Genomic DNA, 57425 nt, shown 5'->3' on the forward strand with positions numbered 1-57425 from the left:
GGGAAGGCCGATCGGGTGCCGCGGCGGCTGACGGTGAGGGCGGAGGCAGCAGCGGCATGGCCGATGGCGCGTGTATCGAGTTCGACGCCGCGAAGTGCCGCGGAGGCAAGCGCGACCGCCATGAAGGTATCGCCGGCTCCGGTCGTGTCGATGACGTTGGTGGCGACGGCCGGGATGGTGGCGATTTCCCGGCCTTGGCTGGCCAGCATGGCGCCGTCGCCGCCGAGTGTCAGCACGACGTGACGCACGCCGGATTGCAGCAGCCGCTCGGTTGCGGCGTGGTCTGAGAGACCGGTGAGGCTGTGGGTCTCGCCACGATTCAGGAAGGCGATGTCGACAAGAGGCCAGAGGTCGGCGAAGTAGGGCCGGAGCGGCGAGGGGTTGAAGGCGGTGACGAGGGCGCGGCGTCGGGCTTCCTGAAGCAGGCCACGGGTCGTCGCCTCGCTGAGATTGCCCTGCAGGACCAAAAGGTCACCGGCGGCTGTGTCGAGTGCGGCAATCGCCTCTTCGAGCGCCAGCGAGCCGGCGGATTCGGTCGTGGTGACGATGGCGTTCTCGCCGTCCGGGGTGGTGAAGATGATGGAGAAGTCGCTGGAACGGCCGGCAAGCGCAACGAGCTTTGCCTCGACCGGTTCCGGCGCAAGCTGATCGCGGATGGTCTGGGCGCGGAAATCCTCGCCCACGGCTGCGACGAGAGTGGTGGGAAGACCAGCACGTGCCATGACCACGGCCTGGTTCGCACCCTTGCCGCCGAGGTCGCGGGTTTCCTCGCGACCGAGGATGGAAGCGCCGGCTTCCGGCATGGTCGACACGGATATGGTTTCGTCGACGGCGACGTTACCGATGACATGGGCCCGTATCGGGGCATGAATATTGGCAGGCATGACTGGCCTTCGGAAAGGAATGAAAATGCAGCAGATATCGGATAACAATTCGAGCGCCATAAGGGAAATATTCGGTACTGACAAGGCGCTGATCGGAATGATCCATTGCCTGCCGTTCCCCGGCGCGCCGCGTTACCGCGGGGCAGCAATGGACACGATCTACGACGCCGCGATGGGCGATGCCGAGGCACTGATCGATGGTGGAATGCATGGGCTGATCATCGAAAACCATGGCGACATTCCTTTCTCGAAGCCGGAAAATATCGGCCCGGAAACGTCTGCTTTCATGTCGGTCATCACCGACCGGATCGCCCGCGCGACCGGCATCCCGATCGGCATCAACGTGCTGGCAAACGCGCCGATCCCGGCCTTTGCCATCGCCATGGCGGGTGGTGCGAAATTTATCCGGGTCAACCAGTGGGCCAACGCCTATGTCGCCAACGAAGGCTTCATGGAAGGCCGGGCGGCGGAAGCAATGCGCTATCGCTCCCTCCTTCGCGCCGAACACATCAAGGTTTTCGCGGACAGCCATGTGAAGCATGGCGCCCATGCGATCACCGCCGATCGCACGATCGAGGAACTGACCCGCGATCTCGCCTTCTTCGACGCCGATGCGGTGATCGCCACCGGCCAGCGTACCGGCAATTCGGCGACCATCGAGGAGATCGAGACGATCGGGGCCGCAACCCATCTGCCGCTGCTTGTCGGCTCCGGCGTCACCAAGGACAATATCGTCGAGATTCTCAAGCGCACGAACGGTGTCATTGTCGCGTCCTCGCTGAAGGAAGGCGGCGTCTGGTGGAATCCCGTGGAACTGGCCCGCGTCAAGGCCTTCGTCGAAGCCGCCCGCCCGGCGCTGGAGAGCTGAAATGGCCGAAACCCTGTCCGAGCAGATCCTGAGAGAAAACAAGGCCGTCTTCGACGCAATGATCGGCCATCGCTTCGTCGAAGACATCAAGGCCGACCGCCTGCCGAAGGACGTCTTTGACCGCTACCTTGTTTTTGAAGGTGCCTTCGTCGACACGGCGATCTCGATCTTTGCCTTCGCCGCCGCGAAGGCGAGGACCATCACCCAGAAGCGCTGGCTGGTCGGCGTGCTGGATGCGCTCGCCAACCAGCAGATCGCTTACTTCGAAAAGACCTTTGCCGAGCGCGGCATCGAACCTGAAGGCTTCGATACGTCCATTCCCGAGGTCGCGACCTTCCGCGACGGCATGCTGGAGATCTCCCGTGACGGCGGCTATCTCGACACGGTCGCGGCAATGTTCGCCGCCGAATGGATGTACTGGACCTGGTCGAAGGAGGCGGCTTCTCAGCTGATCAGCGATCCGCTTCTGAAGGAATGGGTGGATCTTCATGCCCATGAGGACTTTGCCGCGCAGGCGCGGTGGCTGAAGTCGGAGCTCGATCATGCAGGCGAGAGGATGAGCCCGGATGAGCGCTCGCGCCTCAGTGGTATCTTCGGCCGGGTGCAGGCGCTCGAGATTGCCTTCCACGACGCTCCCTATTTCTGATCCAGGAGGAACCCATGATCGAAATCGACGGCAGGCGCCTCAACGCCAGGCTCCAGGCCTTCGCTGCGATCGGTGGCACCCGGAAGGGCGGCGTCAACCGGCAGGCGCTGACGGAAGAGGATCGTCGGGCGCGCCGGCTGCTGGCCGAGTTGGCGTGGGCAAGGGGCTTTTCGGTCTTCCAGGATCCCATGGCCAACCTGTTCATCCGCCGCGCCGGGCAAGACGAAACGCTCCCGCCGATGCTGATCGGCAGCCATCTCGACAGCCAGCCGGCGGGCGGACGTTTTGACGGCGCACTCGGCACGCTGTCCGCTTTCGAGGTGCTGGAAAGTCTGGAGGATGCGGGCATCGAGACGGAACGCCCGGTCGTCGTTGTGGCCTGGACCAACGAGGAGGGCTGCCGTTTTGCGCCGGGCTGCATGGGGTCCATGGCCTTCGCTGCCGGCGAGATACCGGCGGAATGGCAGCAGAAGCTCGCGACCGATGGCGCTGCCTTCGCTGGAGAATTGAAGGCGACGATCGAAAGCCTGCCGCGGGCGCAGATGCTTCCTTTGGGCTTTCCCATCCATGCCTATCTCGAAGTCCATATCGAACAGGGACCGTCGCTGGAAGCGGGCGGCATTTCCATTGGGGTGGTGACCGGAATCCAGGGCACACGTTGGCTGAACGTCGAAATTACCGGTCAGACGGCGCATGCCGGAACCACCGGATTGGCTTATCGGCGCGATCCGTTGCGCGCTCTGACCACCGCGCTTTCCGGTCTCTACGAGATGATCATGCCTTCGGATCCGGATGCTCGCTTCACCATCGGCCGCATTTCGGTCGAGCCCGGCTCGGTGAACGCGATTCCGGACAAGGCATGCTGCACCGTGGATATCCGGCATCCTGATCCGGCCCGGCTGGACGAGCTCGAACGCTCGATTGCATCAGGCATCACGACGGAAGCCGAGCGCCAGCGCTGCACGGTTGCGATCTCGCGATCTTTCGATATGCCGCCCTGCACCTTTGCCGCCGACCTGCAGCAGGTAGTCGAACGGGCCGCTGCCGAAAGAGGCCTCGAAAGCATGAACATGTTGTCGGGCGCCTTTCACGACGCTTTGTTCGTCAATCGTGTCGCGCCGTCGGCGTTGATATTTGTTCCGTGTCTCGACGGTCTGAGCCACAACGAGGCGGAACATGTCGAACCCGAGCATATCATTGCCGGCTGCCAGGTGCTCGCTCAGGCGACGCTGCTCCTGGTCTCGACCGCCGACTCGTAATGCTGCTTTTGCAGCTGAGTTGAGATGATGTCCGCACGCAAAACCACCGGAAGCCGAGGGGAGCCCTCGGCTTCCGGTGATCGACCATATCTGCATCGAATTTCTGTGCCAGGCACCCGTCCTGCCCCATCGCCGCCTTACCTCCAGTCGCGCCAATGCCGCTCCCGCCAGCTGTGCTCACGCCAGTGGCGACGCGGATGGTGACCATGGTGCCAGCCTCGCGGGCGATCCCATCCGTAGTGACGACGTGGCGGTGAGCGCCAACGGTTCGGCCTGCATTCGCCCCAGCGGTTCAAGTGGTATCCACGGCCGCACGCCCAATCGACGCTGACCACAGGCGATGCCGCTGGAGCCTTCACCTGTGCGATGGGCATCGCGTTCGTGGCCGTCCCGATGAGGGAGCCTGCAATCATGACAGCAGTGATGATGATGATACGCATATGTCTGCCTCCTATTGGATGGAGGCATTTCGCGCCAGGACCGCTGAATGGCGGCTGAATCGGGCGTTCATCTCGGAGCTAACTGGTTTTGCGCTGGCGCAACCGCCGCTATCAGGCGAGCCGTTTAGGCTGGAATGTGCCTCGCAGGCAATTGAACTGCACTTGTTCTTAGGCGACAGGAAGCGTTTCAGCCGTCGGTCGATATCGTGATCGACTTCCAGGTATCGATTTCGTTCTGAAGCCGCTGTATTCTCTCAGATACGAGCTCGAGGGCGTCGCTGCCGAGCAGGAGTTGCGGCGGCGGTGCATCAGATTCGATCAGCCTCAGAACGGCCTCTGCGAGCTTGCCGGGATCGCCGAGTTGTTTGCCGCTTTTGGCTTGACGTGCCTCGCGGATCGGATTGAAGAGCTTATCATACTCCGCAATCGAACGTTCTGTCCGGACCATCGAGCGCCCGGCCCAGTCCGTGCGGAATGAGCCCGGGCAAAGCGCCGTGACATGGACGCCAAACTGCGCCATTTCCGAGCGCATGACCTCAGAGATACCCTGTAGGGCGAATTTACTGCCACAGTAGTAGGCGATACCGGGCATGGTGATCATGCCGCCCATGGAGGTTACATTGACTATGAAGCCGCGGCGTCTTTCCCGGAATCTCGGCAGAAAGGCTTTGGCGACCGCAACAGCGCCGAAGACATTGACATCAAACTGCCGTCGCATCTCTTCGAGCGGCGATTCTTCGAGAACACCTTCGTGACCATAGCCGGCGTTGTTGATCAGAACATCCACCGGTCCATGGTCTTTCTCCACCTGATCGACCACGCCGGATATCTTGTCGAACTCCGTCACATCCAACTCGACGGGAATTAGCGAAGGCAAGCTTTCGGCGAGGCTCGTGCGCGCGGCATTTGAACGAGCGGTGCCGATGACGGCGTGGCCAGCCGTGCTGGCAGCCGTAGCGATCGCGAGGCCGAAACCGGAATTGGCGCCGGTAATGAAGAAGGTCTTTTTTGACATCATGCGAACTCTCTTCTTGATTGATGAAGTTCTTGACAATTAATATCCACGACTGTGCAGTTCGACTGCAAATCCTCTGAACATCTTGCCAAATCCTATGATCCCGCTCGGCAAACAATCATCACATGCAGCCCTGCTGGATCTCGCTTCCCGACTTGCGCCGCAGCAGGGATACAACCCTACTGGCCTCCGGGAGGTGAGGCTGCTGAGGACGGAGGCGGTCCTGCGCGACATCCCTGTCCTCTACAAGCCAGGGGCGGTCTTCGTGCTGCAGGGGCGCAAGCAGGGAATCCTCGACGACGAGGTCCTTGTCTATGACGAGGAGCACTATCTGGCAGTTTCGGTGCCAGTGCCATTTCGCATGGAGTCTGTAGCGACCACTGAGCGGCCGCTGCTCGCGATCTATGTCGAATTCGACATGCAACTCGCGGCTGAACTGGCCTCGGCAGCTGCCGGCTGGGGCTTCAGCGCGGGACTGAAAAGAGCGAGGGCACTTGTATCCAGCAGGATGGACGCTTGCATGGAGGATGTGCTCCTGCGTCTGCTGTCGGCACTTTGCGACCCGATGGAAACCGCGATTCTCGGTGCAGGCATACTGCGCGAACTGCATTACCGGGTGCTGACCGGCCCGCAGGGAGATGCGATGCTCAATGCTCTGGAAAAAGACAGTGCCTCGGGGAGGATTGTGCAGAGCCTCGTCCGCTTGCGCGACACCTATAATGCAGAAATCTCGGTGCCGGCGCTCGCCGCAGAAGCCGCAATGAGCGTACCTTCCTACCATGCACATTTCAGGGCGCTCACCGGTAGCAGCCCGATGCAATACGTCAAGGCTATCCGTCTGCATGAAGCGCGGTTGATGCTGGCGCGTGGTGAGAAGACGATTGCGCAGGTGGCGCTCTCTGTCGGCTATGTCAGCCCTGCGCAGTTCAGCCGCGACTTCAGGCGATATTTCGGGCGCACGGCCTCGGAAGAGGTGAAATGGGTCCGTGAGCATATCGGTGAACTTGCCACGGGCCCTCCGGCATGAAGGCGGCTATCTGACCGTCATAAAGCCGGCGCCGCGGAAACAGAAACGCGTCCTGCATTGCCCTGCGCACTCAGCCAGTCATCAACGTCCCCCAGTTCCGATACAGGATGTAAGCCGCGACCACAAAGATAAGGGCTGCGAACAGGCGGTTGAGGATGTTCTTGTAGGCGCTGAGCCGTGTGGCGAGCAGCATGCCGAGCACGCCGCCGATGATGCCGCCGCCGATGAATTCGGTCGCGAGCCACCAGTCAATCAGGCCCGAGCTGGCATAGTTGAGTGCGGTCGCCAGTCCGAACGCACCGACGGAAAGGAGCGAGGTGCCGATCGCGTTGATCATCGGCATGCCCGTTGCCAGCATGAGGCCGGGAACGATCAGGAAGCCCCCGCCGATCCCGAAGAACCCGGAGGCCGCGCCGGCTGCGAGTGCCACGGCCGCTGTTATGAGGCACATCCTGAGGTCCACGGGGCGACAGTCGACTGCCACCGCCTTCCTGGGCTTCAGCATCAGGACGCCGACGACAACCATCAGGATGCCGAACATGAAGATCAGGCGGTCTCCGTCGATCGCCTTGCCGAGGCTGGAGCCGGCAAGGGCGCCGACAACGCCGAGCGCGGAGAAGACGGCGGCGCAGCGCCACCAGACGTGGCCTTTGATCGCGTGGCTTGCAAAGTTCGCGAAGGCACTCACCGAGACCGCAAGCGCACCCGTGCCGATGGCGACATGCGGTTGCGTCACGCCGACGACGTAGAGGAGCAGCGGCGTCGCCAGAATGGACCCGCCGCCGCCAAGCAGGCCGAGCATGAAGCCGACGACCCCGCCCGAACCGACCGCCGCGAGGATGGAGCTGGTTACGAACATCTGGTCCATACTCTGTCAGCCGCCGGCCAGGGACAGACGCCGCCGATCCATCCGATCCGCTGGGCAAGATGCCCGACGACGCCCTTGATGCCGGCCACGCGGCTGTTCAGAAGCTGAAGCCTGACCGCGGAGGTGCCAATCAGCATGCCGTCACTCAATGATGAGAGGTATGTGCTCACTTGTCTTCATTCACGCAGTAGATGTCATAGAGGGCTGCGACCAGTTGCGCGGCCTTTTCCTCCGTCAGGCGATAGAAGATCTGTTTGCCCTCCCGCCGCGTCTCGACGATGCCGGAACCGCGCAGCACGGTCAGGTGCTGCGACAGATGCGGCTGATGGACGTCGACCTTCTCTTCCAGCTCACCGACCGAATACTCGCCTTCCACCAGAGTGCAGACGATCACCAGACGTGCCGGATGGGACAGTGTCTTCAAGAGGTTCGCGACCTCCCCGGCGCGCCTGGCAAGGTCGGCGGGGGATGGCCCCGCCTTCAGCATGTCGTTTATCGGGGCGCTCATTCCCAAGCCGCTCCCTGCAAAGCATCCAGCGGAAACTTGAGGTAGCGCTTGCCATTGCTCTCCGGTTCCGGCAGGCGACCGCCGCGGATATTTACCTGCAAGGCGTGCAGGATGAGCTTCGGCATCGGCAGGGTCTTGTCGCGCTTGGTGCGCAATGCCACGAACGCCTCCTCCGTCACACCGGCGACGTGCGGGTTGGATTTCTTCTGCTCCGCCACCGTGCTCTCCCATCGCGGTGCGCGGCCATCGGGCTGGTAGTCGTGGCCCGTGAATATCCGGGTTTCGTCCGGAAGCCCCAGGATGTCCTGGATCGACTTCCACAGTATTCGTGCATCGCCACCGGGAAAATCGGCGCGCGCCGTGCCGCTGTCGGGCATGAAGAGCGTGTCGTGCACGAAGGCTGCGTCGCCGATCACGTAGGTGATCGATGCAAGCGTATGTCCAGGCGAAAACAGCACTTTCGCGTCGATCGAGCCGACCTTGAAGGCTTCACCATGGGAAAACAGCCGGTCCCATTGCGAACCATCCGTCACCAGTTCCGGCCAGTTGTAGATGCCCTTCCAGAGCTTCTGCACATCCACGACGCGCTCGCCGATCGCCGTTCGGGCGCCGGTCTTATCCTTCAGGTATTGAGCCGCCGAGAAGTGGTCGGCATGTGGATGCGTGTCGAGGATCCATTCGACCGTAAGATTGTTGTCGCGGACGTAGTCCAGGATCGCATCGGCATTGGTGGTCGCCGTCGCTCCCGCCTTCTCGTCGAAATCCAGAACCGGATCGATGATCGCGCACTTGCCGGTGGCCGGATCGGACACGACGTACTGGACACTCCACGTGCGCCTGTCGAAGAAGCCTTGCACCTGCGGGCGTCGGGCAGCATGCTTATCGAGCCAGGCGGCAGCGGCGCTGGTATTGAAGCCGCGGCTGCGTCCGAACTCGACGACCTCGTCGGCCGACATGCGACCGTCAAGCACCTCACCGATCAGGTAAAGGTTGAGCGAGCGCGTGCCGCTCTTGCAGTGAGCGAGCACAGGTCCGTCCGATTCATCGATCACCCGCTGGACGGCACGCACGTCGGCTTCGGTGATCGTATCGGCCGTGACCGGGATGAAGGCGTAGGAGAGGCCGCAGTGTTTCGCCTCCTGCTGTTCGGCTTGATTGCCTGGTTGACCAGGCTCTTCGCGTTCCGGGCGGTTGTTGATGAGCGTCAGGAAGCCCTGATCCCGAAATGATTGAATCTCCGCGAGGCTGGGCTGGGCGGCGACCGACAGCTTTTTCGAGATCTCGATGGCAGACATGAGTGGCTCCAATGAAAGAACACAAGGGGCAAAACACCTTCGGTTGGCGGCTTTTCCTTGGGTTCGGTTATGTTTTGACCGGCGTTTTGACCGATCGGCTAAATCTCTTCCCTCCGCTGGACAGGTTGTTCCCGTCCTTCGGTCTTGAACCATGCTCCAATGCGTGACCCTGATGCGTCAGCTTCGGTCACAGAATGGCGTTCGGCTCCCGGTTTCCCATTCTCCTTTAAGAGCGCAGCCCAGTTTTACCGGGCTCGCTAGCCACTCATCAGGACAACCGGGATATTGTCGACGCGCCTTCCGTGGTGCTGGTGTCGCGCTGCTCATAGGCGCGCTGATCACGCAGGATCTGGAAGGCGATCGTCAAAAGCTTGCGCGCGATGGCCACACGCGCCTTGTTCACTCCTCTGAACTTCAGATGCTCGTATTGGGCCTGCAGCTGCGCATCGCTGGCGATGGCGGGGGCGACCGCCTCGACGAAGGCCCAGCGCAGCCACTTGTTGCCCTGCTTGATGATTTTGCCGTGAAAGGTCTTGCCGCCGCTCGAATAGGTCGACGGCACAAGCCCGGCATAGGCGGCAAGCTTCTTCGGGTTGCGAAACCGCGATATGTCATCGATCTCCGCATCGATCAGCCGGGCGAAGAACTCGCCGATGCCGGGGATCGTCTTCAACAGCTTCACATTGGCATTGGCTTTGGTCATCGCCCGGATAGTTGCTTCCGACTGTTTGATCCTGACATCGATGTCGCCGATGAAGGCAAGACCTCGGTCGATCTGAATGCGGTCGATCTCCGAGACCTTGACCTGCGCAAGTTGAATGCGGCCGGCCTTGCCGAACAGATCACCAAGCTTCTTCAACTGCGCCGTCTGCTCGGGATAGCGATCAAACACCGTGACGATGCGGTTCTTCACCATCGTGCGCAGCCGCACATAAAACATCCGCTCGCGTAGCGCGACACGCAGCTGTCGTGCCTTTTCGCTGGGCGCCCAGGCCTCCGGCACCAGGTCGGCCCTGAGCAGATGCGCCAGCACCGTCGCATCGATCTTGTCGGTCTTGATCTTGGCATCGGCAATCGCCTTGACCTTCCACGGGTGGGCGAGAACGACATCATCACAAATGTCGTCGAGCCAGTCGTACATCACCATCCAGTTGCGGGTCGCCTCGACAACCGCGTGGCTGTTGTCGCGGTAGCGTTCCAGAAACCCGCCGAGCGACTGGCGGTCGTTCTTCACCCGACCGGAGCGCAACGTCTTGCCACCGCTGTCCTGGACGACCAGATGGCTGTAGGATTTGTGGTAGTCCACGCCGATATGGTAATCGTAAGAGGCAGTCATGCTTCCAACTCCCTTGTTGAGATCTGCAAAACCCCAATAAGGTAAGCCCAAAGGCCGGAAGTGTGACTGTCCCTCGATCTTCACCTGCATGTCAGTGATCCGTTCTCTCAACGGCCGCGGCCTCTTTCATGCCATCTCCTTGGCTAAGATGACTATACATTATAACATATTGTATAATGTTATTCTTTCAAGAGTGACTTGGAACTTTGGGCACTTTCCCTGGTTGTTGGGCGAAGGAGAAAGGCCATGGCTACGACCACCGCCAATCGGGTCAGCACCCAGACTTCCGACGAGATCAACCGTCGCCTGCGCCGCGAGATGCAAGACAGGCTTGCCTATTACGAAGTTCATCCTGACCAGATCGAATCCCGGCTGGCGGAACTGGATCGAGAGTGGGACATCGAACGAACACTCGAGGCGAATGCCTCCTCATTGGCCTTCACCGGAACTGTGTTGGCAGCCACGGTAGACCGCCGCTGGCTGACGCTCCCCATTGTCGTGACGGGGTTCCTGTTCCAGCACGCGGTGCAGGGCTGGTGTCCGCCGCTGCCGATCCTGCGCCGGCTGGGTTTTCGGACGGCTGAGGAGATCAATCAGGAACGCTATGCGCTAAAGGCGCTCAGAGGTGATTTCGAAGCCCATGGCGGCAACAAGCTCGATGCGGTGCTTCGAGCCATCGGCATCAGACGAGGCAGCGCATGACGCCGGCGTCCATCGATCTGGAAGAAACTGATGATCGCGGCTTCCCCGCGGCACTGACCTGGTCAGGATATGCACTGGGCTTTGGACTGGGTGGGTTCTTCGATGGAATACTGCTGCACCAGATCCTGCAATGGCATCATCTCCTGAGCGGCATCGAGGAGGCGCGCCAGGACATCCGGGTGCTGATCCTGGCGGACGGACTTTTCCACGCCCTGATGTATGTCATCGCCGCGGCGGGGCTGTGGCTGCTGTGGCGGTCGCGGCACGCCTTCGCTTCCGGCGGAGCAGACAGACTGCTGTTCGCGAACGCATTGATGGGCTTCGGCGCCTGGCATGTCCTCGACAGTGTCCTTTCCCACTGGATACTCGGAATCCACCGTATCCGGATGGACGTCGAGAACCAGTTGTTCTGGGATCTCCTGTGGTTCGCCGTGTTCGGGCTCGTGCCTCTGGCGCTTGGGATGCTGATGCGCAGGAACAGCAAAGGAGACGGTGGGCGCCGTATCCCGAAAGGACCGGCGGCACTTGTTATAGCGGTATCCATTGCAGGCCCTCTTGCGGCACTACCCGCTCCGAACGATGGAACCGTCATGATCGTGTTTGGTCCCGGCACCACCGCCGCACGGGCCATGCAAGGCCTTGAGGCAAGTCGCGGCCGCCTGCTGTGGTCCGATGCGTCCGATACCGTCTGGGCCGTCGACATATCCGGCGGAGGGGATGCGAAGCAGTTTTACGATCATGGCGCGCTCCTGATCGGCAATTCGATCCTGCCAGCGGGATGCTTCATCTGGACGCGGGTCTGAGACCGTCAGAGCGGAAAGCAGGCTCTTGCTGTAAACCAGCGGCCGCCTCTTTCGAACGTCAGGCTGCCCCCGAGACGATCGAGCGCCATTGCTTCGGGTGACCGAATTTTACTTGTCCGCGTCCATGTCGGTGAAGCGGGCTTCCGTGTTCAACTTCATTGCCGCCTGCCGGTCAGAATTCCAGCCCGGGCCGAGGCCCATCCGCACGGTGAGGTATTCTCGCTGTCAATCTCAAAGGCACGTTCGATGGCCTCCGGGAGGCTGCCAGACGGTTGCGTGACGGAGGTCGCGTCGTCAATTTCTCGAGCAGCGTCGTCGGTCTCTACCGATGGTAAGAGGATTATCGTTCGGCCATTGGTCTAATTGAGCTGCGCGGACTTCAACGCCGCTTCAAACTTTTCGCGCGCCTCGTCAGGTGATTGTCGTCCATCCAACGCCGCAAGGATTGCGTTTTCCGCAATTGCGAAGTCGCGGTCCTTCAGGTGAGGCCAGTCGGATATCATGAAGTTGTGCGCTTCGAGCGGCCCGAATATCAAATGGCCACCGGCGCGGACAGGTTTGTCCCATCTCAGCGTCAGCATTGTCGTTCCTCCTTCCCTGGAAATAGCGCTTGCGCTCGGAAAGGCAATGAGGCGACTGTCCGAGAAAACGAAACGCTTAATCATAAGGGATTTTCAAGTCGCCAATGACGCTGGCAAAATGCCTGCCGAATTTCCCGGCCCGTAGGCGGATTGCCTGGTGCGAATGACGATGGCCGCCTGTTGCCTTGCCCAGCCTTCTTATGGGAAGACTGGGCACAACCGGGAGCTCCCGACATCCCCGGAAGCCGAGCGGTTTCTTGAAAAATCAGAAGAAACCGAGTGGCTTGGGATCGTAGCTCACCAGCATGTTCTTGGTTTGCTGGTAGTGGTCGAGCATCATCTTGTGCGTTTCGCGACCGATGCCGGATTGCTTATAGCCGCCGAAGGCGGCATGCGCCGGATAGGCATGGTAGCAGTTCGTCCAGACGCGCCCTGCCTGGATCTCGCGCCCGAAGTGATAGGCTCTCATCCCGTCGCGCGTCCACACACCGGCGCCAAGGCCATACTGCGTGTCATTGGCGATTTCGAGCGCCTCCTTCTCGTCCCTGAAGGTCGTGACGGAGACCACCGGACCGAAGATCTCCTCCTGAAAGATGCGCATCTTGTTGTGACCCCGGAAAATGGTGGGCTTCACGTAATAGCCGTTCGAAAGCTCCCCGCCGAGATCGTTACGCGCTCCACCGGTCAAAACTTCGGCACCTTCCTGCCTGCCGATCTCGAGATAGGAGAGGATCTTTTCGAGCTGTTCGTGAGAAGCTTGCGCTCCGAGCATTGTCGAGGGATCGAGGGGATTGCCCTGCTTGATCGCGTCAACGCGCTTGATCGCCTTTTCCATGAAGCGATCGTAGATCGATTCCTGAATGAGCGCACGGCTCGGGCAAGTGCAGACCTCACCCTGGTTCAGTGCGAACATCGCAAAACCTTCCAGCGCCTTGTCGAGGAAATCGTCGTCTTCGGCCATCACGTCGGCGAAGAAGATATTGGGCGATTTGCCGCCGAGTTCGAGCGTGACCGGGATCAGGTTCTGGCTTGCATATTGCATGATGAGCCGTCCGGTGGAGGTTTCGCCCGTGAAGGCGATCTTGGCGATCCGGTTGCTGGTGGCAAGCGGCTTGCCGGCTTCGAGGCCGAAGCCGTTGACGATGTTAAGCACACCGGCCGGCAGGAGATCGCCGACGATTTCTGCCCAGACAAGGATGGAAGCCGGCGTCTGCTCGGCCGGTTTGATGACGACGCAATTGCCGGCGGCAAGCGCCGGAGCGAGCTTCCAGGCCGCCATCAGGATCGGGAAATTCCACGGAATGATCTGCCCGACGACACCCAAAGGCTCGTGGAAATGATAAGCGACGGTATCGTGGTCGATCTCGCCGATCGAGCCTTCCTGGGCGCGGATGCAGGAGGCGAAGTAGCGGAAGTGATCGATTGCCAGCGGGATGTCGGCAGCCATCGTCTCTCGGATCGGCTTGCCGTTATCCCAGCTCTCGGCCTGGGCAAGCACCTCCAGCTTATCTTCCATCCGCTGCGCGACCTTCATCAAGATATTGGCGCGCTCGGTGGTCGAGGTTCGGCCCCATTTGTCCTTTGCGGCATGCGCGGCGTTGAGCGCGGCCTCGATATCCTTCTCGTCGGATCGCGGTATTTCGCAGATCTTGCCGCCGGTAACCGGCGTGATGTTATCGAAATACCGGCCGCCGACCGGCTCATGCCATTCGCCGCCGATATAGTTGCCGTATTTGAGCTTGAACGGAGATTCGATAATTTTCTGATGCAGCATCTGATCCTCCCGGAATAGCCAGGTTCACGACGAACCTGAGGGGGAAACTGCCCATCTTCTGATCCGGATGACAGAGCCGCAGCGTCATACCGCATTGCACAGTGTCGCAAATCTGCGACACATCCGGCCTGCCAAGTTTGCATCAATGTAATCCGAGCCTCTTGATCTTGCGGTGCAATGTCGCCCGGCTCATGCCGAGAGATATTGCTGCCTGCGAGACATTGCCGTTGGTGCGCGATAGCGCCCTCAGAAGAGCCGCGCGTTCCGCTCCCCGCAAGCCGTTTTGTTCCGAATTGGCATCTTCCTCGAGGAGATCCGATGCGGGCATACCGCCGGCAATCCGCTGGTCGTCGATATCGAGTGCCAGACGTGCCGCCCTTGTCGCGCCGATCACCATGTCATTCCCATCCACCGCGAGCAATGCAGAGACTGCGCTACTCTCCGTCGGCACCACGACGAAACGCGCGGCTGCGAACGCACTGCAAAACAATTGCAGTTCGATCCGCATGGCGGCTTCGCGGACAGTCTGCGAGATGATCGAAAGGGTGATCTCATTGATGTCGTCGCGGCAGGTCGAAACATCCAGCGCTCCAACAAGCTGCGCGCGATGATCGCGGATCGGCGCGGTCGTGCAGCTCAGATTGGTGGTAGACGCGAAGAAATGCTGATCACGGATGATGGAAACGGAACGTTCGTCGGCTATTGCCGTGCCGATCCCGTTTGTGCCGATGCTGGCTTCCGACCAAATGGAGCCTGTCCATAGACCGATGTCATGGAAGTCCTTGTCGTCTCCCGCCACCCCGCGCCGCTCGAGTGCGATGCCGCCACGATCGGTCAGCAGCAGGCAGCAGCCAGCCCTGCCGACCGTTTGAAAGAGGAGATCGAGTTCCCCGGTGGCATGGGCGACCAATTTGCCGGATCGCTCACGCGCCAACCGGAGTTCCTCCTCCGTCAGCCGTATGGGCAGCCGTTTCTCCTCCGGTGAAAGACGGTGCATGGTCATGCAGCGTCGCCACGATGCCACGATCCGGGAACTCGCGGCTGCGGACTGCGCGGATGCGTAGACCTGATTTGCATGCGTGACATGCTGGTTCATTGGCTTCTCCCGCAGAACATGGCCGATTGTCCCGTGAAAAAGATCATGCCGCAACTGCGCCGAAGGTCTAATGCGATTTGCCGTTTCTCAAGAATGGAAAGCGAGCATTCGCAGCCGAGCACACGAAGCGCTCGCCGAACATCTCCGCGGCTTTGTGGTTACAAATCGCAACGCCTGCCCAATGTTTGCGCATTAAGGGGGTGTGAAAAATTTTTGGGCGCTCGGGCAAAATAATAGTTGCATAAGTCCACTAATGGGCGTTGAATGAAAACTGCAATACGAAAAGAGCGTGGACCGTCTCAAGCAGGATGGCGCTCTTGTTGATGTACCAAGCTTCTGGAAATGATGCAGTTTCGGCGATTAACCGGAAAACGGTTAATCATGCCTTTGCCCTAGGTATCTCTTGGCCGGCGAACTTCGTCTTGGCCGGCGGGAATGACTTACTTTGTTTTGCGAGGGATGATGGCCAGCGATCCGAAAGCGACGCGAAATCCGATGACCGAAATCGGGCTCGACGTGCTTGAGGACACGCTGAGCTTCTATATCAGGTCGCTGAATATGGCAGTCTCGCGCGATCTCGACCAAAGCCTGGAAGGGCTCGATGTAGCCCGCGGCACCGGTAAGATTACGACGCTGCTTCTGGTGGATCGGCATCCGGGAATCCGACCTTCGGTAATCGCGCAGATGATCCTGAAAGATCGCTCGGCAATGGGAAGGCTGCTCGAGCAGATGGAAGAGCACGGACTGCTGACGCGCGAAGTTTCATCGGACGACAATCGCGCGCAGGCTCTTTACATCACCGGGAAGGGAAGGGAACTCGCTGATCTTATCCGTCCGATCATCACCAGGCAGTCGCGGAATTTCTTTTCCGACATAACGGACGAGGAGCACGCAATGCTGATCCGGGTTCTCGGGCGTACCTACCGCCGCGTCGTCGGGCTTGAACCCAACGACGAAGTCTGAGGATCAGGACCATGGCAGATGAAAAGGTGGTTTTGATCTCAGGCGCCAATCGCGGTGTCGGCGCCGCCGCGGCAGAAGCCTTCGCGGCGGGAGGCTGGAGAGTTTCCCTTGGCATGCGGTCGCCGGTATTGCCGGTCTGGGCAGATGAGAACCGACATCAGGTGTGTGGTTACGACGCGACCGATCCGAAAGCCGGGGAGCGCTGGGTAGCGGCTGCTCTGGCACGGTTCGGCCGCATCGACGCCATCATCGCGAATGCAGGTGTCATGGTCGCCAAAACCGTGATCGAGGCTGAAGACGAAGACCTCGACGCCATGCTGACCGTCAATGTGAGGGCGCCGCGTCAGCTCGCCCGGGCCGCGTGGGAGCCGCTTGCGGCAGGCGGCCAAGGCAGGATCATCATCATCGCTTCACTCTCCGGCAAACGGGTGAAATCAGCTCGCTCCGGAACCTATTCGGTCAGCAAGTTTGCGGCGGTCGGGCTGGCTCACGCCCTTCGCCATGCCGGCTTTGATCAGGGTATCCGCGCAACCGCCGTTTGTCCGGGCTTCGTCGCGACTGACATGGCGCGCCGCCTGACCGACCGGGATGATCGGCTGATGACGAGCCCAGACGATCTTGCCCGCATTATCGTGATGCTCGTTTCTTTGCCGAACGAGGCGTCGGTCGCAGAGTTCGCCATAAATTGCCAGCTGGAGGAGTCCTTCTGACATGCCCGGACCCTATGTCGTTCCCGTTCAGGGTGATGCGGAGCTGCCGAAAGAGGTCGATGTCGTTGTTATCGGCGGCGGTATCATAGGCACTTCCACCTCGCTGGAACTTGCAGAACGGGGCATGCGCGTGGCGCTCTGCGAAAAAGGCGGCATAGGTCATGAGCAGTCGAGCCGTAACTGGGGTTGGGTGCGTATCTCCAGGCGGGATCCACGTGAAGTTCCGTTGATGGCCGAGGCGTTGCGCATATGGGCGGATCTCGATCGCCGCACGGGTCGCGATACCGGCTACAAACGCGCCGGCATCGTGTTCACCTGTGCCGATGACAGGGCTTATGCAGAACACGAACGCTGGAACAAGAATCTGGAAGGTTATCAGCTCGAGTCCCGCATGCTGAGCGCCAAGGATTTCAGGGAAAAATATCCCGGTTCCGACATGAAGCTTGCCGGCGCGCTGTACACCGCCGCCGACGGCCGCGCCGAGCCGCAAAAAGCCGCTCCGGCGATCGCCGAGGCGGCGCGCGACAAGGGCGCCCATATTTTGACCGAATGCGCCGTGCGCGGCTTGCAGCTTTCCGGCGGGCGGGTGTCCGGCGTCGTCACCGAGCGTGGAGAGATCGCCTGCAAGTCCGTCGTCCTTGCGGGCGGTGCCTGGTCCAGCCTCTTTCTCGGCAACAACGGCCTCGACCTGCCGCAACTCAAGGTCATGAACTCGGTCATGCGCACCAAGCCTCTGGAAGGCGGGCCGGAGGAAGCCATCTGGTCGAGCGGCTTCGCCATCCGCAAACGCCAGGATGGCGGCTACACGATCGCCAACGGCTTCCAGAACATCGTGGATATCGTGCCGGCCTCGTTCCGCTATGCGACGAAGTTCCTGCCGGCGCTGATGCATGAATGGCGTTCATTGAGCTTCCGGTTCGGCGGCCGGTTTTATGACGAATACCGCATTCCACGGCGCTGGGAGCTCGATGAGCCAAGTCCCTTCGAATACCATCGCGTCCTTGACCCGATCCCGTCCAAGGCGATGGCCGAGAGCGCGCTCGTCAAGCTGAAGAAGGCGTTTCCGGTTTTTGAAAGGGCGGAAATCACCCAGCGCTGGGCAGGGCTTATCGACGTGACGCCGGATGCGGTTCCGGTGATTGACGCGCTGGATGCCATACCGGGCTTCCATGTCGCCACGGGCTTTTCCGGCCACGGTTTTGGCATCGGTCCGGCTGCGGGCCGGCTGATGGCCGATATCGTCACCGGCCGCGAGCCCGTCGTCGATCGGAAGGCCTTCCGTTTCGGCCGTTTTTCCGATGGCTCGAAGATCGAACTGATCAGCGGCTTCTAAGAGCCGCTTCTGCCTTTACGGCCCGGTTTCTCCGGAGCCCTTCGCAGAGGCGCCGCCCCGGCGGCGTATCACCGTCAACGTCCCGCAAGAGGGCGGTCAGATAAGCAGTTCCAGAAAATCAACAAAGGGGTACAGCTATGTCAGACAAGGAAGTTACAGTTTTTACGCATCCCACCCGGCGGCAGGCACTGACGCTGATGATGGCGGCAGGTTCTGCAGGTCTTTTCATGCCGAACATCCTCGGCAAGGGCGAAGCTCAAGCCGCTCCGCCCGCCAAGCCGACCGGCAAAGTCATCATCGGCTTTTCGCAGGAGCCGACCGTATTCAATCCCCATATGCCGCATATCGAGGTCGATGAAGGCGTCTCGTTCTCGATCTTCGATCCTCTTTTCGGCATCGGGCCGGACGGCAGTTTCTATCCGGCGCTTGCCAGGGAAGTGCCGAGCGTCGAGAACGGCGGCATTTCGGCTGATGGCCTCACCTGGAAGATCAAGCTGCGTGACGATGTGAAGTGGCATGACGGCAAATCTTTCACAGCCGAAGACGTAAAGTTTACGCTGGAGCTGCTTGTCGATCCGAATTTCCGCAGTTGGCGCAAGACCGGTCATGAGCATGTGCGCGAACTGACCGTCGTTTCCCCGACAGAAATCACTTGGAAGATGGCGGCGGCCTTCGCACCCTATGCCTCGATTCTCGCCGCCACCTTCATCGTGCCAAAGCACGCCTTCGACGGTGTGGCCGACAAGAACACGGCTCCGTTCAACAATGCGCCGATCGGAACGGGCGCCTTCAAGTGGGTGAACCGCGTTGCCGGCGACCATATCGAGCTTGAAGCGAACGCGGATTATTTCGGCGACGGTCCCTATTTGGAGCGGGTCATCTACAAATACATCCCGGATCTGACGGTGCTCTACACCCAGTTCAAGACCGGCGACATCGATGTCATCGGCCTCCAGTATATTACTCCGGATCATTATGACGAAGCCAAGAGCCTCGATGGCAAGAAAGTCAACGTCGTGCCGATGGCGACCGTCGAATCCTTTTCATTCAACATGGAAAAGCCGCAATTCAAGGACCCGGCGGTGCGGAAAGCGCTCTATGCGGCCATCGACAAGCAGACGATCATCGATGCGCTTTATTACGGCCTGCCCACTCCGACCGAAAGCTACATGCCGCAGCAGTCCTTCTATTACAATCCGGACCTGCCGAAGCATGAATACAACATGGAGACCGCGGAGAAGCTGCTGGACGACGCGGGTTGGGAGCTCGGCTCCGACGGCATACGGGCGAAGGACGGGATAAAGCTCTCGTTCACCAACTCCACGACGGCCGGCAATCATATCCGGGAACAGGTGCAGCAATATCTCCAGCAGTCCTTCAAGGAATTGGGCATCGAGATGAAGATCTCCAACCTGCCGCCGGCCGTCATGTGGGGTGATTATTGGATGATGTCGCAGTTCGACTCCGTCGTCGTCGGCATCAACTTCCTGACCGGCGCGGATCCGGATACGTCGGATTACATGAGATCCACGTCTTCCGCCGCAAAGGGAGGAGCAGGACAGAACACGTGGCAATATGCCAATCCCACTGTGGACAAGCTGCTTGAGGAAGGCGGTACGATTTTCGTGCCCGAGGAACGGAAGAAGATCTATTTCAAGATCCAGGAAACGGTCCGGAACGACCTGCCGCTTCTGCCGCTCTTCCAATACGCCACTGTTCGCGGTCACAAGGCAGGCGTCGACGGCGTGGAGCCAAACATCAATGTGCGCATCGACAGTTGGAACGTCGCAAGCTGGTATTGGGCGTCCTAACTCGTCGTCTGGAGGACCCGCGATCGGTCGGGTCCTCTCGTATTCCGTCCAACCAGGTCCGGAATGAGCGGCACGCATGTGCCCCGGATGCCGGCCCGGTACAATCGGAGACCGCCATGTTTCACTATCTCCTCGGCAGGCTCTGGCAAAGCCTTGTCCTGCTCGTCATCGTCTCGATGATCGGCTTTGCCGTCCTCAATCTCGCTCCGGGCGGACCGCTGTCTCAATATGCGCTGACACCCGGCATGACGCAGGAAGCGCTTAACCGGCTGGCCGAACAGATGGGCCTCAACCGGCCTCTGCCCATCCAATATGCCGATTGGCTGTGGCACCTCGTGCAGGGAGATTGGGGTCGCTCCTATCGCGATAACCAGCCGGTACTGGATGTCATCGGGCGGCATCTTTTTGCCACGCTGCTGCTGATGGGAACCTCGACCCTGATCTCGATACTCGTCGGCACCTGGATCGGCATCAAGGGTGCGGTAAAACGATATTCGGTCTTCGATTATGCGGCGACGGTCGGTGCCATGGTGGCGCTGTCGATCCCGACCTTCTGGTTCGGCCTTGTTGCGATTTATGTCTTCTCGCTATGGCTGAAGTGGCTTCCCGCCGGCAACATGTACACGATTGGCGACGGATCCTTCGGCGACTATGCGATCCACCTCATCATGCCGAGCCTGGTCCTCGCCTTCGTCAACGTTGCCGTATGGGGGCGATACATGCGTACCGCGACGCTGGAGGTCATCAACCAGGATTTCGTCCGCACGGCGCGCGCCAAAGGGTTGCCGGAGAAAACGGTCCTGATGAAGCACGTGGTCGGCAATGCGCTCCTGCCGATGATTACACTTGCCGGCCTTCAATTGCCGAGCATCCTTGGCGGCGCCCTGGTCACCGAAACGGTCTTCACCTGGCCAGGCATGGGGCGGCTTTTCCTCGATAGCCTCGGCTACAACGATTATCCGGTGGTCATGGGGCTTCTGATGTTCTCCGCCATGCTCGTGCTGGCCGGCAATCTGATTGCCGATCTGCTCGTTGCATTCGTCGATCCCCGCATTCGGCTCGGTTGAAAGGAGATCGCTCATGTCCGCTGTCGCTTCCCCTATCGCTATAGAGCAAATTCGCTGGTGGCAAAGCCGCACGCTGCGCCGTTTCATGCGCCATCGTCTCGCTCTCATCGGCGTGGCTATGATTGTCATCCTCACCTTCGCCTGTGTTTGCGGTCCCTGGCTGCTGCCCTATGATGAGCTTTATATCGACATCCGGGCCCGCTTCGCCTCGCCGATGACTGGAGCGCATATCTTCGGTACGGACCCGCTCGGTCGAGATATTGCGGCCCGCCTGTTCATGGCCGGGCGAATCTCTCTCCTCGTCGGTTTTTTCGCCATGCTGCTTTCCACCGCGATCGGTACGGTGATCGGCATCACTGCCGGCTATTATGGAGGGCGGCTGGGAGCGGCGTTGATGCGTTTCGTCGATGCGTTCCTGTCCTTTCCCTCGATCTTCCTTCTCCTGGTGCTCGCAGCCTTCATCAAGCCGAGCCCGTTCATGATCACCGTCATCATCGCGGTGACAAGCTGGATGGAGATTGCCCGTATCGTCGAGGCCGAGATCCGGTCGCTGCGGGAACGCGATTTCGTGATGGCCGCGCGCATGCTCGGCCTCAGGGATACCAAGATCATGTTCCGGGAGCTTTTGCCAAACGCGATCGGTCCGATCATCGTCGCCGCCACTCTCACCGTCGCTCGCGCCATTCTGCTCGAAGCCTATGTGAGCTTCCTGGGTTATGGCATTCAGCCGCCGCTGCCGAGCTGGGGCAACATGCTGAACGGTGCCCAGCAGTATCTCGACCGGGCACCCTGGCTCGCCATCGTGCCGGGTGTGGCGATCACGCTTGCGGTCACCAGCTTCAACTTCATCGGTGACGGGCTGCGCGACGCACTCGACGCCCGTAGCGATATCGATTGAGGAGAGGCAGATGGCGCGCTTTTCACCCTTCGAGGCGTCGCTCTGGTATGCGACCGCCGTTCCTGCTCCCGAGACGCCGGAGCTCGCGGGCACGGTAAGGACTGACATCGCCGTCGTCGGCGGCGGCTATACGGGGCTTACGACGACGCTGGAGCTTGCTCGCGCCGGGGTGAAGGTCGCGCTCATCGAGGCGCGGGAGACGGGCTTCGGCGGATCCGGCCGCAATGCCGGCCATTGCACCCCGACCTTTACGCATTATAGCCTGCCGGAACTCCGGGCAATGCTCGGAAAGCCCTGGGCGGATCGCCTCATCGAGCGCCAGACACGGGCAAACGACCGTGTCTCGGCGATGATCCGCGACTACCAGATCGACTGCGAATGGGTGCAGAACGGCTACGTGATGGCCGCCGCCAATCCCGGGGCGCTTTCGAAGCTTCGGGCCAAGGTCGATACATATAATGCAGTCGGTGCAAACACCCGTCTGATTGACAGAGGCGAGGTTGAGGCGATTACCGGCAGCCCGCGCTTTCACGGTGGCTGGTTTCACCCGGAAGGGGGGCATCTCAACCCGCTTTCCTATGCACGTGGCCTGACGCGAGCGGCCATGTCCGAAGGAGCCTGGATCTTCACTCGCTCCCCGGTGACAGGCTGCGAGCGTCATGCCGGCGGCGGCTGGTCGGTGAAAACGGAGAAAGGAGAGGTCATTGCAGACAAAGTGCTTTTCACGACCGGCGCCTACACGGTTGGCGGCTGGCCGAAGCTCGACCGGACTTTCAAGATTCAGCGCGTCTTCGTAGCCGCCACGCAGCCGCTGTCCGGGGACGAGCGCCGGACGGTACTGCCGCAGAACACCACGATCCATGACGGGCGCGGCGACATCTATGTCTACAAGTACAATCGGGAGGGCCGCATCGTCGCCTCCATGTTCCCCTTGGGCAGGCGCGGCAGCGACATGGCTTATACACGGCAGGTGATGACCGACCGGTTGAAATGGCTGCATCCGCAGATCCGCACCGACATTCGCTGGGAGTATTTCTGGTTCGGAGAATTGGACATGCAATACCGGACAGTTCCTCGTTTCTATAATCTCGCACCGGGAGTCGTGGCGCTCACCGGCCTTTCCGGGCGCGGCGTGCCGACCGGCTCCATGCTTGGCTCAGTCCTGTCGGAATGGGCTCTTGGCAAGCCGGACGACGAACTAGCGCTGAAGTTGGAACCGCTCTCGGCGGCGCCTTTCTACATGAGTTTCGCTCCGGCGATGACATTGCGTTACTACCGTTTCCGAGACAATCTCACGGCAAAACTTGCCGGCGCTCCATTGCCGCCGCATGCCTAAGAGCCTGACCGAAAAAGAGTTGAGTGAAATCAGCCAGTTGTGATTCCTTCGGATTTGCTTAGGATTCGATGGAGACCGCAATGGGCTGGACTGATTTCACCCGCCGCCAATATGGCCGACGGACGGTGCGTTATGCAAGTGATCTGACGGACAGGGAATGGCTGCTGATCGCTCCCTTTATGCCGACGCCACGCAGGCTCGGTCGACCGCGCAAGACGGAATTGCGTGAAGTTTTGAACGCACTGCTTTACATCGCATCGACCGGATGCCAATGGCGGATGCTGCCGAAGGATTTTCCACCCTATTCAACCGTGCAGGGTTACTTCTACGAGTGGCGGGCGACTGGCTTGTGGCTGCGGATCAACCATCATCTCGTTATGGAGACGCGCGAGCTGGAGGGAAAGGAAGCCTCGCCAACGGCGGGCGTGATCGACAGTCAGAGCGTCAAAACGACCGAAAGTGGCGGGATTGCGGGCTATGACGCGGGCAAGAAGACCAAAGGTCGCAAGCGTCATATTGTCGTCGACACGCTCGGCTTGATGGTGGGGCTCGTCGTTCACGGCGCAGACATTCAAGACCGCGACGGTGCGGCTGCAGTCCTTAAAACCATCCTCAGACGCTGGCCGTGGCTCAGGCACATCTTTGCTGACGGCGGTTATGCCGGTCCGAAACTGCGGGCAGCATTGCAGAAGGTCGCGAAGTTCACGCTCCAGATCGTCAAGCGAACAGACAAGGCAAAGGGCTTCGAAGTGCTGCCGCGTCGCTGGGTCGTGGAGCGCACATTCGCCTGGCTTGGTAGATGCAGGCGACTGACCAAAGACTGGGAGAAATCAATCGCCTCCGCTGAAACCTGGATGCTCATCGCCCACATCCGCATTCTCACCCGGAGGCTCGCAAGGTATTATGTCTATTGAGCTCTTTTCGAGTCAGGCTCTAAGGCTGCAGGCGAGGCAATATGCTCAAGGTGTCCCGTAAGCTGCGCCTACATGTCCGGGCGGACGGCCAGGCTGTCAAGCAGGTCCATGATACGGGCAGGCGGCTGACCCCGACGCAGAAGCTCAGCCATCATTCCAAAATAGGGAGCGGCATGTTCGAAGAACGTGCGATTGGACCGGCAGAAATAATTGACGCGTTCAGTCTCGTCTCCAATTGCCGGCAGGAAGCGGTGCTTTGGGCAACCGCCATGACAGGCAAACCGCCATCGGCACTCCTTGCACATCCCGGGCAGCCCGCTCCGCTTGTCGAGGCCGAACTGCAACTGTTGCGGCAGGGCGGCCAGGTCGGCTATCGGCGTATCCTTGATGTTGCCCAGTCGATATTGAGGATAGACGTAGTGGTCGCAGGCATAGAGGTCCCCATTGTGTTCGAGCGCAAGACCGGTACCGCAGGTTTCCGCGAACACGCATAGCGAGGCCGGCTGTCCCATCCATACACCGAGCTGCAGATCGAATAGCTGGACAAAGATCTTGCCGACGTCGTGGCGGACCCACTCATCGAAAATGCTACAGAGAAACCGACCGTAGTCTTCCGGCGTGACGCTCCAGGGGGTCACCATGTTTCCTTCATCCCCGGGGTGCGGTGGAGGTGCGAGGTGGCCTTTCGGATCAACGCGCTCGACCAGAGGAATGAATTGTATGAAATCGACGCCAAGTTCACGGAGATAGCGGTAAACATCCAAAGGGCAGGCCGCGTTGTGCTTGTTGACGACGCATAGAATATTGGTTTCCACCTTGTGGCGATTGAGCAGTTCCCACGCGTTCAGGACGCGCGCCGAGCTTGGCAAATCCCGTCTGTCGCGCCTGTAGTGGTCGTGAAGGTGAGGAGGGCCATCAAGACTCAATCCAACCAGGAACCTTTCCTGACCCAGGAATTGCGCCCAATCCTCATCCAGCAGCGTTCCATTCGTCTGCAGGGCGTTCGCAATGGTTCGGCCGGGAGGGCAGTGCTTCCTTTGCAGCGCAACGATGGTCCTGAAGTAGTCCAGCCCGAGAAGGGTCGGCTCTCCGCCTTGCCAGGCGAACCATATCTCCTTTTGTCCGATGCTGCTTTGGCTGGCAATGTAGTCACGGATGAAGGTTTCCAGAATATCCGGCGGCATCCGAAACCGGCGTTCGCCGGGGTATAGGGCTTCCTTCTCCAGGTAATAGCAATAGGTGCAATCGAGGTTGCATTTGGGGCCGATGGGTTTGGCCATGACGTGAAATGCATGAGACATCGCGGGGCCTCGAGGATTAGGAGAGTTCCAGCTAGGGTTCCTCGCGAGGCCGGCCGGACTATCCGCCTATATCGAACGAGCCGTTTTTCGTCCTTGTCATTGCGCAAGTCCGAGCGAAATTTGGAATGCGCGATTCCCTCCATTGGAGATATTCCCCTGGCTTTTCACGTTGCGGGCGTTCATTTCAATGGACCGGGATAGGCTGGGGCGGCCTGCCTTTCCTGCAGACCTTGTGCAATGCCCACGATGGGATAAACGTGTTCTGCATCGAACCTGCGACCCATGATCGCCTGCCGCGGAAGGAGTTGCGTGAGACGAAAATCCTGGCGTCAACGCCACGCGGCGGCTCGCACATGTTCCATCTCGAAATGCTTTACCACCGCGGCAGGTAGTTTACTGAAAGTGCAGTTCGCCGGGATGGAAAAGTTCGGGAAGATACAATGAACGGATGCTGTTCGGCTGTCAGCCGAAACAATGGAAACGAAGGATCGGGCGAAGCTGCGAAGATTTCGTCGCGGGGCAAGGCGGGCGAGGTGATCGCAGTCAAGGGCGGCGAGACCTTCGTCGGTACCAACGACCCGGTCATCGCCGTCGACGGCGAGGGGCCGGAACGCAGGGTCACCGTCAACGATTTCTTTCTCGAGGCCGAAACCGTCACCGTCGCGCGTTTTGCCGAATTCGTTGAGGCAACTGGCTACGTCACCGAAGCGGAGAAATTCGGCTGTGCCGCGGTGTTCATGGGATTGCTGAACGATCGGGAACTTGCAGCCAATAATGTCGCGGGCACGCCGTGGTGGGGGCGGGTGGACGGGGCGATCTGGAAGGCTCCGGAAGGGCCGGGCAGTTCGATCGAGGACAGGATGGATCATCCGGTGACGCAAGTGTCGTGGAATGACGCCATGGCGTTTGCGTACTGGGTCGGCGGTCGCCTTCCCACGGAAGCGGAATGGGAACATGCGGCAAGGGGTGGCAATCGTCGCCGCCGTTATCCCTGGGGCGACGAAGAGCCGACGGACGCGAAGGTCTTCTGCAATATCTGGCAAGGCCGGTTTCCGCACCAGAACACGCTGGCGGATGGATTTTTCGGCACCGCGCCGGCGCGCAGCTTCACACCGACCGGGGACGGCTTCTACAATCTCGCCGGCAATATCTGGGAATGGACGAGCGATCCGTTCCGAGTGCGCTCGCTCACGCGCCAGGCGAAAATTCGCAATGAACAGGCGAAAAAGAGTGCCGACAAGCTGCTCAAGGGCGGTTCGTTTCTGTGCCACAAGAGCTACTGCTATCGATACAGGATTGCCGCCCGCATGGGCCTGTCACCCGACAGCGCGTCCAGCAATACCGGCTTCCGCATCGCCTATGATGTTCGGCCCGGCGAGCGTCGAGCAGGCTGATATCGCGGCAATCCCGCCGGGCGGTCGCACCCGCCTAGAACCTGGCATCCGGAGCGCCAGAAAAGGGATCGATGGGATTCTTCCGGTTCCACGGGCGCCTGCCCATGAGCGCCTCAAGCACGGCCTTCTGCATCGCCTCGTGGGTCGAGTAGGCGTTGATATAGGTCGGCACCCTTGGGGCGTCGTAGAGGTAGTAGGGGAAGCCGAAGGAGATCATCACCGTCGGCAGCCGTGTCCAGGGCCGCTTCATGGCCGCCCGGAAATCGCCGTGGAGCGAAAGCCAGTCGAGGAAGATGCGCCCGCGCGTCAGAAGCGTCTCCTCGCCGAAGAGATAGAGCACAAGATCCTGCCCTTCCGCATCGAGGGGTGTGCCGTACCGATGGAGGGTGACCTCGAACCCCTCGCTTGCCAGCATCTCCGGCAGCTTGAAGTCCAGCCGGGCGTTCTGCATCGGTTCGACGATCCCGCCGGATACCACGAGGATGCGCCGGTGTTTCGCGAGGTCCAGCGGCAGGGTGCCGGTGCGGTCCTTCACCAGTGTCGGGGCGCGGGCGAAAGCGTCTTCCGCCAGTTTTTGCGCGGCCGCGTCGCCGACATGGGGCGGTATCTCGACGCTTCGGTGTAGCCCGAGCGAGGCCTTGAGCGCCAGGACCCGGGTCACCGCGTTGGCAAAGCGCTCGGCGGTGATGCGTCCGGAATGGACGGCGTCGCGCACGGCGGCGATTTCCGTTTCCGGATCGGAGGAAAAGAGCACCATGTCGCAGCCCCCCGCGATGATCTCGATCTTGGCCTCACATGGCGGCATGACGCCTGACAAGCCCGCCATCTCGCTCGCATCCGAGACGATGAGGCCGTTGAAGCCAAGTTCGCCGCGAAGCAGGTCGAGATTGAGCGCCGCCGAAATCGAAGCCGGCAGATAGGCTTCTTCTCCGGCGTCGGGATCGCGTTCGAGGATATAAGCCGGCAATGCGATGTGGGCCGACATGACAGACTTCACGCCTTGGTCGATGGCAGCCTTGTAGAGCGTTCCGAAGGTTGCGCGCCAGTCTTCCATCGACAGCGGATTGATCGTCGTGACGAGATGCTGGTCGCGCTCGTCATATCCTTCGCCCGGCCAGTGCTTGACTGTTGCGGCAAGGCCAAGCCGTTGAAAAACACGCATCTGCGCCAGCGCGTGGCGCTCGATGAGTGCCGGGTCGGAGCCGTATCCGCGGGTCGCGACGATCGGGCTGCGGAAGGCCGCATTGATGTCGAGGACCGGGGTGAAGGACCAGTTGATACCCACGGAGCGGGCTTCGCGCGCCATGAGGTCGGAGATCGCTTCGGTGAGCGGTACATCGTCCACCGCGGCGAGTGCGAGCGGATTGGGAACGGGCGTTCCGAAGGAGAGGCTCATGCGGGAGCCTTCGAGATCGGCGGATACCAGAAGCGGGATATCGGCCTCCGCCTGAATGGCGGCCATATGCTCGCGTTCCGCCTTGCCGTCAGAGCCGAAGAAGCGGGTGATGCCGCCCGGCTTCAGGTGCCGAAGGCGGGCGATTTCCGTCTGACGGTCATCGCCCTTGGAGTTCAGGTTGAAAAGCTGTGCGGCACGGGACGTTTCATCGAGGGCCTGAAACGTGCGTTCCACCCAGGCAAGCGCTTCGCGATCGAGATTGAAGGGGGCTTTCGTCAGGTGATCCAAGGTGAGCGTCATGGCTATATCCAATCATACGAAAAGCAACGCATCTTACAGGACTTCATTGCGACTATTGCCGGGTCGTGCCGGCCTTCTGCTTGCCCATCTGCCCCTCGGCATCGAGCTTGCTGCAGTCGAAGATCGTGTTGGTCGGCCTATAGGTGCCGTCCAGCCGCTGGGCCAGATAATCGGAGGATTGGCGCAGATAGGTATCCTCGTCATCATGCAGCGCACGCACGTCGGCGAGCGAGATGTCGGGGAATGGCGGCAACCAGGTCAACGCGTCGAGGGCCTGCAGCTTGATGCGCGGGTCTGGTTCCGTGCGGAGAATCCGCGTTATTTCGCTCACCCAATGACGGGCGTCCCCTGCATGACCGAGCGCTTCGGCCAGCGGAATGCGGACCTGTGGGGCCGGTTCCTTCGCATAGGCGGCCGCAAGGCCTTCGGATAGAGACTGCCCCGAGGAAGAAAGCATGAGCAGCCCCTTGGCGGCCCAATGGCGCATGACCGGTGAGGGGTGAGACAGCCTGCTCAAAAGGGTCGGCGCATTCTTCCCATTTCGGGCAGCGGCGGCAAGCGCAAGGTCCATGATCTCCGGGAGCGGGTAGAGCGTTTCGTTCCGGCTCGCTTCCCAGGTTTCCACCGGGCTGTGCTCGGGAATGAAGCCGGTATCGCGTATTGCGAGCATATGCTCGTCCAGCGCCGCGCGATGTTCATCGATCAGGTTCTCGTATGCCGCATCGTCGATCAGGTTGACCGTGGCGTCGGGATCGCATTGAAGGTCGTAGAACTCTTCCGCCGGCTTCTGGCGCCAGAACTGTTCTTGCGCAGGGTTGAGCATGCCGCCCAGATGCACCGCCTCATAGTCCTGATAATGCACGCCGAGCCACTCGAAGGCGACATATTGCCCGAGCATGCGGTGCGGCATGTAATTGCGGATATGGCGGTACTGCTCCGAACGGACCGTGCGGCTGAGATCGTAACGTTCGCCCATCCGGTCGCGGCCACCGAAGACATATTGGCGCGGCACGGCCTGCGGCCCCAGCAGCGGCGTGCCGTGCAGTCCTTGCGGACTATCGAGGCCGGCAATGACAAGGAAGCTCGGGAAGAGGTCCACGAGCGATACCGGGGCACTGACATGCGTTCCGGCGACATGCGGCATGAGGTGGCGCCATCTGGGCGGGACCCGGATGATCAGGGGTACGCGCAATCCCTCGTCATAAAGATAGCGCTTGGAGCGCGGCAGCGCCGAGCCGTGGTCCGAGAAATAGAAGACGATGGTGTCGTCGGCGAGGCCATCGGCCTCCAGGTCGGCCAGATGCTGGCCCAGTTCGGCATCCATGCGCGCAATGGCATTATACTGCCGCGCCAGGCTCTGCCGCATGCCGGGCGTGTCGGGCAGATAGGATGGCAGGGTGACATCCTCGGGGCGTACGGTGCCGGGCTGCTCCTTGAAGGTGCAGGATTCATGCGTCGTCATGCAGTTGAAGACGGCGAGGAAGGGCTTGTCGTCGGGACGGTTGCGCCAATGAGCTGACCTGCTGGATTCGTCCCAGATTTCCGCCGGATCGACATCGCAGTTATAGTGGGTCTTGGCGTTGTTGGTGCAATAATAGCCGGCCTTCCGCATCTCGGCAGGGTAGGTCAGGAACTCGTTCGGGAGGTGGGCCAGCGCCTGCATATGCTGTGCTCTGGGGCAGCTTTCAGCGTAGCGACCGGTCAGAATGGCAAAGCGCGAAGGTGCGCAGACCGGCGAGGTGCAGTTGGCCGTTTCATAGACGACCCCGTCGCTTGCCAGCCGGTCAAGATTGGGCGTGTGTGCCAGCGTGTCGCCATAGGCACCAAGCCGGGGCGGGCAGTCTTCGCTCACGATACACAATATGTTCGGCCGATCGCCCATGCCTCTTCCTCCCGCTTGTCTATGGCTATCTCGATATCATCGCCAAAGCGTGGAGAGGACTGACAAAACACCCGCGAGCGATAAGCGCAATGCATAAGCCGCGGCAAAGCGACATATGAGTTTGATCTATCACTCAAGCTGTTCTTTGCATTTCTCGTTAATCCTGCCGGATGGTAAGCGAAGATGGGAAAGCCGGTCGCGAGGCTGATGGAGGTCGCAACCGAGCAGGACGCCAAGGGAGGAAAAATGCGTAACATCGTGTTCGCGGCGGCTGTCGCGGCAATGGGTTCGGTTGCATCGGCACCGTCGGTCATGGCGCAGGTCGCAAACGACGACCAGACGCTGGCCATCGCAGCCATACTGGACAATAACAGCTTCGATCGCGCGCAGCTGATGATCGCCAATCAGATGCAGTTCTGGCAGCCCGTGCTCGACACGCTTCTGGTCATGCAGCCCGATGGCAAGGTCGTGCCTAACCTCGCTACCGCCTGGTCCTATAATGACGACCACAGCGTGTTGACGCTCACGCTGCGCGAAGGGGTGAGCTTTACGGATGGAACGCCTTTCGACGGCAACGCGGTCAAGGCCAATCTCGACTATCTCAAGAAGGGTGCCGGCCAGAACGGCTTCATGGCCGCATTGATCTCCGAGGTGGAAGTGGTTTCGCCGACCGAAGTGCGCCTGCATCTCAGCGAGCCCGATCCCAGCTTGATCGACAATCTGACTGTGGTCGGCGGCGCGATTGCCTCACCAGCCACTCTCGGCTCCAAGGACTTTGCGAACAACCCGATCGGTTCAGGTCCTTACATCTACGATGTCTCGGCTTCCGTCCCCGGCCGCCAATATGTCTATAACCGCAATTCGAATTATTGGAACAAGGGCGCGTTCCCCTTCGAGCGCGTCACCATCACGCCGATCAACGATCAGGTTGCGCGTCTCAATGCCCTCAAGTCGGGTCAGGTCGACGCGGGCTTGGGAGAAGCGCGCACGGTCGCGGATGCCGAGGCCAACGGTCTCGTCGTGCAGCGCAACGACGTCAACTGGCTGGGCTTCATCATTGCCGACCGCGAAGGCAAGATTACGCCGGCGCTTGCCGACGTGCGCGTCCGCAAGGCGCTCAACATGGCCTTCGACAAGGCCTCGATCCTCAAATTCGTCGAACTGGGCTTCGGTCGCCTGAGCGATCAGATTTTTCCTACCGGCAGCAGCGCCTATGTCCCGGAACTCGACAAGGTCTATTCATTCGATCCGAAGGCCGCCCGCGCCCTCCTCGAAGAAGCCGGATACGGCAAGGGCTTCACCCTGGTTTTGCCGGAGCTTGCCAGTTTCGCGAGTTTCAATCCCATCGTCGAAAAACAGCTCAAGGATATCGGCATAACGGTGCAATGGGAGAAGATTGCTCCCAACGCAACCATCCCCGAGCTGCGGTCCGGCCGTTTTCCAGCTTACGTTTTCCAGTTCGGCTATCAGGGGACCTGGGCGGAGTACCAGAAATTCGGCTATCCGCATTCCGCCTGGAATACGTCCAAAGTTGCCGATCCGCAGTTCCTCAAGATGCTCGATGCGACGCAGCACGCGATCGGCGACGAGCAGATCAAGGGCTACCGGGATCTCAACCGCTATATGGTGGAAAACGCCTTCTTTGCCCCGTGGTATCGGCGCGACACCATTTATCTGACGAACAAGCAGACTGCCGTGAAGTTGCATCCCACCAACGCTGTGCCCCACATACGCGATTTCTCGAAGGCGGAATAGACGACCTTCCCAGGCAAATACGCCTTCGATAGTGGGCAGTCGGCAGCGGCTGCCCATTTTCGTCTAGCGGCGGCAGCGAACATTCCGTGTCATACCTCGTTATCGAGGCCAAATCTGGTTCTGCACAGCTCGACCAGTGCTTTCATCGGCTCCCAATCCTGCAGCTCTGTGCGGAAGATCATGCCGATCTCGGCCGTGTTCCGTTTCAAGAGCAAGGGAACGGGAACGATGCGCGGCGCGGCAACGGCATGCACCGACAATTCCGGAAGCACGCAAAGGCAATCGCTTTGCTGCAGGATCGTAAGCACCGAAAGCAGGTTCTGGCACACAAAGCGGATATCCGGCGAACCGCCGAGATGTTCCGCTATCGTATGCTGCGTGATCTCGCGGTAGGCTGGCAGCTCGGAATAGACAATCCACGGGTACTCAAGAAGATCAGAAGCCGCAATGCCGTCATCTTCCCGACGCGTGGCGAATAGGGGATGATCCTCCCGCGCCATGACATGATTGGATACTTCCGTGAGCTTGATGCGGGCGAAGCGCTGGCTGGTTCCCCCGTCATTGAAGACGCCGCCGAAGGCGACATCCAGCCGCCCCTCATGCAGATCCTGTAGCGTCTTGCCGAAGGTCAGGGTCGTGAATTCGATCAGAAGACGGGGGAAGCGCTTCTGCAACTGGCTGAGCACGCCCGACAGAACGCCTGAGCGCCACACCGGTCCGCCACCTATCCGCATCACGCCCTTTTCGTCCATCGCTTCCGCGCGCAATTCGTGCTCGGCGATTTCCCAGTAGCGCTCGATACGGCTGGAAACGGACAAAACCCGCTCGCCGAAAGCTGTCGCCTTCACCCCACGTGCATGCCGCTCCACGAGCCGCTGCCCAAAATAGCTCTCCAGCTGCGCGAGCGAGCGGGAAAGCGCCGGCTGGGTGATGTTCAGCTTTTCCGAGGCGCGCCGAAGGCTGCCTTCCTGAAGGATCGTGCGAAGACGGAAGAGATGGGTGATCTGGTCGAGCATGAAGGATATGCGCCTGCGTTATCACTGCTGATGCTTTTTGCATTATCGATGCATCGGTTCAACTGTTATCAATTCCTGCAAAAGACGCCCGATAAGAAATTCGCAGGGCAGGAATGTGAGGAGGAGACAGACAATGAGATTCGCTCGAATGCAGCATCCGCCCGGACGGGCGGTGCACCGCTCCCGGAAAGGGAGCTGATCGCAATGCTGAAGTATGTCTCAAAGCGCATCCTCTCGAGTCTTGTTCTTCTTGTGCTGGTGACGACGCTGACGTTCGTGATGGTGTTCGGTGGAGCCGACAATGTGGCCCAGAACATCCTGGGGGAGAACGCCACCGACGCACAGATCGCCGCACTTGAGGCTAAGCTCGGGATCGACCGGCCGCTTTACGAGCAGTACGGCGACTGGGTAGCCAATGCCGTCCAGGGCGATCTGGGCCAGTCCTGGACAATGGGAGAGAGCGTCTCCCGGATCGTCTCGGGGCGGCTGACGGTGACCTTGTCCATGGTGACCGTGGCCGTCATCACGATTGGCATCATCTCCTCACTTCTCGGCATTACCGCTGCCGTGAAAGGCGGCTGGGCAGATCGGGTGATCCAGGTTCTCAGTGTCATCGGCTTCTCGCTGCCGAATTTCTGGCTCGGTCTCATCCTGGTCGTGGTTTTCGCGCTCAATCTCCGCTGGTTTCCAGCGACGGGCTATGTGGATTTTTCGACGTCTCCCATCGGCTGGGCCGCAGCACTCACTCTGCCTGTTGCGGCGCTGGTGCTTTCCGGCATCGCCTCTGCTTCCCAGCAGGTGCGAGGCGCCATGATCGATGCGCTGCGCCAGGATTATGTCCGCACCCTGAGGGCCGGCGGCATCAGGCCGTCATCGGTGCTGTTCCGCCATGCGCTGCGTAACGCCATGCCGGCGGCACTCACCGTGCTCTCCGTTCAGTTCATCGCCCTTCTGGGCGGCGCGGCCATCATCGAACGGGTCTTCGCCATTCCGGGCCTCGGGTCCGTCACAGTCCAGGCAGCGCTTTCCGGGGATGTTCCGGTGCTGATGGGCGTGGTGGTCACCATGATCATTCTCGTTGTGTTCGTAAACATCGCCATCGACCTCGCCAATGCCTGGGTCAATCCGAAGGTGAGGCTCTGATGACGTCTGCAACTCAACAACAATCCCCGGCGCCGCTCGCCGCCCGCGCCGGCCTGTTGCGCTCAGTGCTGATCAATCCGCTCGGGCTCGTCGCGACGATCCTTCTGTCCATCGTCGTTATCACCGCCATCTTCGCACCGCTGATCGCGCCTTTCGCGCCCGACGACCTGCAGATCTTCAAGGTCAACGCGGCGCCGGGAGACGGCTATCTCCTGGGGGGCGACGGATCGGGGCGCGATATCTTCAGCCGTCTCGTCTATGGGGCACGCAATACCCTGATAGGCGCGCTCATCGCGGTCACAGTGGCGGCCTTCGTGGGCGTGACGGCCGGCCTGTTCGCCGGCTATTTCGGTGGGCGGCGCGAGGTCGTCATGAGCTGGATCTCGGACGGCCTCATGTCCCTTCCGGCGCTCATCGTCCTGCTCGCCTTCTATCAATCGCTCGGCTCGTCCATCGAGATTTCCATGCTGGTCTTCGGCGTCATGCTGGCGCCGGGCTTCTATCGATTGACACGAAATCTGGTGAATGGCGTCAAGCACGAGCTCTATGTCGATGCGGCGCGCGTTTCGGGCCTCTCGGACCTGCGCATCATCGTCCGGCACATCCTTCTGGTCATTCGCGCGCCGGTCATCATTCAGGTTTCGGTCGTCGCAGGCATCTCGATCGTCATCCAGTCGGGTCTGCAATTCCTCGGTTTGGGCGATACGTCCATTCCGACCTGGGGCGGCATGCTGCAGGACGCATTCGCCAACATGTTCGTGGTGCCGACCGCGATCTTATGGCCGGGTCTCGCCATTTCGGTGACCGTGGCCTCGCTTGTGCTCCTTGCCAATGCCATCCGCGACCGGCTGCAGCAGGGCAACCGGCCTGCGGCCATTGCCGGTCTGCCGGAAGCAATTGCCAAACCGGCAGCCGGAGCCGCACCGACCGATAAGGATGCGCTGCTCGACGTGCGCGATCTGGTCGTCGGCTATCCCGACAAGTCCGGCTGGACGGAAGTCGTCAAGGGCGTGTCGCTGACGCTGCGGCGCGGCGAAGTGCTTGGCCTGGTTGGGGAAAGCGGCTCGGGCAAGACACAGACGGCTTTTGCTGTGCTGGGATTGCTTTCCACCGGTGGCCGCATCCTCTCCGGCTCGATCTGGTTCGATGGCCGCGACATCGCGAACCTGCCCGAAGAGGAGATGCGCAAGCTGCGCGGCAAGCGCATCGCCTACGTGCCTCAGGAACCGATGAGCAATCTCGATCCGGCCTTCCGGATCGGCTATCAGCTGACCGAACCCATGGTCACGGTGCTCGGTATTTCCAGAGCCGAAGCCAGGGAAAGAGCGCTCAAGCTGCTGGCGCGCGTCGGCATGCCCAACCCTTTGCGCACCTTTAACGCCTATCCGCACCAGATCTCAGGCGGCATGGCGCAACGTGTGCTCATCGCCCGCGCCATCTCCTGCAATCCGGACCTGCTCATCGCCGACGAACCGACCACGGCCCTGGACGTCACGGTGCAGGCGGAAGTGCTGGACCTGCTGCGCGATCTCCAGGCGGAGATGGACATGTCGGTGATCCTGGTCACCCACAATTTCGGGGTCGTGGCCGACATCTGCCATCGCGTCTCGGTGATGAAAGACGGCAGGGTCGTGGAAACCAACGATGTCCGGCGGCTCTTCGCAGCACCTCAGCACGACTACACCAAAATGTTGCTCGGCGCCGTCCTCGACGACGTGACGCCGCGTGTCTACCAGCCTCGTTCCGGCAGGGGAGTTGCGGCATGACTGACGACGTCATCGTCGAATGCATCGATGTGAACACCCATTTTGGCGCGCTTCATGTCCTCAAGAACGTCAATCTGACTGTGCGTGCCGGTGAAACGGTGGGACTGGTTGGCGAAAGCGGGTCCGGCAAGACCACCTTGGGCCGCGCCATTCTCGGCATCGGTCCGGTCAGTTCGGGGCGCATCCTGTTCGATCGGCAGGATATTGCCGGCGTGCCGCCGCGCGACCGCAAGGGCAATGCCGCTGCCATCCAGGCGGTATTCCAGGATCCCTATACCTCGCTCAATCCCTCGATGACCATCGAGGACATCTTGACCGAGCCGATCATCGCGCGCGGGCAGGCCGGCAAGGCCGAGGCCACCGCCAAGGTCCGCACCCTACTCGACCAGGTGGCGTTGCCGAGCGATGCCGCTTTCCGCTATCCGCGCGAATTTTCCGGCGGGCAGCGGCAGCGCATCGCCATAGCCCGGGCCTTGGCGCTCTCGCCGCATCTCATCGTCTGCGACGAGCCGGTGTCTGCGCTCGATCTCTCCACGCAGGCGCGCGTCCTCGATCTCTTCATCGAGATCCAGGAGCGTACCGGCGTCGCCTATCTCTTTGTCAGCCATGACCTCGCGGTCGTCCGTCACATTTCCCATCGCGTCGCGGTGATGCGGGGCGGTGAGATCGTCGAATTCGGCGACTGCGATCAGGTCACTGCCAATCCGCAGCATAATTATACCAGGCGGCTCCTGCTGGCCGCTCCCGTTGCGGATCCCGTCCGTCAGGCCGAACGACGTGCCGCGTTCCGCGCTCTGGCCATGGGAGCCTGATTCATGCGCGCCATCATCGTCATGTTCGACAGCCTTAACCGGCGCATGCTGCCGCCTTATGGCGATACGCAAACCCATGCCCCCAATTTCGTCCGGCTGGCGGCGCACACGGCCACCTTCGATCGCTGCTACGCCGGCTCCATGCCTTGCATGCCGGCACGGCGGGAACTGCATACCGGGCGGCATAACTTCCTGCACCGTTCCTGGGGGCCGATCGAGCCCTTCGACGATTCCATGCCGGAAATCCTCGCCAAGAACGGCGTCTATACCCACCTCGTCACCGACCATCAGCATTACTGGGAAGACGGCGGCGCGACCTATCATACCCGTTATTCCAGCCACGAATTCTTCCGTGGCCAGGAAGGCGATCTGTGGAAGGGCGTGGTCGCCGAAAATGACCGCAGGCGGCTGACCGACATCTTCCACCGCATGAGGAACCAAGACCGGATCAACCGGTCCTATCTGGCCGATGAGGCCGACCATTCACAGACCCGGGCGTTTGATGCGGGGTTGGAATTCATCAACACCAATGCCGGGGCGGACAGCTGGATGCTCCAGATCGAGACCTTCGATCCGCACGAGCCTTTCTTCAGCTACGAGCAATATCACCGCCTCTATCCCGAGGGCGAATCCGGCGACAGCCCGACTGATTTCGATTGGCCGCCCTATGCACGGGTGACTGAGTCCCAAGCCACGGCGGATCATGCGCGCCGTCGTTACCTCGCCCTTCTTTCCATGTGCGACCGTAGTCTCGGCCGTGTCCTCGACCTCATGGACGAGCACGACATGTGGAAGGATACGATGCTCATCGTCTGCACCGACCACGGCTACATGCTGGGGGAACGCGGCTGGTGGGGCAAATCCGTCATGCCCTGGTATGACGAAACCATCCATACCCCTTTCTTCGTCTGGGATCCGCGCGCAGGCGTCGCCGGCGAGCGGCGGCAGGCGCTGGTCCAGACCATCGACATCGCGCCGACGCTGCTCGATTTCTTCGGCCTCCAGCCGACCAGGGACATGCTTGGTCGGCCTCTGCGAGAGACGGTCGCGAGTGACCGCCCGGTGCGCGAGGCGGGACTGTTCGGCAATTTCGGCGGCCATGTCAGCGTCACCGACGGGCGCCATGTCTATATGCGCGCCTGTGTCGACCCGGCCAACACGCCGCTCATGGAACACACGCTGATGCCCACCCATATGCGGTCGCGCTTCGAGCCGTCCGAGTTTGTTGAGGCCGAGATGATGCCGGGCTTCTCCTTCACCAAGGGCGCACCCGTGATGCGCATGCCCGGCTGGACCATGCGCGGCCCGGCCGATTACGGAACGCTGCTCTACGACCTCGAAACCGACCCCGGTCAGACTACGCCGCTACGGGATCCGGCGCTGGAATTGCGCATGGCCCGCCTTCTCGTCCGGCTCATGCGCGACAACGAGGCGCCGTCCAGCCAGTTCGAACGTCTGGGGCTGCCGTCCGATGGCCCGGTGACGGAAGACCACCTTCTCGTGGAACGGCAATGGGCGCAGATCGAACTGGGCCAGAGGCGGGCGCCGACGGTGGCGGATTTTGCTCCGGATGCCTTGATTGCGACGGTTCCCGTCAACGTTCTGCTGGCGGAGGACAGCACGCGCGAGATCGTTGCCGACGCGCTTCCTGGCCTGCGTGGCGGTAAGGTCCCGCCCATCTTCGACGACAAGACGCTGCTCGAGATCGCCGGCATGGTGCCTCATCTCGACAAGGATCGCCTTGATGCGCTGGAGGCTTTGCTCCGGACGGCGGTCCCGGCTTGATTATCTCTAGATCCCAAGAGTTCAACATGCGTCCCAACATCATTTTCATCATGAGCGACGATCACGCCGCCCGCGCGATCTCGGCCTACGGCGCCGGCCTGAACCATACGCCCAACCTTGACCGACTGGCCAGGGAAGGCATGCGCCACGACGCGGTCTATGTCACCAATTCCATCTGCACGCCCAGCCGTGCTGCCATCCTCACAGGCACCTACAACCATGTGAACTGCGTCACCACGCTCCATACGGAGATCGACAACCGTTTGCCAAATGTTGCCAAACACCTGCGGCGGGGCGGCTATCGCACCGGCATGTTCGGCAAGTGGCATATGGGTGAGGGGCCTGCACATAATCCGACCGGTTTCGACGATTGGGCCGTCGTACCGGGGCAGGGGGACTACTGGGACCCCAAGTTCATCTTCCCGGACGGCAAGCGTCGCATTCCCGGCTACGCCACCGACATCATCACCGATCTCAGCCTCAAATTCATCGAGGAATCAGAGAGACAACCCTTCTTCCTCATGTGCCACCACAAGGCGCCGCACCGCAATTTCGAGCCGCATCCGAAATACAACCATCTCTGGGCCGGCGAAGACATACCGCTGCCCGAAACCTTCAATGACGATTATTCCAACCGCGCGGCTGCGGCGGCCGCGGCCAAGATGCGCATTCGCTCGGACATGAACTATGAGGACCTCGGGCTGGTAACACCGCCCGGACCGGCTTCCAAAGTCGGTCCCTTGATGCTCGACTTCATTCCCTGGATGCGCAAGGTGCCGGATTTGCAGCCCGGCGAAACCATCACCGTCATCTGTGCCGAAACCGGCGAGAACTTTACCTTCAACGACCCGCAGAAATTCGCGGAATTCAAGTACCAGCGTTACATGAAACGGTATCTGCGCACGGTGCAGTCCATCGACGAAAATGTGGGACGCCTGCTCGATTACCTCGATGCGAAGGGCCTGGCGGAGAACACCATCGTCATCTACACGTCCGACCAGGGCTTTTTCCTCGGCGAGCATGGCTGGTTCGACAAGCGGTTCATGTATGAGGAATCGCTGCAGATGCCGTTTCTGACCCGGTATCCGGCAGCCATCAAGCCCGGCTCGACCAGCAAGGACATCGCCTGCAATGTGGATTTCGCCCCGACCTTCCTCGACTATGCAGGCCTTCCCATTCCCAGCTATATGCAGGGTCGCTCGATGCGACCGGTGCTGGAAAGCAGCACGCCCGGCGATTGGGAGCAACTGACCTACCATCGCTACTGGATGCATAATGACGATATCCACGAGGCCTGGGCGCATTATGGCTTGCGCGACGAGCGCTATAAGCTGATCTACTGGTACAACGACGACCTCGGTCAGCTTGGAGCGCGCCCCAATGGTGCACCGCCGGAATGGGAGCTTTTCGACTGCGAGAAGGACCCGCACGAACTGATCAATGTTGCCGACGACCCAGCCTATGCGGCAATTTTCAGGCACATGCTTGCCAAGCTCGATGCCAAGATGGCCGAGATTGGTGACGTGCCGGAGCACGATAGCGCCTTGGTGCTGAGAGAATTGGCGGCGTGACGGACATGGACGAAATGGCCGGGATTGTCGAAGATCTCATCGACGCTATGACCCTCGAAGAGCAGGTATCGCTGCTTTCTCTCATACAGCCATAACGTCGATCACGACCCGGCCGCGGATCCTGCCGGCGACGATGTCCTCGGCGAGCCGCGGCAGGTTGGACATGGGCTCGACGGTCGTCATGCTGCCGAGCTTCGCCTTGTCCAGGTCGCGGGCGAGCCGCGCCCAGGCGGACATCCGCTGCTCGCGGGTGGCGAAGACGGAATCGACACCGATCAGAGTGACGGCGCGCAGGATATGCGGCAATACGGTGCCGGGCAGGTCGGCACCGCCGGCAAGACCGCAGGCGGCGATCGCGCCGCCGCGGACGGTCTGTGCTAGCGCGTTGACGAGCGTGGTGGAGCCAACACTATCGACGCCGCCGGTCCAGCGCTCCTTCTGCAACGGGCCGCCCTTTTCGGCGAGCGTTGCGCGATCGACGAAGTTCGTGGCGCCGAGCGAGGCGAGATAATCATGAGTTTCCGGCCTGCCCGTCGAGGCCGTGACGTTGTAGCCGCGCGCGGCGAGTAGCGCGATCGCTACCGAGCCGACCCCGCCGGCAGCGCCCGTCACCAGGACCTCACCTTCGCCGGGCTTGATCGTGCCCCATTTTTCGAGCGCGTCGACACACAGCGCCGACGTGTATCCCGCAGTGCCGATCGCCATCGCCTGTTCCATCGAGAAAGCATCAGGCAGAGGGATCAGCCATTCCGGCTTGACTCGCTGGTAACGGCCATAGGCGCCCCATTCCGTCTCGGAAAGGCCCCAGCCATTCAATACCACCTTGTCGCCCGGCTTCCACTCGGGCGAGCGGGATTCGAGGACGGTGCCGGAGAGGTCTACGCCGCCCATCATCGGCATGCGGCGCGCGATGCGGCCCTTGCCCGTAATGGCAAGCCCGTCCTTGTAGTTCAGCGTCGAACAGGCGATCTCGACGAGCACGTCATGATCCGGAAGATCGGCGACGGAGATATCCCTGAAAGCGCCTTTCGGCTTGCCGTCGACGGCATCTATCACCATCGCTCTGAACGTCTCGGTCATGGCATCTCTCCGGTGTTGGGTAGTTCGGATCAGGCAGAGGCCTGCGCGCCCTCGCGTTTGGCACGCGCTTCAAGGACGGCGGCATAACTTTCGCGCACATAGGCGAGCAGGCGAGCGAGCGCGTCCGCAGCCTTGACGTCTTCACGCTTGCGCACTGCATCGAGGATTTCCTGATGCAGCGAGGCGACATGACGGCGTTCACGCACGCGGAAGACGATCATGTTGGTGATCGGGATGAAGGCTTCGATGACGGTGTACATCATCAGCTTCAGAGGGCCGTTGCCGGTCGATTCCACCAGTGCCCTGTGAAAGCGTACATCGGAGGCGCAGAAATCCTCGTCGCTGATCGTCTCGTCCTGCTGGATCGCGATCTCGGCCTCCATGGCGGCAAGATCGGCATCGCTGCGGTTTTCGGTGGCGAGCCGGCAGCACACGGTCTCCGTCTCCAGGCGTGCGGTGATGATCTCTTCGATGTCGAAGGCGCCGATGCCGACGAGCAGGGTCGCCGCACCGGTGATCGCCTTGGACAAGCCCTCCGGGTCGGGGCGCTTGACGAAATTGCCGCCGGCCGGACCGCGCTTGGAATGAATGAGGTTCTGGGCGGCGAGACGTTTCAGGGCCTCGCGGACGGTTGGGCGTGAGATGCCGAAGCTCTTCGCAAGCTCTTCTTCGGTCGGCAGGCGTTCGTCCACTTTCAGGCGCCCGTCCAGGATCGCGGAGCGGATATTGTCGGCCACCTGTTTGGCAATGCCCGTGCGCACAACCTCGTCATATTTGAGGATCACGTTGGCCTTCCCCCGCGTTCTGGTTGCCTCTCCAGTTTCTAGTGATGCCACGACGCAGTCGAAAAGGCTACTGCTTTTTAAATATAGGTTTGACAAATAGCGGAATGGGAATAACTTTGCCTGCAAAGCCGAAAAGGCAAGGGGAATTGGATATGGGCGAGATCGTGTTCGGCCGGACGTCGTGCCGTGGTCGTGGCAGAGAGTTCCGGGAGGACCTGATTGTCTGACCGTGTGAATCGTCTTCTCGCCCGGCCTGATGGAGCACTGGATGCCGCCACCCGGCTCTTCCAGGCACCAGCTTGGGTCGGACAAGTGGAGCGGGCCTAGATGTCGATCCATACCGCGCCGGATACGTCCTCTTCGGATCGCAAGATCAGCCTCGACGATCGCTATACGCTGGAAAAGGGCCGTATCCTGGTCTCGGGCACGCAGGCGCTCATCCGCCTGCCGATGATCCAGCGCCAGCGGGACCTGGAGCGAGGGCTGAACACCGCCGGCTATGTCTCGGGCTATCGCGGCTCGCCACTGGCGAGTTTCGACCGCGAGATGGGCAAGGCAAAGAAATATCTCGATGCAGCGCATGTCAAGTTCCAGCCCGGTCTCAACGAGGACATGGCGGCGACCGCCGTCTGGGGCACGCAGCAGACCGGCATGTTCGAGGGCTCGCGCTATGACGGCGTCTTCGCCATGTGGTACGGCAAGGGGCCGGGCGTCGATCGCAGCATGGACGTCATTCGCCACGCCAATGCGGTGGGCACGAACCGGAACGGCGGCGTGCTGCTTTTGGTCGGAGACGACCACGGTGCCGTCTCCTCCACTCTGCCGCATCAGAGCGAGCATAACCTCATCTCCGCGATGGTGCCGATGCTGTCGCCCGCCGGTGTCGGTGAGTATATCGAATACGGCCTCCTCGGTTTTGCCATGAGCCGCTATTCCGGTGCCTGGATCGGCCTCAAGTGCCAGACCGAGATCGTCGAATGTTCCGCGACGGTCGATCTCGATCCGGACAAACCGGAGATCGTCATTCCCGACGAGATCTTCGCGCCGGATGGCCTTTCGTTGCGCTGGCCGGACGGGCCGCATGCGATGGAACAGCGGCTGGAGAGCAAGATGCTCGCCGTGCAGGCTTTCGCGCGTGCCAACCGGATCGACCGCACCGTCTGGGGCGGCGGTGGAAAGGCAAGGCTCGGTATCGTTTCGACCGGCAAATCCTGGCTTGATCTCATGGGTGCGCTGGCACTGCTCGGGACCGATGAGGCGCGCGCCGCCGAACTCGGGATCGTGCTCTACAAGGTCGGCCTGGTCTGGCCGCTGGAGCCGCAGGGCATTGCGGACTTTGCGTCCAGGGTCGATGAATTGTTGGTGGTGGAGGAAAAGCGCTCCATCCTCGAGGACCAGATCAAGGCGCTGCTCTTCAACCTGCCTGACGGCCAGCGGCCGCGGGTGTTTGGCAAAGTGGGGGAGAGCGGCGGCACGCTTCTTCAGGCAATCGGCGAGATCGGCACCTTGTCGGTGGCGAAGGCTATTCTCTCCCGTCTCGGCGTGCTGGACGAAGCCTTGCAGGCCAAGGCGCGGTTTGTGGACGAGATGACGGCTGCGCTTGGTGTCGAGGCGACCGCGCTCAAGCGCGAAGCCTATTTCTGCTCAGGCTGTCCGCACAGCGTCTCGACCCGTCTGCCGGCGGGAAGCCGGGCTTCGACAGGCATCGGCTGCCACATGATGATCATCGGCAACGAGGACCGCAACACCTCGACCTTCACCCAGATGGGTGGTGAGGGCGGCTCCTGGATCGGGCTTTCGCCTTTTACGGACGAGAAGCACATCTTCGTCAACATGGGTGACGGCACCTATTTCCATTCCGGCGTGCTGGCGATCCGCGCTGCGATCGCCGCGAAGGTCAATGCCACCTACAAGATCCTCTACAACGACGCAGTCGCCATGACCGGCGGCCAGAAGCATGACGGCGACGTCACCGTGCCCGGCATTGTCGGGCAGATGCTGGCCGAGGGCGCAAGCCGTGTCGTCGTGGTCGCCGAACGGCCGGAGGTCTGGCAGGGCAAACTGCCCCGCGAAGTCTCCGTCCATCACCGCGACGAGCTCGACGCCGTGCAGCGGGAGCTTCGCGAAATCCCCGGCGTGACGGTGCTGATCTACGATCAGGTCTGTGCTGCGGAAAAGCGTCGCCGCCGCAAGCGTGGCGCCTATCCGGTCTCGGACAAGCGCGCTTTCATCAACGAATTGGTCTGCGAGGGCTGCGGCGACTGTTCCGCCGTGTCCAACTGCATCTCGATCGAGCCGCAGGAAACGGAATTCGGCCGCAAGCGGCGGATCAACCAGTCGAGCTGCAATACTGACCTTTCCTGCATAAAGGGCTTCTGTCCGAGCTTCGTGACGGTGGAGAGCGGCAGCATCCGAAAGCCGGCCGCAAAGTCGAAATCCGTCAAGACCGACGACCTGCCACGGCCCGCCTTCGCCACCGACTTTGCAAAACCCTACAGCATGCTGCTCGCCGGTATCGGCGGCACGGGCGTCATCACGGTCAGTGCCGTCCTCGCCCAGGCGGCGTTGCTCGACGGGCTGGCTCTGGTCGCGCTCGACCAGACCGGACTTGCCCAGAAAAACGGCTCGGTCATCTCACACATCCGTCTGGCGAAGAACCCTGCGCAGATCCATGCGGCGCGCATCGGTCCCGGCGAGAGTGATCTCGTGCTCGGCTTCGATATCGTCGTGGCGGCACAGAAGAATTCGCTCGCCTCCTTCGCGAAGAACAAGACGCGGGCGGTGGTCGACGATCATTTTGCCCCAACAGCTTCCTTCGTAAAGGACACGACGATCGACTTCCGGCAGGAGGCGACGCTGAAATCGCTGCGCCGTGCGGCTGGCGACGAGGCGGTCGAGACGGTACCGGCCACCGATCTCGCTACGGCCTTGATGGGCGACGCGATCGCGTCCAACATGTTCCTGCTCGGTTACGCCTGGCAGCGCGGCCTCGTGCCGATCAGCCTGGCGGCGATCGGCAACGCGATCGAGCTCAACGGGACGGGTGTCGCGATGAACCGCGCCGCGTTCGGCTGGGGCCGGCGTGCCGCTGTCGATGCCGAAGCTGTTGCTCGCGAGGCTGGGTTCGTGAAGGCTGAGCCGAAGACCGAGACGCTGGAGGAGATCGTCGCAAAGCGTGCCGCCTTCCTGACCGCCTACCAGAATGCGGCCTATGCCGAACGTTATACGGGCCTCGTCAAAATCGCTAAAAATGCTGAAGCGCGGTCGCGCGGCGCGACCGGTTTTGCTGAAGCCGTCGCGAAGAACACCTTCAAGCTGATGGCCTACAAGGACGAATACGAGGTCGCCCGGCTGCATCGAGATCGTGGTTTCGAAAGGAAGCTCGCCGAACAGTTCGAGGGTGAATTCAGGATCAAGCATCACCTTGCACCGCCACTGCTCTCCCGCAGAATCGATTCGCGCACCGGCCACCCGGCCAAGATCGCCTTCGGCGGGTGGATCAGGCCTGTTTTTGCAGTGCTGGAAAGGCTGAAATTCCTGCGCGGCACCGCATTCGATCCCTTCGGCCGTACCGCCGAGCGGCGTATGGAGCGGCAACTGGTCGAGGACCATTTCGCGCTCGTCGCAGAACTCTCTGCCGGGCTCGAAGCCGGCAATCATGCACTTGCCGTCGAGCTTGCCGGCCTGCCGGACATGGTCCGCGGCTTCGGCCCCATCAAATTTGCTTCCGTCGAGCGGTTCGAAAAGCGCAAGGCCGATCTTCTGGCGAAATGGCGCGCGAAGGAGCCGCTTCCCGATGTCGCCTGACCGTTCCCCAAGTTTCCGAGAGTGACCAGCATGGTAGAAAAGATCATCATCGACACGGATCCCGGCCAGGACGATGCGCTGGCCATTCTGTTGGCGCTGGCGAGCCCGGAACTTGAAGTTCTCGGCATCGTCGCCGCCGCGGGCAATGTGCCGCTGCCGCTCACCAATGTGAACATTCGCAAGGTCTGCGAGCTAGCCGGCCGCACGGATGTAAAGGTGTTCGCGGGCTGCAGCCAGCCGATGTCGGGCACGCTGGTCACCGCAGAATATGTGCATGGTGCGACTGGCATGGACGGCGCGGACCTGCCCGATCCGGTGATGCCGCTGCAGGAACAGCACGGTGTCGATTTCATCATCGAGACGCTGATGCGCGAGCCGGCCGGCACCGTGACCGTCTGCACACTCGGACCGCTCACCAATCTCGGCAAGGCGATGACCAAGGCACCGGAAATCGTATGCCGCATCAAGCAGGTCGTGCTGATGGGCGGCGGCTGCTTCGAGGGCGGCAACATCACGCCGGCCGCCGAGTTCAACATCTATGTCGATCCGCAGGCGGCGGCCGTGGTATTCGGCTCGGGCGTACCGATCGTCATGATGCCGCTCGACGTTACCCACAAGACATTGACGACGCGCGCCCGCGTCGAGGCGATCCGGGCGATCGGCGGGCATCTCGCCGCGGTGCTGGTTGGCTGGCTCGATTATTTCGAACGCTTCGACGTGGCGAAATACGGCAGCGAGGGCGGGCCGCTGCACGACCCGAACGTGATCGCCTATCTGTTGAAGCCAGAACTCTATTCCGGCCGGCTCTGCAACGTGGAGATCGAGACGGAATCGGAACTGACCAAGGGCATGACGGTTGCCGACTGGTGGGGCGTTTCCGGCCGGCCGAAGAATGCGATATTCATGCGCGACGTCGACGCAGACGGGTTTTATGCCCTGCTGACGGAGCGGCTTTCCCGGCTCGCCCATGCCGAGGCCGAACGGCAGCCGAAGCTTCGGCTGCACTGATCAATCCCGCTTCCTCGGAATGATCAGTGCATCGAGGACGCGCACGCCCTTGCCTTCGGGCAGTACCGCGACCGGGTTGAGGTCGATCGCTTCGATATCGTCGCCGTACCGGTCTGCGAACTCGGAGAGTTTCACCAGCAGTTCGGCGAGTGCCCTGCGGTCTGCCTTCGGCGCGCCGCGATAGCCTTCCAGCAATGAGGCGAGCCTGGTTTCACTGATCATCGCCTCTGCGCGGGCAAGATCGATCGGCAGCAGGTCGAAAGCGCCGTCCTTCATCAGTTCCACCAGCACTCCGCCGATGCCGACGACGAGGCCCAAGCCGAAGGGCTCGTGGCGTACGATCCCGACCAGGGCCTCGACGCCGCCCATCACCATCTCCTGCACCGAGACGCCGCGCAGATCCGCATCGGGCGCATAGGCGCGGGCGCTCGCCATGATCGTGTCGAAGGCAGCGTGCGCTTCCGCCTCCGAGGCAATGCCGAGCTTCACGCCGCCTGCCTCGGTCTTGTGGAGGATATCCGGCGACTCGATCTTCATCGCGACTGGAAAACCGAGCGTCTTCGCCGCTTTCGCCGCGGTATCGGCACTGGTAACAAGCCGTTCTTTCGGGACAGGCAGGCCCTCGGAGGCGAGCAGCGTCTTGGCTTCGCGCTCGGTCAAGGCGCCGGCGGAGAGGGTCTTTCTTTCCATTGCCGTTTTGCCGGGCCACGAAACGGTGTTGCTTTGCGCAACCAGGCCCGCAATCGCCGCCAAAGTGCTTTTCGTCCCGCGCAGGACCGGCACGTTTGGCAGTTTCTGCTCGACGGCCCGATGGTGGCCGGAGGAGAGGTTGCTCATGAAGATGACCGGCGCTTTGCCGGTTGCGGCATAGGCGGAGACCGCCTCGGCGATACCGAGATATTCGGCGGCGCAGAAATCGTCCAAGCCGGCCGGTGCGTCCTGCGCGGCGACGATCATCCCGATCGACGGGTCGTCGGCCAGCGTATGCAGCACATCGCGGTAGATATCGCCGTTGGCGAAGACAACACCCGTCGTATCGAGCGGGTTCTGAGGGGTCGCGAAGGGCGGCAGCAGGGTTTTGATCTTCGCGGTGGTTTCCGGCTGCAGGTCGGGCAGCGTGAGACCCGCCTCGTCTGCAATATCGGAGACGTGCGCCACACCGCCGCCGGAGACGCCGACGATGGCGACGCCTGGTTTTGTAGGACGCCGCCCGAGGCTTAGGCAGAGTGTGGCCGTCTCCATGAAGCCGTCCATGTCCGGCACTTCGATGATGCCGACGCGCTTGAAGAACGAACGATAGGCCTCGTTGCTGCCGGCGAGCGATCCCGTATGGGCAGCGGTCGCCTGTGCTCCGCGTGCCGACCGGCCGGCGCGCAGCGCGATCACCGGCTTCCCCGCCGCGTGCATCCTTTCCATCGCTCGGGCAAGCTTTTCCGGCTCGCGGATCGCCTCGATGACGATGCCGATGGCACTGGTTGCCTCATCGGTGGCCAGGAAGTCGAGGTAGTCAGGAATATCGGTCGCGGCGCTGTTGCCGGATGAGACGATGTGGCTGAGGCCGAACCTCCCTGTATTCCCGAGCGCAATCGCGCTGGCGCCGGAATGGGAGAGGATCGCGAGGCGGCCTTTTTCTAGATTGGTCGAGAGGCTGGAGGAATAGAGCGCCGCACCCGTGCCGAGGTTGAAGAGGCCGAGGCAGTTCGGGCCGCAGATCGCCATGCCGTAACGTTCGGCGATGTCGATCAGTTGTCGCTGCCGCTCGCGGCCGGCCTCGTCCAGTTCGGCGAAGCCGGAGGCCAGCACGACAGCAGCCTTGACGCCCGTCCGTCCGGCCTCCTCCAACGTGCCGATGACCTTGTCGGCATTGATGCCGATCACAGCGACATCAGGTGCATCATCGAGTGCGGAAAGGGAGGAGATGGCCTTGTAGCCGAAGACCGTTTCAGCCTTGGGATGGATCGGGATGATCTGTCCCTGATAGCCGAAGCGCATCAGGTTCCTCATTACGAAGCTGGAAGAAGCGTCGGCGCGCTCGGTGGCGCCGACGACCGCGACGGATTGCGGCGCCATCAAGGCCCGCATCGCTTCCGGCGTATTGGCCGCCATCGGCGCGGCCTCAGTCGAGGCCCTTGAAGGGATTGTCGCGGAAGGCGAGGTATTCCTTCAGCGACATCTTGGCGAGATTCGCCATCCATTCGCGGCCCTGCTTGGTCACATGCAGCGCGGCGATCGCTTCGATATTGTACTGGAAGGACGGCATGAGACCCGCGACCATCTGCTGGTTGTTGATGGAGGCCTTGGTGTATTTCAGCGCCGGCACCGGCATGCGGGCGAGCTTGCGGGCCAGGTTCTCGGTCTTTTCCTTCAGCTGATCGGCCGGCACGACCTTGTTGATGAGGTGCATGCGCAACGCCTCTTCGGCATCCACCATGTCGCCGGTGAACATCAGCCAGCGCACGTCACGGGTGGCAAGCAGCCAGGGCATCATCAGTGCTGGCGGGCCGGAATTATGGCGTACTTCCGGCTCGCCGAATTTTGCCGTGTCGGCGGCGATGGCGAGGTCGCAGGACATCATCAGTTCGAGCGCGCCGGCCAGCGCGTAGCCATTGACCGAGGCGATGACCGGGATCGGGGCGCGCCAGATGTTGAGCAGTGCCTCGGCGTTTTCGGTCATGTCCTCGCGCCAGAAGTCGATGTCCACATCGAAATCGCCGCCCTGCAGGTCATAGCCGGATGAGAAGGCGCGGCCGGCGCCGGTGATGACCAGAGCGTTGACGTCCGGGTCATCGACGGCACTCTTCAATGCCGCGTCGATCTCGCGGATCACCGTCTTGTTCATCGCGTTCATCTTGTCGGGGCGATTGATGGTGATCGTCGCGAACTTGTCGGTCAAATCCTTCTCATACAGGATCGTCTCGTAGCTCATGGAAGTTCCCCTTATTTTTGAACTATTTGCCGGATTTCTTTAAAGCCGCGTAGGCGACGGCCATTTTAGCAGCGAGGCGTGCATTGTTTTTCACCAGCTCGATATTGGCCTTGAGGCTCTCGCCCTTGGAAAGCTCGTTGATCCGGGCGAGCAGAAAGGGCGTCAGCTCCTTGCGACCGACGCCCTTTTCGTCTGCCTCGCGCACCGCGTCGGCAATCGTGCCGTCGATGAATTCCGGCGTCAGCGCGGCGGCTTCCGGGATCGGATTAGCGATCAGCAAGCCGGTGCCGGTGCCGAGCTTGTGGTGCAGGAACATGGCTTCGGCGATCTCTTCCGGCGTGTCCAGCCGATGATCGGCCTTGTAGCCGCTCTTGCGGGTGAAGAAGGCGGGGAAATCCTCGGTGCCGTAGGCGATCACCGGCACACGCTGGGTTTCCAGATATTCAAGCGTCTTGGCGATATCGAGGATGGACTTTACGCCGGCGCAGACGACGGCGGTCTTGGTGCGGCCGAGTTCGGTCAGGTCGGCGGAAATATCGAAGGTCTGCTCGGCGCCGCGATGCACGCCGCCGACGCCGCCGGTCGCGAAGATGTCGATGCCGGCGAGATCGGCGAGCAGCATGGTGGCTGATACGGTGGTGCCGGCCGACTGCTTCTTGACCATGGCGACGGCAAGATCACGGCCGGAAGCCTTTACCACGCCCTTGGCCTTGGCAAGTGCATCGAGCTCGTGGCGTTCGAGACCGACCCGCAGTTCGCCATTTATCACCGCGATCGTCGCCGGCACCGCGCCGTTCTCGCGGATCACCGCCTCGACGCCAAGCGCCGTTTCGAGATTGGCGGGGTAGGGCATGCCATGGGTGATGATGGTCGATTCCAGCGCGACGACAGGACCGCCGGCGGCGATCGTCTCGGCAACTTCACGGCTCAGCGTCGGTTTCAGAAGGGGCATTGCGGGTATTCCTCGAATGGTGTTTTCGACCGGCCGCCTATCCGGCGAGACGGTGCATATTGGCTTCCAGGAAGCGTTCGGACAATTCTGTGTGGACGCTGGCCGGGGTTTCGGTGGTCAGCGTGCCGAGCAGCGCGCCGGTGCGTGCCGCCGTATAGATGTCTTCGCCATGCAGGATGCGGTGCAGCGTGCCGGCGATCATCGCGTCGCCTGCACCGGTAATGTCAACGGGTCTTGCCCGGACCGCCGGGAATGTGCGGGCGCCTTCCGTGCCGGCCACCGCGATGCCGCGCGCTCCCATGGTGACGACCGCCTCACGGGCACCTGCAGCTTGAAGGGCGAGGGCTGCTTCTCTGGCGTCCTCGATCGTCTGATGTGCCTTGCGATGCAGGACAGCGTTCGCCTCGTCGATGTTCATGAACAGGAGATCGATGCCGGAAAGGTCCTTCGGCAGGCGGGCAGCTTTCGGCGTCGAAACCGCGTCAATCGCCAGCCTGAAGCGGGCGCCCTGGCGCTTGGCGATCAAGGCGGCAATTGTCTCGTCCGGCAGATTGCAGTCGCAGAAGACCCAGCTCGCGGCAGCGAGATGCGGCCAGATGCGCTCGAAATGCGGCGGCAGCAGCAGGTCGAAAATGCCCATGTCGGCGATGCCGAGCACCAGGTCGCCCTTCAGATCGAGGATCGCGGCGTATTCCGCAGTCGGTCGCTCGGTCGTGGTGACCATTTGGCTGACATCGATGCCGCGGTCGCGCATGTGTTTCAAAAGCGCCCTTCCGCCCTCGTCGTCGCCGACGATCGAGATGAAGCTCGTCGTGGTGCCAAGAAGGGCGAGGTTTTCCGCCACGTTGCGGGCGACACCGCCCATGGAGCGGATGCCATCGACCGGATTGGAGGTCTCGAAAACGAGATCCGCCTTGGCGCGATATTTGCGGTCCAGCACGGCGCCGCCGATGCAGACGGCCCGGGTTTCCGCCGGCATCACATAACCGCGGCCGAGAATATAGCCCTTCTGCATGAGCTGGACGATATGCGCGGCGACGGTCGAGCGCGCCAGCCCGAGCTGGGCGGCGATCTCCTGCTGCCCGGCAAACGGGTTGTCCTTGATGATCGACAGAACGGCCGCTTCCTGCGGAGCGAGGTCATCCATCTCGTACATCATCCTTGCGGCGAATGCCGTCTTGAAACTTCGTTATTTTTGATATGGACAACAACAGATGTTTTTGTCAACATCTGTTTGTCAGATGCACAGATGGAGGCAGGCCATGTCCGTTTCAGGTGCCATTCCCGTATCGTCCGGCGATGCCGCACCCGGCATTCCGGTCATCGATGTCGGCCCCTTCATCCGAAACGAGGTGGGCGCTGCGGGCGTGGTGAAAGCCATCGAAGCCGCCTGCCGTGATACCGGTTTCTTCCTCGTCACCGGCCATGGTGTTTCGCCGCAAGCGACCTCGCGACTCTACAGTCTCGCGAGAGCCTTCTTCGACGAACCGCAGGAGTGGAAGAAGACGATAGGCCGCGGCAATGGCGTGATCGGCGGCGTGTCCTTCTCCCCGATCGCCGAGGAAGCGCTGGCGGCAACGCTGGGCTTGAAGACGCCGGGCGATTACAAGGAAAGCCTGAATTTCGGTGAGAACCTGCCGGGCGATATATGGCCGAACAAGCCCGACGGGCTGGAGCAGGCCTTCCGTAACTATTTCAAGGAAATGGAAGTGCTGTCGAAGCACCTGCGCCGCATCTTCTGCCAGGCGATAGGGCTCGATCAGGATTATTTCGAACCGTCCTTCGAAAACCATCTCTCGGCGTTGCGCGTCATCAACTATCCGGAACAGAGCGAAGCGCCGTTGCCGGGCCAGCTGCGCGCCGGCGTGCATACCGATTACGGGTTCATGACCATCCTGCGTTCCGAAGCCTCTCCGGGCGGCCTGCAGGTGCGGAACCGCAATGGCGAGTGGCTGGACGCCCCGTCGATCGAAGGCGCCTATGTCATCAACATCGCCGACGCCTTCATGCGCTGGACAAATGATGAATGGGTCTCGACGCCGCACCGGGTCGCCAATCCGCCCACCGATTTCAAGGGCACGGCGCGCCGGCAGTCTATCCCGTTCTTCCTCAATCCGTCGAAAGATACGGTGATCGAATGCCTGAAGCCCTTCATCAAGGGCGGAGCGAAATACGAGCCGATCACCTATGGCGAATATATCGACCTCAAGACGAAACAGGCTTTTTCGAAAGGCTGAGCGCTGACCAAAAGCGTGCACAGAAGCGGAATACCGCCGGCACATACCGATCAATGATCGCAACAAGGGGAACTGCAAGATGATGGATATGACAAGACGGCAAACCCTTGCCGGAATGGGTGCACTCGCGGCGGCAGGCCTCATGGGCCTGCCCGCGCGGGCTCAAGCGAAGACGCTGGTCGTGCCGACGCTCGGCGGCGTCTGGGAGCAATACTGGCGCTCGACCGTGGCGCCGGCCTTCACCAAGCAGAGCGGCGCAGCCGTGACGCTCGATGTCGGCAATGGCCGTGTCTGGGGCGCGAACCTGCGTGCCGCAGGCGTCGCCAAGCCGCCCTATTCGATCGTGATGACCAACGAGGTTTTCGCATCGGGCCTGCGCAAGGAGGGCTTTTTCGAAAAGCTCGACCTCTCCAAGCTGCCGAACTATGCCGACCTTTATCCACTTGCCAAGAAGACTGATGGCTGGGGTGCGATCGGCGCCGTATCGCCAATCGGCATCGGCTACCGTACCGACCTTGTGAAAATGCCGCCGAAAAGCTGGAAGGACCTCTGGAACAATCCGGAATTCAAGGGTCGGATCGGCCTCTACAATTTCGCCAACAGTGCCGGCAAGATGGAACTCCTGCTGTTCTCCAAGATCTTCGGCAAAGACCAGTACGACGTCGACGCAGGCTTCGCCGCGCTCGAAAAGCTGGGCTCCGTCATCCAGGTCGATTTCAACCTCTCCACCGGCCTTGCGTCCGGCGAAATCGTGGTCGCTCCTTTCGACTTCGGCGAAATCGCCCGCCTGAAGAAGCAGGGGCTGCCGGTCGACTGCATCATTCCGGAAGAAGGCATGATCATGTTCGACCAGACGATCAACATCCTCGCCAACGCGCCCGAAAAGGAGCTGGCCTATCAGTATGCCAACTTCCTGTTGTCGCCGGAGGTTCAGGGTATGATGGCCAAGGAATTCTTCATCTCGCCGACCAATTCCAAGGTGGTGATCCCGGCCGAACTCAAGGCCGATGTGCCGATCTCCGGTGCGGACATGGACAAGATCCTCACCTGGGACTGGAACTTCGTCAACGAAAAGCAGGGCGAGCTTTCCGAGCGCTGGGCCAAGACGCTTAAGTGATTTTCCCCCGCTGCGATCATGGCTTGCCTCCGTGGCGGGCCATGATCGGCTTTTTCGGGTTTCTTGGCGAATTGAAAGTGAAGTTTCATGACAGAGGTTAGCATCGAAAAGCTGACCAAGGACTATGGGCAGGGGCCTGCGGTCAACGGCATTTCCATCAGGATCGCGGAAGGCGAATTCATCTCGCTGCTCGGCCCCTCCGGCTGCGGTAAGACGACGACGCTGAAGATGATCGCCGGGTTCGAGGATGCCACGCAGGGCGCGATCCGGTTTGACGGCCGCGACGTGGTGCATGTGCCGGTCGAAAAGCGCGACATCGGCATGGTCTTCCAGAACTACGCGCTTTTCCCGCATATGACAGTGGAGAAGAACCTCGCCTTCGGGCTGGAGATGCGGAAGATTTCCAGGGCGGAAATCCGCGAACGCATCACAAAGGTCCTGGATATGGTGCAGCTTGCGGGCTACGCGGAACGCTATCCGCGCCAGCTTTCCGGCGGCCAGCAGCAACGCGTGGCACTTGCGCGTGCGCTGGTCATCGAACCGAAGATCCTTCTGCTCGACGAACCGCTCGCCAATCTGGATGCCAAGCTGCGCGAAGAGATGCGTGTCTTCATCCGCGACCTGCAACGCCGTGTCGGCATCACCACCGTCTACGTCACCCATGACCAGGCTGAGGCGATGACCATGTCGGACCGCGTCGTCGTGATGTTCGGAGGGCGCATCGCGCAGATCGGCACGCCGTCGGACATCTATGAGCGGCCCGCCAATCTGGAAGTGGCTGAGTTCGTCGGCCAGGTGAACATCATCCGCGGCAAGGTGGGCAGCGGAACCATTTCGACCCCCTTCGGCAACGTGCCTGCTGCAGGCGCCTATGCCGACGGCACGGAGATCATGCTGGCGCTCAGGCCGGAAGCGGTCGAGCTTCTGCCCGTCAGTTCCGGCGCAGCCGGCGTGCCGGCAAAGGTCCGGTCGAGCTATTATTCCGGCAGCCTTGTCGACTACCGGCTGGACCTTGCGGATGGCGCGACCGTCAACGTCCAGACCCTTCCGCGCACCCGGTTTGCCGATGGCGACGAGGTGCTCATCCATGCACCGGTCGACCGGTTCTGGCCGCTTGGGCCAATACGCGGGACTGAAGCATGAACGTCGCTGCGAAGAAACGCTTCGGGCCGCTGCTTTTGATTGCGCCTGCCGCGATCCTGCTGACGGTTTTCCTCGTCCTGCCCTATCTCAATATCGTGCTGATGAGCTTCCGCATGCCGGGGCAGGGGACGCCTTACGGGCCGGGCTTCACACTCGTCAACTACGGCAAGTTCTTCTCGGACATCTTTTATATCCAGCAGGTGGCCAACACGCTCTGGATCGGCTTCGTGACGACGCTGGCATGCCTGATCCTCGGCTATCCGGTGGCCTGGCAGCTTGCCCGCGGCAATTCGGCGTTTCGGGCCATGGGTTATGGCCTCGTGCTTTCGCCGCTGCTTGTCGGCATCGTCATCCGCAGCTACGGCTGGACGATCCTGCTCGGAAACAACGGCCTCATCAACCGCACGCTGATGGGCTGGGGCATCATCGACGGGCCGCTGCCGCTGATGTACAACGCGCTTGGCATCGTCATCGCGCTGGTGCATGTCTTCCTGCCTTTCATGATCCTGCCGATCATGAGTGCCATCCAGGGCATCGATCCGTCGCTCGAAGCCGCTGCCCGTTCGCTGGGAGCTTCGAAGGCTACGGCCTTCCGGCGCATCACCCTGCCGCTGTCGCTGCCGGGCATCCAGGCAGGCTCGATCCTCGTCTTCGTGCTGTCGCTCAGCGCCTATGTGACGCCGTCGCTGATCGGCGGCTTGCGGGTCAAGACCATGGCCGTGACGGTGGTCGACGCTTTGATCGACACTTTCCAGTGGCCGTTCGGCTCTGCGCTGGCGCTGATGTTGTCGGTGACCGGCGCGATCGTCGTGGTGATCTTCGGGCGACTGACAGTCATAAAATGGAAGGCCTGAACCGATGTCGAAACCCTTCTTCACCGTCTATTGCCTGATCATCTACGCCTTCCTGCTGGCGCCGATCGCGGTCGTCGTCATCGCCTCTTTCAATGCCGGCGCTTTCCTCACCTTCCCGCCGCAGGGCCTCTCCTTCCGCTGGTACGTGGTCTTCTTCAACAACGAGGTGTTCATGCGGGCGATCCGCACATCACTGTGGATCGCGGCCGTCACGATGGTGATCTCTGGCGTCATCGGCACGATGGCGGCGATATTCTACGTCCAGTATTCCGGCCGGCTGAAGGAAGTGGTGCGCATCGCCATGCTGGCGCCGCTGCTCCTGCCGGAAGTGCTGACCGCGATCGCGCTGCTCTTCTTCGTCTATTCGATCGGTATCGGCACGCAGACCGTGTTCGGCATGATCATCGGCCATGTCATGATCACGCTGCCCTTCGTCTTCATCAACGTCTCGGCCTCGATGGAAAGTTACGATCCTTCCTGGAGCATGGCGGCGCAGAGCCTCGGCGCAGGACGGTTCACGCGGTTCCGGCGCATCATGCTGCCGCTCATCAAGCCGGGCGTCATCGGGGGTTGCCTGTTCGCCTTCATCATCTCCTTCGATATCTTCACCATTTCCTTCATGCTGAAGAATGTGGGAACGTCGACGCTGCCGATCCAGCTCTTCGATTATCTCAGGACCAACTTCACACCGGAGGCGGCCGCCGTCTCAACCTGCTCGATCGTGCTGACGCTGATTGTCGTGGTGATTTCGGAAAAGGTGTTGGGGCTGAGACTTCACCGCTTCTAAGGTAGCCGATACTCGAGGATGCGCTCTCTCATTTCCTCTGTCGCAAAGTGGCCGCACAGTTTTGTGCGACATGCTTCACGACAATTTTGATTCCGGTCGCTCTGGGGCTTTCGCCGCCGTAAAACGTACTGTAGTGTATACATGACGAGGCTTTGGGAAGAGCCGGCCTGCGTATCAGGAACCCTGACGGGATCCTGGGCGCGATGGGAAAGAGCATAGCAGCCACCTGCATTTCACAAGTTGATCGCGGGCGGCGGGCCGATAGGGAGGATCAGGCCGTATGCAGCAGCTTGCCGAGTCGATGACGGCTGGCCAGGACGCGCTTCTGGATATCCAGAACCTGACCCTGTCACTGCGTGACCAGCAGGGTTGGGTCGAAGTTCTCAACAATATCTCGCTTTCGGTGAAGCCGAAGGAGATTCTCGGCGTGGTCGGTGAGAGCGGCTGCGGCAAGTCGATGACTGCGCTCTCTAT

Annotated in this window: 49 protein-coding genes and 2 pseudogenes (2 of these 51 running past the window's edge); 30 read left to right on the top strand and 21 right to left on the bottom strand. The window is 61.2% G+C overall.

Annotated features, from left to right (window positions below; genetic code table 11):
* On the bottom strand, positions 1-860 hold the 5' portion of the coding sequence (locus QEO92_RS30105) for a PfkB family carbohydrate kinase (RefSeq protein WP_227705891.1). The gene continues 37 nt to the left of window position 1, outside the view; the window shows 860 of its 897 coding nt (coding positions 1-860); its start codon is at positions 858-860; its stop codon lies off the left edge, out of view.
* A 49-nt stretch (positions 861-909) separates the two neighbouring features.
* Here QEO92_RS30105 and QEO92_RS30110 point away from each other — a divergent pair, with 49 nt between their 5' ends.
* The 3 genes from QEO92_RS30110 to QEO92_RS30120 are packed head-to-tail and all read left to right on the top strand — an operon-like array spanning position 910 to position 3657.
* The gene (locus tag QEO92_RS30110; protein WP_037145993.1) at positions 910-1752 is read left to right on the top strand and encodes a BtpA/SgcQ family protein; all 843 of its coding nucleotides are present in this window, start codon (positions 910-912) and stop codon (positions 1750-1752) included.
* A gap of 1 nt (position 1753) precedes the next feature.
* A complete protein-coding gene (locus QEO92_RS30115) occupies positions 1754-2398 on the top strand; it encodes a TenA family protein (RefSeq protein ID WP_227705742.1) in 645 nt (214 codons plus the stop codon).
* A gap of 14 nt (positions 2399-2412) precedes the next feature.
* The gene (locus tag QEO92_RS30120; RefSeq protein ID WP_227705743.1) at positions 2413-3657 is read left to right on the top strand and encodes a Zn-dependent hydrolase; all 1245 of its coding nucleotides are present in this window, start codon (positions 2413-2415) and stop codon (positions 3655-3657) included.
* A gap of 137 nt (positions 3658-3794) precedes the next feature.
* Here QEO92_RS30120 and QEO92_RS33290 read toward each other — a convergent pair whose 3' ends face one another.
* Both QEO92_RS33290 and QEO92_RS30130 read right to left on the bottom strand, forming a co-directional pair.
* Positions 3795-4097, bottom strand: a complete 303-nt coding sequence (locus QEO92_RS33290) for a GCG_CRPN prefix-to-repeats domain-containing protein (protein ID WP_227705744.1) — start codon at positions 4095-4097, stop codon at positions 3795-3797.
* Positions 4098-4284: 187 nt separating this feature from the next.
* Positions 4285-5112, bottom strand: a complete 828-nt coding sequence (locus QEO92_RS30130) for an oxidoreductase (protein WP_227705892.1) — start codon at positions 5110-5112, stop codon at positions 4285-4287.
* 97 nt (positions 5113-5209) lie between these two features.
* Here QEO92_RS30130 and QEO92_RS30135 point away from each other — a divergent pair, with 97 nt between their 5' ends.
* Positions 5210-6139 carry an AraC family transcriptional regulator gene (locus QEO92_RS30135; RefSeq protein WP_227705893.1) on the top strand — a complete coding sequence of 310 codons (930 nt, stop codon included), beginning with the start codon at positions 5210-5212 and terminating at the stop codon, positions 6137-6139.
* Positions 6140-6209: 70 nt separating this feature from the next.
* Here the strand turns inward: QEO92_RS30135 and QEO92_RS30140 are convergent, their stop codons facing one another.
* The 5 genes and pseudogenes from QEO92_RS30140 to QEO92_RS30160 all read right to left on the bottom strand — a co-directional run bounded on the left by QEO92_RS30140 (position 6210) and on the right by QEO92_RS30160 (position 10146).
* A complete protein-coding gene (locus QEO92_RS30140; RefSeq protein ID WP_407722189.1) occupies positions 6210-6998 on the bottom strand; it encodes a sulfite exporter TauE/SafE family protein in 789 nt (262 codons plus the stop codon).
* Between the two features lie 50 nt (positions 6999-7048).
* A pseudogene (locus tag QEO92_RS30145) lies at positions 7049-7177 on the bottom strand (YeeE/YedE family protein); the annotation flags it as partial.
* Positions 7174-7515: a sulfite-sensing transcriptional repressor BigR gene (gene bigR, locus QEO92_RS30150; protein WP_227705746.1), complete on the bottom strand. Its 342-nt coding sequence runs from the start codon at positions 7513-7515 to the stop codon at positions 7174-7176. The pseudogene QEO92_RS30145 and the gene bigR, both read right to left, overlap by 4 nt.
* Positions 7512-8810 carry a bifunctional sulfur transferase/dioxygenase Blh gene (blh, locus tag QEO92_RS30155; RefSeq protein WP_227705747.1) on the bottom strand — a complete coding sequence of 433 codons (1299 nt, stop codon included), beginning with the start codon at positions 8808-8810 and terminating at the stop codon, positions 7512-7514. Before blh ends, bigR begins: the two co-directional genes overlap by 4 nt.
* A gap of 268 nt (positions 8811-9078) precedes the next feature.
* Positions 9079-10146: an IS110 family RNA-guided transposase gene (locus tag QEO92_RS30160; RefSeq protein WP_210059136.1), complete on the bottom strand. Its 1068-nt coding sequence runs from the start codon at positions 10144-10146 to the stop codon at positions 9079-9081.
* A gap of 246 nt (positions 10147-10392) precedes the next feature.
* Here QEO92_RS30160 and QEO92_RS30165 point away from each other — a divergent pair, with 246 nt between their 5' ends.
* The 3 genes and pseudogenes from QEO92_RS30165 to QEO92_RS30175 all read left to right on the top strand — a co-directional run.
* A complete protein-coding gene (locus QEO92_RS30165) occupies positions 10393-10848 on the top strand; it encodes a hypothetical protein (protein WP_227705748.1) in 456 nt (151 codons plus the stop codon).
* Positions 10845-11651 (top strand): DUF2243 domain-containing protein, encoded by an 807-nt coding sequence (locus QEO92_RS30170; RefSeq protein WP_227705749.1) that lies wholly within the window; start codon positions 10845-10847, stop codon positions 11649-11651. The genes QEO92_RS30165 and QEO92_RS30170 overlap by 4 nt, the downstream gene beginning before the upstream one ends.
* A gap of 218 nt (positions 11652-11869) precedes the next feature.
* Positions 11870-11974: pseudogene (locus QEO92_RS30175) on the top strand (3-ketoacyl-ACP reductase); the annotation flags it as partial.
* Between the two features lie 36 nt (positions 11975-12010).
* Here QEO92_RS30175 and QEO92_RS30180 read toward each other — a convergent pair.
* The 3 genes from QEO92_RS30180 to QEO92_RS30190 all read right to left on the bottom strand — a co-directional run bounded on the left by QEO92_RS30180 (position 12011) and on the right by QEO92_RS30190 (position 15102).
* Positions 12011-12232, bottom strand: a complete 222-nt coding sequence (locus tag QEO92_RS30180) for a DUF982 domain-containing protein (protein WP_037145362.1) — start codon at positions 12230-12232, stop codon at positions 12011-12013.
* A 265-nt stretch (positions 12233-12497) separates the two neighbouring features.
* A complete protein-coding gene (gene adh / locus QEO92_RS30185) occupies positions 12498-14006 on the bottom strand; it encodes an aldehyde dehydrogenase (protein WP_227705750.1) in 1509 nt (502 codons plus the stop codon).
* A gap of 142 nt (positions 14007-14148) precedes the next feature.
* On the bottom strand, positions 14149-15102 hold the full coding sequence (locus QEO92_RS30190) for a helix-turn-helix domain-containing protein (protein WP_227705751.1): 954 nt from the start codon (positions 15100-15102) through the stop codon (positions 14149-14151).
* 495 nt (positions 15103-15597) lie between these two features.
* Between QEO92_RS30190 and QEO92_RS30195 the strand changes: the two genes are divergently transcribed.
* The 8 genes from QEO92_RS30195 to QEO92_RS30230 all read left to right on the top strand — a co-directional run bounded on the left by QEO92_RS30195 (position 15598) and on the right by QEO92_RS30230 (position 24134).
* Complete coding sequence (locus tag QEO92_RS30195) at positions 15598-16065, top strand: MarR family winged helix-turn-helix transcriptional regulator (RefSeq protein ID WP_227705752.1); 468 nt, start codon at positions 15598-15600, stop codon at positions 16063-16065.
* An 11-nt stretch (positions 16066-16076) separates the two neighbouring features.
* Positions 16077-16775: an SDR family NAD(P)-dependent oxidoreductase gene (locus tag QEO92_RS30200; protein WP_227705753.1), complete on the top strand. Its 699-nt coding sequence runs from the start codon at positions 16077-16079 to the stop codon at positions 16773-16775.
* Position 16776: 1 nt separating this feature from the next.
* Positions 16777-18108, top strand: coding sequence for an NAD(P)/FAD-dependent oxidoreductase (locus tag QEO92_RS30205; RefSeq protein ID WP_227705754.1), 1332 nt, complete (start codon positions 16777-16779; stop codon positions 18106-18108).
* A gap of 137 nt (positions 18109-18245) precedes the next feature.
* Positions 18246-19919: a peptide ABC transporter substrate-binding protein gene (locus QEO92_RS30210; protein ID WP_227705755.1), complete on the top strand. Its 1674-nt coding sequence runs from the start codon at positions 18246-18248 to the stop codon at positions 19917-19919.
* 116 nt (positions 19920-20035) lie between these two features.
* Entirely contained in the window at positions 20036-20986 is a 951-nt protein-coding gene (locus QEO92_RS30215; RefSeq protein ID WP_227705756.1) for an ABC transporter permease, read from the top strand.
* Positions 20987-20999: 13 nt separating this feature from the next.
* Positions 21000-21884 carry an ABC transporter permease gene (locus QEO92_RS30220; RefSeq protein WP_227705757.1) on the top strand — a complete coding sequence of 295 codons (885 nt, stop codon included), beginning with the start codon at positions 21000-21002 and terminating at the stop codon, positions 21882-21884.
* Positions 21885-21894: 10 nt separating this feature from the next.
* Positions 21895-23220, top strand: coding sequence for an NAD(P)/FAD-dependent oxidoreductase (locus QEO92_RS30225; RefSeq protein ID WP_227705758.1), 1326 nt, complete (start codon positions 21895-21897; stop codon positions 23218-23220).
* Positions 23221-23300: 80 nt separating this feature from the next.
* Positions 23301-24134: an IS5 family transposase gene (locus tag QEO92_RS30230; protein ID WP_210058921.1), complete on the top strand. Its 834-nt coding sequence runs from the start codon at positions 23301-23303 to the stop codon at positions 24132-24134.
* Between the two features lie 68 nt (positions 24135-24202).
* Here the strand turns inward: QEO92_RS30230 and QEO92_RS30235 are convergent, their stop codons facing one another.
* Entirely contained in the window at positions 24203-25414 is a 1212-nt protein-coding gene (locus tag QEO92_RS30235; protein ID WP_265105913.1) for an anaerobic sulfatase maturase, read from the bottom strand.
* 461 nt (positions 25415-25875) lie between these two features.
* Between QEO92_RS30235 and QEO92_RS30240 the strand changes: the two genes are divergently transcribed.
* On the top strand, positions 25876-26829 hold the full coding sequence (locus QEO92_RS30240) for a formylglycine-generating enzyme family protein (RefSeq protein WP_227705760.1): 954 nt from the start codon (positions 25876-25878) through the stop codon (positions 26827-26829).
* Between the two features lie 34 nt (positions 26830-26863).
* Here QEO92_RS30240 and QEO92_RS30245 read toward each other — a convergent pair whose 3' ends face one another.
* Positions 26864-28525: a glycoside hydrolase family 3 protein gene (locus QEO92_RS30245; protein ID WP_227705761.1), complete on the bottom strand. Its 1662-nt coding sequence runs from the start codon at positions 28523-28525 to the stop codon at positions 26864-26866.
* Positions 28526-28577: 52 nt separating this feature from the next.
* A complete protein-coding gene (locus QEO92_RS30250; protein WP_227705762.1) occupies positions 28578-30407 on the bottom strand; it encodes a sulfatase-like hydrolase/transferase in 1830 nt (609 codons plus the stop codon).
* A gap of 183 nt (positions 30408-30590) precedes the next feature.
* Between QEO92_RS30250 and QEO92_RS30255 the strand changes: the two genes are divergently transcribed.
* Positions 30591-32162, top strand: coding sequence for an ABC transporter substrate-binding protein (locus tag QEO92_RS30255; RefSeq protein ID WP_227705763.1), 1572 nt, complete (start codon positions 30591-30593; stop codon positions 32160-32162).
* Between the two features lie 89 nt (positions 32163-32251).
* Here the strand turns inward: QEO92_RS30255 and QEO92_RS30260 are convergent, their stop codons facing one another.
* The gene (locus QEO92_RS30260) at positions 32252-33178 is read right to left on the bottom strand and encodes a LysR family transcriptional regulator (RefSeq protein WP_037145384.1); all 927 of its coding nucleotides are present in this window, start codon (positions 33176-33178) and stop codon (positions 32252-32254) included.
* Between the two features lie 204 nt (positions 33179-33382).
* Here QEO92_RS30260 and QEO92_RS30265 point away from each other — a divergent pair, with 204 nt between their 5' ends.
* The 5 genes from QEO92_RS30265 to QEO92_RS30285 are packed head-to-tail and all read left to right on the top strand — an operon-like array spanning position 33383 to position 40255.
* Positions 33383-34321 (top strand): ABC transporter permease, encoded by a 939-nt coding sequence (locus QEO92_RS30265; RefSeq protein ID WP_037146006.1) that lies wholly within the window; start codon positions 33383-33385, stop codon positions 34319-34321.
* Positions 34321-36087: a dipeptide/oligopeptide/nickel ABC transporter permease/ATP-binding protein gene (locus tag QEO92_RS30270; RefSeq protein WP_227705764.1), complete on the top strand. Its 1767-nt coding sequence runs from the start codon at positions 34321-34323 to the stop codon at positions 36085-36087. Before QEO92_RS30265 ends, QEO92_RS30270 begins: the two co-directional genes overlap by 1 nt.
* The gene (locus tag QEO92_RS30275; RefSeq protein WP_227705765.1) at positions 36084-36899 is read left to right on the top strand and encodes an ATP-binding cassette domain-containing protein; all 816 of its coding nucleotides are present in this window, start codon (positions 36084-36086) and stop codon (positions 36897-36899) included. The genes QEO92_RS30270 and QEO92_RS30275 overlap by 4 nt, the downstream gene beginning before the upstream one ends.
* A 3-nt stretch (positions 36900-36902) precedes the next feature.
* The gene (locus tag QEO92_RS30280) at positions 36903-38684 is read left to right on the top strand and encodes a sulfatase (RefSeq protein ID WP_227705766.1); all 1782 of its coding nucleotides are present in this window, start codon (positions 36903-36905) and stop codon (positions 38682-38684) included.
* 26 nt (positions 38685-38710) lie between these two features.
* Positions 38711-40255, top strand: coding sequence for a sulfatase family protein (locus QEO92_RS30285; protein ID WP_227705767.1), 1545 nt, complete (start codon positions 38711-38713; stop codon positions 40253-40255).
* An 81-nt stretch (positions 40256-40336) separates the two neighbouring features.
* Here the strand turns inward: QEO92_RS30285 and QEO92_RS30290 are convergent, their stop codons facing one another.
* Positions 40337-41335, bottom strand: a complete 999-nt coding sequence (locus QEO92_RS30290; RefSeq protein ID WP_280107540.1) for an MDR family oxidoreductase — start codon at positions 41333-41335, stop codon at positions 40337-40339.
* Positions 41336-41364: 29 nt separating this feature from the next.
* Complete coding sequence (locus QEO92_RS30295; RefSeq protein WP_227705768.1) at positions 41365-42120, bottom strand: FadR/GntR family transcriptional regulator; 756 nt, start codon at positions 42118-42120, stop codon at positions 41365-41367.
* Positions 42121-42447: 327 nt separating this feature from the next.
* On the opposite strand from QEO92_RS30295, the gene QEO92_RS30300 reads away from it, so the two are divergent.
* On the top strand, positions 42448-45927 hold the full coding sequence (locus tag QEO92_RS30300) for an indolepyruvate ferredoxin oxidoreductase family protein (protein WP_227705769.1): 3480 nt from the start codon (positions 42448-42450) through the stop codon (positions 45925-45927).
* A 30-nt stretch (positions 45928-45957) separates the two neighbouring features.
* Positions 45958-46935 (top strand): nucleoside hydrolase, encoded by a 978-nt coding sequence (locus QEO92_RS30305; protein WP_227705770.1) that lies wholly within the window; start codon positions 45958-45960, stop codon positions 46933-46935.
* On the opposite strand, the gene QEO92_RS30310 is transcribed toward QEO92_RS30305, so the two are convergent.
* From QEO92_RS30310 to QEO92_RS30325, 4 genes are read right to left on the bottom strand one after another with little or no spacing between them, the layout of a single operon-like run.
* Positions 46936-49041, bottom strand: coding sequence for an acetate--CoA ligase family protein (locus tag QEO92_RS30310; protein WP_227705771.1), 2106 nt, complete (start codon positions 49039-49041; stop codon positions 46936-46938).
* A 10-nt stretch (positions 49042-49051) separates the two neighbouring features.
* Positions 49052-49861, bottom strand: coding sequence for an enoyl-CoA hydratase/isomerase family protein (locus QEO92_RS30315; RefSeq protein ID WP_210052079.1), 810 nt, complete (start codon positions 49859-49861; stop codon positions 49052-49054).
* Positions 49862-49883: 22 nt separating this feature from the next.
* Positions 49884-50813 (bottom strand): pseudouridine-5'-phosphate glycosidase, encoded by a 930-nt coding sequence (locus tag QEO92_RS30320; protein WP_227705772.1) that lies wholly within the window; start codon positions 50811-50813, stop codon positions 49884-49886.
* Between the two features lie 37 nt (positions 50814-50850).
* A complete protein-coding gene (locus tag QEO92_RS30325; RefSeq protein WP_227705773.1) occupies positions 50851-51960 on the bottom strand; it encodes a carbohydrate kinase in 1110 nt (369 codons plus the stop codon).
* A gap of 115 nt (positions 51961-52075) precedes the next feature.
* Here QEO92_RS30325 and QEO92_RS30330 point away from each other — a divergent pair, with 115 nt between their 5' ends.
* The 6 genes from QEO92_RS30330 to QEO92_RS30355 form a co-directional block, all read left to right on the top strand.
* Positions 52076-53050, top strand: coding sequence for an isopenicillin N synthase family dioxygenase (locus QEO92_RS30330; protein WP_227705774.1), 975 nt, complete (start codon positions 52076-52078; stop codon positions 53048-53050).
* An 88-nt stretch (positions 53051-53138) separates the two neighbouring features.
* Positions 53139-54167, top strand: a complete 1029-nt coding sequence (locus QEO92_RS30335) for an ABC transporter substrate-binding protein (RefSeq protein WP_227705775.1) — start codon at positions 53139-53141, stop codon at positions 54165-54167.
* A gap of 87 nt (positions 54168-54254) precedes the next feature.
* Positions 54255-55310, top strand: coding sequence for an ABC transporter ATP-binding protein (locus QEO92_RS30340; protein WP_227705776.1), 1056 nt, complete (start codon positions 54255-54257; stop codon positions 55308-55310).
* Positions 55307-56164: an ABC transporter permease gene (locus QEO92_RS30345; protein WP_227705777.1), complete on the top strand. Its 858-nt coding sequence runs from the start codon at positions 55307-55309 to the stop codon at positions 56162-56164. Before QEO92_RS30340 ends, QEO92_RS30345 begins: the two co-directional genes overlap by 4 nt.
* A gap of 4 nt (positions 56165-56168) precedes the next feature.
* Positions 56169-56951 (top strand): ABC transporter permease, encoded by a 783-nt coding sequence (locus QEO92_RS30350; protein ID WP_227705778.1) that lies wholly within the window; start codon positions 56169-56171, stop codon positions 56949-56951.
* A gap of 280 nt (positions 56952-57231) precedes the next feature.
* Positions 57232-57425, top strand: partial view of an ABC transporter ATP-binding protein gene (locus QEO92_RS30355; RefSeq protein ID WP_227705779.1) — the beginning only. 823 nt of this gene lie beyond the right edge of the window; 194 of the gene's 1017 nt are visible here — the first part of the coding sequence; it begins with the start codon at positions 57232-57234; its stop codon lies beyond the right edge, outside the window.

The organism is Neorhizobium petrolearium (assembly GCF_029854435.1).
Classification (GTDB): domain Bacteria; phylum Pseudomonadota; class Alphaproteobacteria; order Rhizobiales; family Rhizobiaceae; genus Neorhizobium; species Neorhizobium petrolearium.

Excerpts from the sequence above, each read along its gene's own strand:
- QEO92_RS30110 (WP_037145993.1), top strand. The coding sequence starts at position 910 with ATGCAGCAGATATCGGATAACAATTCGAGCGCCATAAGGGAAATATTC.
- QEO92_RS30115 (WP_227705742.1), top strand. The coding sequence starts at position 1,754 with ATGGCCGAAACCCTGTCCGAGCAGATCCTGAGAGAAAACAAGGCCGTC.
- QEO92_RS30120 (WP_227705743.1), top strand. The coding sequence starts at position 2,413 with ATGATCGAAATCGACGGCAGGCGCCTCAACGCCAGGCTCCAGGCCTTC.
- QEO92_RS33290 (WP_227705744.1), bottom strand. The coding sequence starts at position 4,097 with ATGCGTATCATCATCATCACTGCTGTCATGATTGCAGGCTCCCTCATC.
- QEO92_RS30130 (WP_227705892.1), bottom strand. The coding sequence starts at position 5,112 with ATGTCAAAAAAGACCTTCTTCATTACCGGCGCCAATTCCGGTTTCGGC.
- QEO92_RS30135 (WP_227705893.1), top strand. The coding sequence starts at position 5,210 with ATGATCCCGCTCGGCAAACAATCATCACATGCAGCCCTGCTGGATCTC.
- QEO92_RS30140 (WP_407722189.1), bottom strand. The coding sequence starts at position 6,998 with ATGTTCGTAACCAGCTCCATCCTCGCGGCGGTCGGTTCGGGCGGGGTC.
- bigR (WP_227705746.1), bottom strand. The coding sequence starts at position 7,515 with ATGAGCGCCCCGATAAACGACATGCTGAAGGCGGGGCCATCCCCCGCC.
- blh (WP_227705747.1), bottom strand. The coding sequence starts at position 8,810 with ATGTCTGCCATCGAGATCTCGAAAAAGCTGTCGGTCGCCGCCCAGCCC.
- QEO92_RS30160 (WP_210059136.1), bottom strand. The coding sequence starts at position 10,146 with ATGACTGCCTCTTACGATTACCATATCGGCGTGGACTACCACAAATCC.
- QEO92_RS30165 (WP_227705748.1), top strand. The coding sequence starts at position 10,393 with ATGGCTACGACCACCGCCAATCGGGTCAGCACCCAGACTTCCGACGAG.
- QEO92_RS30170 (WP_227705749.1), top strand. The coding sequence starts at position 10,845 with ATGACGCCGGCGTCCATCGATCTGGAAGAAACTGATGATCGCGGCTTC.
- QEO92_RS30180 (WP_037145362.1), bottom strand. The coding sequence starts at position 12,232 with ATGCTGACGCTGAGATGGGACAAACCTGTCCGCGCCGGTGGCCATTTG.
- adh (WP_227705750.1), bottom strand. The coding sequence starts at position 14,006 with ATGCTGCATCAGAAAATTATCGAATCTCCGTTCAAGCTCAAATACGGC.
- QEO92_RS30190 (WP_227705751.1), bottom strand. The coding sequence starts at position 15,102 with ATGAACCAGCATGTCACGCATGCAAATCAGGTCTACGCATCCGCGCAG.
- QEO92_RS30195 (WP_227705752.1), top strand. The coding sequence starts at position 15,598 with ATGACCGAAATCGGGCTCGACGTGCTTGAGGACACGCTGAGCTTCTAT.
- QEO92_RS30200 (WP_227705753.1), top strand. The coding sequence starts at position 16,077 with ATGGCAGATGAAAAGGTGGTTTTGATCTCAGGCGCCAATCGCGGTGTC.
- QEO92_RS30205 (WP_227705754.1), top strand. The coding sequence starts at position 16,777 with ATGCCCGGACCCTATGTCGTTCCCGTTCAGGGTGATGCGGAGCTGCCG.
- QEO92_RS30210 (WP_227705755.1), top strand. The coding sequence starts at position 18,246 with ATGTCAGACAAGGAAGTTACAGTTTTTACGCATCCCACCCGGCGGCAG.
- QEO92_RS30215 (WP_227705756.1), top strand. The coding sequence starts at position 20,036 with ATGTTTCACTATCTCCTCGGCAGGCTCTGGCAAAGCCTTGTCCTGCTC.
- QEO92_RS30220 (WP_227705757.1), top strand. The coding sequence starts at position 21,000 with ATGTCCGCTGTCGCTTCCCCTATCGCTATAGAGCAAATTCGCTGGTGG.
- QEO92_RS30225 (WP_227705758.1), top strand. The coding sequence starts at position 21,895 with ATGGCGCGCTTTTCACCCTTCGAGGCGTCGCTCTGGTATGCGACCGCC.
- QEO92_RS30230 (WP_210058921.1), top strand. The coding sequence starts at position 23,301 with ATGGGCTGGACTGATTTCACCCGCCGCCAATATGGCCGACGGACGGTG.
- QEO92_RS30235 (WP_265105913.1), bottom strand. The coding sequence starts at position 25,414 with ATGGCCAAACCCATCGGCCCCAAATGCAACCTCGATTGCACCTATTGC.
- QEO92_RS30240 (WP_227705760.1), top strand. The coding sequence starts at position 25,876 with ATGAACGGATGCTGTTCGGCTGTCAGCCGAAACAATGGAAACGAAGGA.
- QEO92_RS30245 (WP_227705761.1), bottom strand. The coding sequence starts at position 28,525 with ATGACGCTCACCTTGGATCACCTGACGAAAGCCCCCTTCAATCTCGAT.
- QEO92_RS30250 (WP_227705762.1), bottom strand. The coding sequence starts at position 30,407 with ATGGGCGATCGGCCGAACATATTGTGTATCGTGAGCGAAGACTGCCCG.
- QEO92_RS30255 (WP_227705763.1), top strand. The coding sequence starts at position 30,591 with ATGGGAAAGCCGGTCGCGAGGCTGATGGAGGTCGCAACCGAGCAGGAC.
- QEO92_RS30260 (WP_037145384.1), bottom strand. The coding sequence starts at position 33,178 with ATGCTCGACCAGATCACCCATCTCTTCCGTCTTCGCACGATCCTTCAG.
- QEO92_RS30265 (WP_037146006.1), top strand. The coding sequence starts at position 33,383 with ATGCTGAAGTATGTCTCAAAGCGCATCCTCTCGAGTCTTGTTCTTCTT.
- QEO92_RS30270 (WP_227705764.1), top strand. The coding sequence starts at position 34,321 with ATGACGTCTGCAACTCAACAACAATCCCCGGCGCCGCTCGCCGCCCGC.
- QEO92_RS30275 (WP_227705765.1), top strand. The coding sequence starts at position 36,084 with ATGACTGACGACGTCATCGTCGAATGCATCGATGTGAACACCCATTTT.
- QEO92_RS30280 (WP_227705766.1), top strand. The coding sequence starts at position 36,903 with ATGCGCGCCATCATCGTCATGTTCGACAGCCTTAACCGGCGCATGCTG.
- QEO92_RS30285 (WP_227705767.1), top strand. The coding sequence starts at position 38,711 with ATGCGTCCCAACATCATTTTCATCATGAGCGACGATCACGCCGCCCGC.
- QEO92_RS30290 (WP_280107540.1), bottom strand. The coding sequence starts at position 41,335 with ATGACCGAGACGTTCAGAGCGATGGTGATAGATGCCGTCGACGGCAAG.
- QEO92_RS30300 (WP_227705769.1), top strand. The coding sequence starts at position 42,448 with ATGTCGATCCATACCGCGCCGGATACGTCCTCTTCGGATCGCAAGATC.
- QEO92_RS30305 (WP_227705770.1), top strand. The coding sequence starts at position 45,958 with ATGGTAGAAAAGATCATCATCGACACGGATCCCGGCCAGGACGATGCG.
- QEO92_RS30310 (WP_227705771.1), bottom strand. The coding sequence starts at position 49,041 with ATGGCGGCCAATACGCCGGAAGCGATGCGGGCCTTGATGGCGCCGCAA.
- QEO92_RS30315 (WP_210052079.1), bottom strand. The coding sequence starts at position 49,861 with ATGAGCTACGAGACGATCCTGTATGAGAAGGATTTGACCGACAAGTTC.
- QEO92_RS30320 (WP_227705772.1), bottom strand. The coding sequence starts at position 50,813 with ATGCCCCTTCTGAAACCGACGCTGAGCCGTGAAGTTGCCGAGACGATC.
- QEO92_RS30325 (WP_227705773.1), bottom strand. The coding sequence starts at position 51,960 with ATGGATGACCTCGCTCCGCAGGAAGCGGCCGTTCTGTCGATCATCAAG.
- QEO92_RS30330 (WP_227705774.1), top strand. The coding sequence starts at position 52,076 with ATGTCCGTTTCAGGTGCCATTCCCGTATCGTCCGGCGATGCCGCACCC.
- QEO92_RS30335 (WP_227705775.1), top strand. The coding sequence starts at position 53,139 with ATGACAAGACGGCAAACCCTTGCCGGAATGGGTGCACTCGCGGCGGCA.
- QEO92_RS30340 (WP_227705776.1), top strand. The coding sequence starts at position 54,255 with ATGACAGAGGTTAGCATCGAAAAGCTGACCAAGGACTATGGGCAGGGG.
- QEO92_RS30345 (WP_227705777.1), top strand. The coding sequence starts at position 55,307 with ATGAACGTCGCTGCGAAGAAACGCTTCGGGCCGCTGCTTTTGATTGCG.
- QEO92_RS30350 (WP_227705778.1), top strand. The coding sequence starts at position 56,169 with ATGTCGAAACCCTTCTTCACCGTCTATTGCCTGATCATCTACGCCTTC.